The organism is Phaeobacter cretensis (assembly GCF_047372505.1).
In the GTDB taxonomy this organism is placed as follows: domain Bacteria; phylum Pseudomonadota; class Alphaproteobacteria; order Rhodobacterales; family Rhodobacteraceae; genus Phaeobacter; species Phaeobacter cretensis.
Genome location: NZ_JBKBEU010000003.1, coordinates 57,672 through 115,342, shown reverse-complemented (window position 1 = coordinate 115,342; position 57,671 = coordinate 57,672). Strand labels below are relative to the sequence as shown.

General features: G+C 57.3%; 44 protein-coding genes and 1 pseudogene (2 of these 45 cut by a window edge). 24 read left to right on the top strand and 21 right to left on the bottom strand.

Annotated elements, in window-relative coordinates:
* The 10 genes from ACEWZM_RS20250 to ACEWZM_RS20205 all read right to left on the bottom strand — a co-directional run.
* Positions 1 to 532, bottom strand: the 5' portion of a protein-coding gene (locus ACEWZM_RS20250; protein ID WP_414008301.1) for a GlxA family transcriptional regulator. The gene continues 530 nt to the left of window position 1, outside the view; the window shows 532 of its 1,062 coding nt (coding positions 1–532); it begins with the start codon at positions 530 to 532; its stop codon lies beyond the left edge, outside the window.
* Between the two features lie 161 nt (positions 533 to 693).
* Positions 694 to 2,217, bottom strand: a complete 1,524-nt coding sequence (locus tag ACEWZM_RS20245) for a trimethylamine methyltransferase family protein (RefSeq protein WP_414008300.1) — start codon at positions 2,215 to 2,217, stop codon at positions 694 to 696.
* A 98-nt stretch (positions 2,218 to 2,315) separates the two neighbouring features.
* Positions 2,316 to 4,721: an FAD-dependent oxidoreductase gene (locus tag ACEWZM_RS20240; RefSeq protein WP_414008299.1), complete on the bottom strand. Its 2,406-nt coding sequence runs from the start codon at positions 4,719 to 4,721 to the stop codon at positions 2,316 to 2,318.
* 51 nt (positions 4,722 to 4,772) lie between these two features.
* Positions 4,773 to 6,785 carry a dipeptide ABC transporter ATP-binding protein gene (locus ACEWZM_RS20235; protein ID WP_414008298.1) on the bottom strand — a complete coding sequence of 671 codons (2,013 nt, stop codon included), beginning with the start codon at positions 6,783 to 6,785 and terminating at the stop codon, positions 4,773 to 4,775.
* The gene (locus ACEWZM_RS20230; protein WP_414008297.1) at positions 6,782 to 7,672 is read right to left on the bottom strand and encodes an ABC transporter permease; all 891 of its coding nucleotides are present in this window, start codon (positions 7,670 to 7,672) and stop codon (positions 6,782 to 6,784) included. Before ACEWZM_RS20230 ends, ACEWZM_RS20235 begins: the two co-directional genes overlap by 4 nt.
* A 1-nt stretch (position 7,673) precedes the next feature.
* Positions 7,674 to 8,627 (bottom strand): ABC transporter permease, encoded by a 954-nt coding sequence (locus tag ACEWZM_RS20225; protein ID WP_414008296.1) that lies wholly within the window; start codon positions 8,625 to 8,627, stop codon positions 7,674 to 7,676.
* 19 nt (positions 8,628 to 8,646) lie between these two features.
* A complete protein-coding gene (locus ACEWZM_RS20220) occupies positions 8,647 to 10,146 on the bottom strand; it encodes an ABC transporter substrate-binding protein (RefSeq protein WP_414008295.1) in 1,500 nt (499 codons plus the stop codon).
* A 124-nt stretch (positions 10,147 to 10,270) separates the two neighbouring features.
* Positions 10,271 to 10,942, bottom strand: coding sequence for a GntR family transcriptional regulator (locus tag ACEWZM_RS20215; RefSeq protein ID WP_414008294.1), 672 nt, complete (start codon positions 10,940 to 10,942; stop codon positions 10,271 to 10,273).
* Positions 10,943 to 11,017: 75 nt separating this feature from the next.
* Positions 11,018 to 11,617 (bottom strand): peroxidase-related enzyme, encoded by a 600-nt coding sequence (locus ACEWZM_RS20210; RefSeq protein ID WP_414008293.1) that lies wholly within the window; start codon positions 11,615 to 11,617, stop codon positions 11,018 to 11,020.
* 15 nt (positions 11,618 to 11,632) lie between these two features.
* Positions 11,633 to 12,709 (bottom strand): hypothetical protein, encoded by a 1,077-nt coding sequence (locus ACEWZM_RS20205; RefSeq protein ID WP_414008292.1) that lies wholly within the window; start codon positions 12,707 to 12,709, stop codon positions 11,633 to 11,635.
* Positions 12,710 to 12,803: 94 nt separating this feature from the next.
* Between ACEWZM_RS20205 and ACEWZM_RS20200 the strand changes: the two genes are divergently transcribed.
* From ACEWZM_RS20200 to ACEWZM_RS20185, 4 genes are read left to right on the top strand one after another with little or no spacing between them, the layout of a single operon-like run.
* Positions 12,804 to 14,069, top strand: coding sequence for an FAD-dependent oxidoreductase (locus ACEWZM_RS20200; RefSeq protein ID WP_414008291.1), 1,266 nt, complete (start codon positions 12,804 to 12,806; stop codon positions 14,067 to 14,069).
* A gap of 10 nt (positions 14,070 to 14,079) precedes the next feature.
* The gene (locus ACEWZM_RS20195) at positions 14,080 to 14,325 is read left to right on the top strand and encodes a sarcosine oxidase subunit delta (protein ID WP_414008290.1); all 246 of its coding nucleotides are present in this window, start codon (positions 14,080 to 14,082) and stop codon (positions 14,323 to 14,325) included.
* The gene (locus ACEWZM_RS20190) at positions 14,322 to 17,186 is read left to right on the top strand and encodes a 2Fe-2S iron-sulfur cluster-binding protein (RefSeq protein ID WP_414008289.1); all 2,865 of its coding nucleotides are present in this window, start codon (positions 14,322 to 14,324) and stop codon (positions 17,184 to 17,186) included. The genes ACEWZM_RS20195 and ACEWZM_RS20190 overlap by 4 nt, the downstream gene beginning before the upstream one ends.
* Positions 17,179 to 17,670 carry a hypothetical protein gene (locus tag ACEWZM_RS20185; RefSeq protein ID WP_414008288.1) on the top strand — a complete coding sequence of 164 codons (492 nt, stop codon included), beginning with the start codon at positions 17,179 to 17,181 and terminating at the stop codon, positions 17,668 to 17,670. The genes ACEWZM_RS20190 and ACEWZM_RS20185 overlap by 8 nt, the downstream gene beginning before the upstream one ends.
* Before the next feature lie 27 nt (positions 17,671 to 17,697).
* Here ACEWZM_RS20185 and ACEWZM_RS20180 read toward each other — a convergent pair whose 3' ends face one another.
* Positions 17,698 to 18,612, bottom strand: a complete 915-nt coding sequence (locus tag ACEWZM_RS20180) for a LysR family transcriptional regulator (RefSeq protein ID WP_414008287.1) — start codon at positions 18,610 to 18,612, stop codon at positions 17,698 to 17,700.
* Between the two features lie 108 nt (positions 18,613 to 18,720).
* On the opposite strand from ACEWZM_RS20180, the gene ACEWZM_RS20175 reads away from it, so the two are divergent.
* Complete coding sequence (locus ACEWZM_RS20175; RefSeq protein ID WP_414008286.1) at positions 18,721 to 19,500, top strand: HalD/BesD family halogenase; 780 nt, start codon at positions 18,721 to 18,723, stop codon at positions 19,498 to 19,500.
* A 265-nt stretch (positions 19,501 to 19,765) separates the two neighbouring features.
* On the opposite strand, the gene ACEWZM_RS20170 is transcribed toward ACEWZM_RS20175, so the two are convergent.
* Positions 19,766 to 20,341: a recombinase family protein gene (locus tag ACEWZM_RS20170; protein WP_414008285.1), complete on the bottom strand. Its 576-nt coding sequence runs from the start codon at positions 20,339 to 20,341 to the stop codon at positions 19,766 to 19,768.
* A 132-nt stretch (positions 20,342 to 20,473) separates the two neighbouring features.
* Here ACEWZM_RS20170 and ACEWZM_RS20165 point away from each other — a divergent pair, with 132 nt between their 5' ends.
* Positions 20,474 to 23,482: a Tn3 family transposase gene (locus ACEWZM_RS20165; RefSeq protein WP_414008284.1), complete on the top strand. Its 3,009-nt coding sequence runs from the start codon at positions 20,474 to 20,476 to the stop codon at positions 23,480 to 23,482.
* Between the two features lie 104 nt (positions 23,483 to 23,586).
* Here ACEWZM_RS20165 and ACEWZM_RS20885 read toward each other — a convergent pair.
* The 5 genes and pseudogenes from ACEWZM_RS20885 to ACEWZM_RS20145 form a co-directional block, all read right to left on the bottom strand.
* A pseudogene (locus ACEWZM_RS20885) lies at positions 23,587 to 23,700 on the bottom strand (IS6 family transposase); the annotation flags it as partial.
* A 319-nt stretch (positions 23,701 to 24,019) separates the two neighbouring features.
* The gene (locus tag ACEWZM_RS20160; RefSeq protein ID WP_414008283.1) at positions 24,020 to 24,778 is read right to left on the bottom strand and encodes an iron ABC transporter ATP-binding protein; all 759 of its coding nucleotides are present in this window, start codon (positions 24,776 to 24,778) and stop codon (positions 24,020 to 24,022) included.
* On the bottom strand, positions 24,775 to 25,719 hold the full coding sequence (locus tag ACEWZM_RS20155; RefSeq protein ID WP_414008282.1) for an iron chelate uptake ABC transporter family permease subunit: 945 nt from the start codon (positions 25,717 to 25,719) through the stop codon (positions 24,775 to 24,777). The genes ACEWZM_RS20160 and ACEWZM_RS20155 overlap by 4 nt, the downstream gene beginning before the upstream one ends.
* Positions 25,712 to 26,626: an ABC transporter permease gene (locus ACEWZM_RS20150; protein WP_414008281.1), complete on the bottom strand. Its 915-nt coding sequence runs from the start codon at positions 26,624 to 26,626 to the stop codon at positions 25,712 to 25,714. Before ACEWZM_RS20150 ends, ACEWZM_RS20155 begins: the two co-directional genes overlap by 8 nt.
* Positions 26,627 to 26,690: 64 nt before the next feature.
* Positions 26,691 to 27,602, bottom strand: a complete 912-nt coding sequence (locus tag ACEWZM_RS20145) for a siderophore ABC transporter substrate-binding protein (protein WP_414008280.1) — start codon at positions 27,600 to 27,602, stop codon at positions 26,691 to 26,693.
* 364 nt (positions 27,603 to 27,966) lie between these two features.
* Between ACEWZM_RS20145 and speA the strand changes: the two genes are divergently transcribed.
* The 10 genes from speA (at position 27,967) to ACEWZM_RS20095 (ending at position 42,750) form a co-directional block, all read left to right on the top strand.
* Complete coding sequence (speA, locus tag ACEWZM_RS20140) at positions 27,967 to 29,859, top strand: biosynthetic arginine decarboxylase (RefSeq protein WP_414008279.1); 1,893 nt, start codon at positions 27,967 to 27,969, stop codon at positions 29,857 to 29,859.
* A 75-nt stretch (positions 29,860 to 29,934) separates the two neighbouring features.
* Positions 29,935 to 31,146 (top strand): saccharopine dehydrogenase family protein, encoded by a 1,212-nt coding sequence (locus ACEWZM_RS20135; protein ID WP_414008278.1) that lies wholly within the window; start codon positions 29,935 to 29,937, stop codon positions 31,144 to 31,146.
* 166 nt (positions 31,147 to 31,312) lie between these two features.
* Positions 31,313 to 32,485: a carboxynorspermidine decarboxylase gene (locus ACEWZM_RS20130; RefSeq protein WP_414008277.1), complete on the top strand. Its 1,173-nt coding sequence runs from the start codon at positions 31,313 to 31,315 to the stop codon at positions 32,483 to 32,485.
* Positions 32,482 to 33,342: an agmatinase gene (gene speB, locus ACEWZM_RS20125; RefSeq protein WP_414008276.1), complete on the top strand. Its 861-nt coding sequence runs from the start codon at positions 32,482 to 32,484 to the stop codon at positions 33,340 to 33,342. Before ACEWZM_RS20130 ends, speB begins: the two co-directional genes overlap by 4 nt.
* Before the next feature lie 188 nt (positions 33,343 to 33,530).
* A complete protein-coding gene (locus tag ACEWZM_RS20120; RefSeq protein WP_414008275.1) occupies positions 33,531 to 35,519 on the top strand; it encodes a TonB-dependent receptor plug domain-containing protein in 1,989 nt (662 codons plus the stop codon).
* Positions 35,520 to 35,868: 349 nt separating this feature from the next.
* Positions 35,869 to 37,644 (top strand): IucA/IucC family protein, encoded by a 1,776-nt coding sequence (locus ACEWZM_RS20115; RefSeq protein WP_414008274.1) that lies wholly within the window; start codon positions 35,869 to 35,871, stop codon positions 37,642 to 37,644.
* The gene (locus tag ACEWZM_RS20110; protein ID WP_414008273.1) at positions 37,631 to 39,376 is read left to right on the top strand and encodes an IucA/IucC family protein; all 1,746 of its coding nucleotides are present in this window, start codon (positions 37,631 to 37,633) and stop codon (positions 39,374 to 39,376) included. The genes ACEWZM_RS20115 and ACEWZM_RS20110 overlap by 14 nt, the downstream gene beginning before the upstream one ends.
* 1 nt (position 39,377) lies before the next feature.
* Positions 39,378 to 40,622, top strand: coding sequence for an AMP-binding protein (locus ACEWZM_RS20105; protein ID WP_414008272.1), 1,245 nt, complete (start codon positions 39,378 to 39,380; stop codon positions 40,620 to 40,622).
* On the top strand, positions 40,619 to 41,923 hold the full coding sequence (locus ACEWZM_RS20100) for a DUF6005 family protein (protein ID WP_414008271.1): 1,305 nt from the start codon (positions 40,619 to 40,621) through the stop codon (positions 41,921 to 41,923). The genes ACEWZM_RS20105 and ACEWZM_RS20100 overlap by 4 nt, the downstream gene beginning before the upstream one ends.
* Positions 41,920 to 42,750: a sugar phosphate isomerase/epimerase family protein gene (locus tag ACEWZM_RS20095; RefSeq protein ID WP_414008270.1), complete on the top strand. Its 831-nt coding sequence runs from the start codon at positions 41,920 to 41,922 to the stop codon at positions 42,748 to 42,750. Before ACEWZM_RS20100 ends, ACEWZM_RS20095 begins: the two co-directional genes overlap by 4 nt.
* Positions 42,751 to 42,834: 84 nt before the next feature.
* Here ACEWZM_RS20095 and ACEWZM_RS20090 read toward each other — a convergent pair whose 3' ends face one another.
* Complete coding sequence (locus ACEWZM_RS20090) at positions 42,835 to 44,673, bottom strand: ABC transporter ATP-binding protein (protein WP_414008269.1); 1,839 nt, start codon at positions 44,671 to 44,673, stop codon at positions 42,835 to 42,837.
* A gap of 263 nt (positions 44,674 to 44,936) precedes the next feature.
* On the opposite strand from ACEWZM_RS20090, the gene ACEWZM_RS20085 reads away from it, so the two are divergent.
* Complete coding sequence (locus tag ACEWZM_RS20085) at positions 44,937 to 45,230, top strand: DUF2218 domain-containing protein (RefSeq protein WP_414008268.1); 294 nt, start codon at positions 44,937 to 44,939, stop codon at positions 45,228 to 45,230.
* A 77-nt stretch (positions 45,231 to 45,307) separates the two neighbouring features.
* On the opposite strand, the gene ACEWZM_RS20080 is transcribed toward ACEWZM_RS20085, so the two are convergent.
* Both ACEWZM_RS20080 and ACEWZM_RS20075 read right to left on the bottom strand, forming a co-directional pair.
* On the bottom strand, positions 45,308 to 46,417 hold the full coding sequence (locus ACEWZM_RS20080; RefSeq protein WP_414008267.1) for a Gfo/Idh/MocA family protein: 1,110 nt from the start codon (positions 46,415 to 46,417) through the stop codon (positions 45,308 to 45,310).
* Between the two features lie 255 nt (positions 46,418 to 46,672).
* Positions 46,673 to 47,284 carry a helix-turn-helix domain-containing protein gene (locus ACEWZM_RS20075; RefSeq protein ID WP_414008266.1) on the bottom strand — a complete coding sequence of 204 codons (612 nt, stop codon included), beginning with the start codon at positions 47,282 to 47,284 and terminating at the stop codon, positions 46,673 to 46,675.
* Positions 47,285 to 47,449: 165 nt separating this feature from the next.
* On the opposite strand from ACEWZM_RS20075, the gene lpdA reads away from it, so the two are divergent.
* From lpdA to ACEWZM_RS20040, 7 genes are all read left to right on the top strand, one after another.
* The gene (gene lpdA / locus ACEWZM_RS20070; RefSeq protein WP_414008265.1) at positions 47,450 to 48,832 is read left to right on the top strand and encodes a dihydrolipoyl dehydrogenase; all 1,383 of its coding nucleotides are present in this window, start codon (positions 47,450 to 47,452) and stop codon (positions 48,830 to 48,832) included.
* Between the two features lie 32 nt (positions 48,833 to 48,864).
* The gene (lipA, locus tag ACEWZM_RS20065; protein WP_414008264.1) at positions 48,865 to 49,827 is read left to right on the top strand and encodes a lipoyl synthase; all 963 of its coding nucleotides are present in this window, start codon (positions 48,865 to 48,867) and stop codon (positions 49,825 to 49,827) included.
* 154 nt (positions 49,828 to 49,981) lie between these two features.
* Positions 49,982 to 51,358: an alanine/glycine:cation symporter family protein gene (locus ACEWZM_RS20060; protein WP_414008363.1), complete on the top strand. Its 1,377-nt coding sequence runs from the start codon at positions 49,982 to 49,984 to the stop codon at positions 51,356 to 51,358.
* Positions 51,359 to 51,438: 80 nt separating this feature from the next.
* Positions 51,439 to 52,536, top strand: a complete 1,098-nt coding sequence (gcvT, locus tag ACEWZM_RS20055) for a glycine cleavage system aminomethyltransferase GcvT (protein ID WP_414008362.1) — start codon at positions 51,439 to 51,441, stop codon at positions 52,534 to 52,536.
* An 18-nt stretch (positions 52,537 to 52,554) separates the two neighbouring features.
* The gene (gene gcvH, locus ACEWZM_RS20050) at positions 52,555 to 52,920 is read left to right on the top strand and encodes a glycine cleavage system protein GcvH (protein ID WP_414008361.1); all 366 of its coding nucleotides are present in this window, start codon (positions 52,555 to 52,557) and stop codon (positions 52,918 to 52,920) included.
* 101 nt (positions 52,921 to 53,021) lie between these two features.
* Entirely contained in the window at positions 53,022 to 55,877 is a 2,856-nt protein-coding gene (gene gcvP, locus ACEWZM_RS20045) for an aminomethyl-transferring glycine dehydrogenase (RefSeq protein WP_414008360.1), read from the top strand.
* Positions 55,878 to 55,969: 92 nt separating this feature from the next.
* The gene (locus tag ACEWZM_RS20040; protein ID WP_414008359.1) at positions 55,970 to 57,013 is read left to right on the top strand and encodes a helix-turn-helix domain-containing protein; all 1,044 of its coding nucleotides are present in this window, start codon (positions 55,970 to 55,972) and stop codon (positions 57,011 to 57,013) included.
* 75 nt (positions 57,014 to 57,088) lie between these two features.
* Here the strand turns inward: ACEWZM_RS20040 and ACEWZM_RS20035 are convergent, their stop codons facing one another.
* Positions 57,089 to 57,671: the final stretch of an NAD(P)/FAD-dependent oxidoreductase gene (locus ACEWZM_RS20035; RefSeq protein WP_414008358.1), read on the bottom strand. 755 nt of this gene lie beyond the right edge of the window; 583 of the gene's 1,338 nt are visible here — the last part of the coding sequence; its start codon lies beyond the right edge, outside the window — the gene reads right to left on this strand; its stop codon occupies positions 57,089 to 57,091.

Here is a 57,671-nt window from a genome sequence, read left to right as displayed (position 1 = left end):
TCACAAGTTTTCTGTCGCACACGAAGATGCACTCTTCAAATTCAACCTCTGGACAGGTCTCGCGGTTGACGGGAATTCGGCTCCAGTGGTCAGTGCCTCTGGTGATATGGCCCGACTGGGCTATGGTTCGTATGGCTGCGCCGATGACACAGAGCGGTGTCGCAGTGACCCGGCACCAACGAGTCAAAGCCAGTAAGTTGCCTTCGTCGGGTTCCGATAACTGCTTACCGGAACACACAATAAACAGGTCAGGTTTGGATAAGCTTTTTTCGTTCGCATAGTAGTCAGACAGTCTGCCGTCGGGCACAATCTTAACATTCGAATGCGAACCAATGATCTTACCGGACGCTGTCAGGAGTGAGACATTCACATAGTCAGACGGTGACGCGGTCTGGACCGATTCAAACACATCCGTCAGTGATGCTAGGCTTAGAAGAGAAAACCGCTCTGTGAGTAGAATGGCAACATCAAAGCATCGCCCGTGTTGTTGGTCTTGGCGCTTTGATTTCTGCATTGAAACATGTTGGTTCATTAACTCAACCCGCTGATGTGCATTGCGATCCCCGAAGCATCCTCCGAAAGCAATCGACACGTTTCCTTTGCTGAGGGTGGTCCTAGAATAACGGCAGGTTCGCCACTTTTTTGGTTTGAGCTGTCCGTCGTATGCAGGTCTTTCGCCGTTGTCCAAGCCCTCTACGCTGCAGCGATTTCCTGCTTGCGACGTGCGACATAGGCTTCCAGCTCTTCTTCCACGGCGGGGTCGATCGGCGGCTTCTCATATTCGAGAAGTAATTGCTTCCAGATCGCGTTTGCTCGCTCGGTCGCGGTTTTGCCACCGTCATCGCGCCAGGTTTCATAGTTGCGCCAGTCCGACAGGATCGGGTTGTAGAATGCGGTCTCATACCGTGCGAGCGTATGGGCAGTTCCAAAGAAATGACCTGCAGGACCGACTTCTGCAATCGCATCGAGACCGATGGCGTCGCTGGACAGGTCGATTGGTTCTAAAAGTGCCGACTGCATTTGCAGCAGTTCTGCATCCAGGATCAGTTTTTCGAACGAACAAGTCAGTCCGCCCTCCAGCCAGCCGCCTGCGTGCATCATCACGTTGATATGACCCTGAACACAGGCGTTAATCGACATGTCAGACTCATATGTTGCCTGGGCGTCGACACAAGCAGAAGCGGTGGTGTTTGACGAACGGATCGGCAGACCATAGCGACGCGCCATCTGTCCCGATACCAGCACCGACTGCGCGTATTCTGGGGTTCCAAAGGCGGGTGAGCCAGTTTTCATGTCCACATTAGAGGTGAAGTGCCCGTAAAAAACCGGTGCACCCCGTGCCGCTGCCTGGCCGAGGATGATCCCCGCCAGCGCCTCGGCGTTCTGCTGAACCAGCGAACCGCCAATGGTGGCCGGACTCATTGCCCCGGCCAGAGTGAAGGGTGTTACATGTATGGGCTGGCCGGCGCGGGCGAACTCGATGAGGCCCTCAGCCTGGCTGTCATCCAGTAAGAGCGGAGAGTTAGTGTTAATCCCGCCTATAATGCCGGGCCGTGCCCGAAGGCCGTCATCATCGGTCTGCAAAGCTATCTTAGCCATTTCGATACAGTCTCGAGCCCGCTGCGCAGAATTGAGCCAGCAAGGTTGCCAGCCCTTATCGCAAAGCGTGGTCTGGGCAAGCATCATGTCCAGATGCCGAGTTTCTGGTGGCAGCTCCAATGGCTCGCACCCCGAACCACCTTCGTGGTGGAACACGTTGAGTGACGCCGAAAGCTTCACAAAATTATGCATGTCTTCGAGAGTGCCCGCCCGGCGACCGCGATCCAGGTCGGACACAAAGGATGGCCCGCAGACCGTGGCAAACGTCAAAGAATTGCCACCCACCGTAACCGTCTTATCCGGGTTGCGTGCGTGGATGGTAAATTCCGACGGAATGCCAATCAGCATCTCTTCGACCATGGAGGGGTCAAAACGGACCCGGCCGGTGTCGTGCTCGACATTTGCGCCTGCCTGCGCGAGCAGATCAAGTGCAACAGCGCTGCCGACCTTAAGTCCAATGTCGCGCAAGACTTTCAGACTTGCTTCGTGAATTGTCTCGACCTGATCTGCTGAAATAAGCTCGACCGGCGGTATGGGATTGCGCAGTTCGGAAAAGGGACGTTGGGAAAAGCCCGTATTACGTGGCTGGCGGGTGGAACGGCGGCGTCTGGACATCATGTGGCTCCTGGTTCAGTTGCGAAAAGGTGAACTTCCTTCTCGCCGTTCCGGCCCAGGTTTCAGAATGAATGATGTCTGTCATTTCCTAGATCCTCATATCACGCGCGCATTCGGCTTCCGGTGGGATCATAAAGCGGCTGCGGCGCCAGCTTGGCTTTGCGCAATGTCCCAAGGATCTCCACCGCGTAGTCACCGTCTTCGCGATACCCCTCAGGAACAACATACCCAAGGGCGATGTGCTTTTCCACTACAGGCCCCCAACCACCCGAACAGACATAGCCAACAAGAGATCCATCAAGAAAGATCGCCTCATCCCCCCAGATTGCATCCCCTCCTACCTCCACAGTTAGCGTGACCGGCCGTTCGCGCGGAGGACCATAGTTCAATACCGCTTCGCGACCGATAAATTCGCCTTTGTCAGACTTGACGTGGTTCATCATGTCACACTCATGAGCGTAGTAGTCGCTAGTGATCTCTGATCCCCAGGCCGGGTAGCTTTTTTCCAACCTTAGCATCATCAGAGCACGCAAGCCGCAGAGAGCGGCCCCTTCTCCGCGCAGCGCGTCAAAGATTTTGCGCTGCTGGTCAAGGGGCATGTAGAGTTCATACCCCGCCTCACCAGTGTAAGAAACGCGCAGAGCGACGACTTCTTTCACCCCTGCCAGCGTAATCTTCTTTGCGTCCATGAACCGAAAGAACTCCGTTTCCATACGCTCGTCGCTTAGCTCAGCCATAATGCTCTGAGCGTTAGGTCCAGCCAGTGCCAGGCCCGCCAAAACATCCGAAAGGTTTGTTACGGTCACACCCTCGACGGGCAGGAACCGTCGGAAATGGCGCAGATAGGCCAGCTGCATCGCGTAGGTGCCGATGATTAAGTAGCGATCACCAAGGTTCGAGATGGTGAAATCACCGATCACCCGACCTTTCTCCGACAGCATTGGTGACAGGCAGAGCCGCCCGGGTTTCGGGAGCCGGTTGGCCATGATCCGATCAAGCCAAGCCGCAGCATTTGGACCTGTGACCTCGATTTTGGCCATGTCGGAGAATTCAAACAAACCTGCACCACTTCGCAAGGCCTGGCCTTCCTTGGCCACAGGACCCCACCAATTTGGCTGGCGGTAAGTCAGGCTGTCGACAGGTTCGGTCCCTTCTGGCGCGTACCAAGTGGCGTGTTCTCGCCCAAACCCCGTGCCAAAGACCGCCCCCGCTTCGATCAGCCGATCATGTACTGGTGATTTGGCCTGCGGGCGAGCAGCCGGGAAGCTCTGATAGGGAAAGACCTTCTCGGATCGATTTTCATAGAAGTACCGGGTCAACTCCTCGGTGTATTTCTGCGTCGCAAAGGCTCCGAACCGCGCGACGTCCCAATTGAAAATATCGATCTCTGGTTCTCCGCCGACAATCCACTCGGCCAAGACACGACCGATGCCACCGCCTTGATTGAAACCCGCCATAACGCCATTGGCGCAGAAATAGTTCCGTAGAGCCGGATGCGGACCGATCAATGGTCCAAGATCCGGAGAAAAAATCATTGGCCCGTTTATCACCCGCTTCACACCCGCCTCTCCTAGACAAGGCATGATCTCAACCGATCGCTCGAGATTCCATTCCATGCAAGAGAGGTCATCAGGCAGCAGTTCATGTCCGAAATCCAGCGGTGTTCCATCCTTGGCCCAATGCCGCATCTTGTCCTCATAAGCGCCCAATAGCAGGCCCATGCCTTCCTGCCGCGCATAGCAGCCGGTTTCGTTGTCGTTGATCTGGGGCAATTCGAACCCGAGGTTCTCAATCAACGGGATGGCTTCTGTCACAAGGTACTGATGCTCGACAGGCATCAATGGCAGTTCTATCCCCGCCATCCTCGCCACTTCACGTCCCCAAAGGCCGGCGGCATTTACCACATACTCCGCATGGATCGTGCCTTTTTCCGTAATCACATCCCATGTCCCATCCACCCGCTGATTGGTGGCTGTGACCGGGGTGTGCCGGTGTATCGTCGCGCCCAGCAGGCGCGCTGCGCCTGCAAATGCGTTGGTGGCCGAAGCCGGATCAACGTGACCGCCCTCGTCTTCCCAGAACGCAGCAATCATCTGAGAGGTATCAAGAATTGGTGCCTTGGCCTTTGCTTCTTTCAAAGAAATAAAGTGCCCCTCGATCCCAAGCCTCCGACAGGCGCTCTGCATCATTGCATTCGAATCGATCTCGTCTTGGGTACGGCAGATGTTCAGGCCGCCAGTGAAATGGAATCCACAGTGCTGTCCATGCACTTCTTCCAACTCGCGATAGATCTGAAAAGTATAGCGATGCATCTCGGCCGAAGCGTTGGGTCGAACAACGGTGAATAGCCCACCCGCCGCATGCCAACTCGAGCCAGATGTTAACTCTTGGCGTTCCAGCAACACCACGTCACTCCAGCCGTTTTTGGCTAGATGATATAGGATTGAGCATCCAACGACGCCGCCGCCGATCACTACTACTCTTGCCGTTGTATCAATATCAGTCATGCTTGGATTCCCAATCTGTGATCACAGATTTAAAGTCAGAAAAAATTCCAATCAACCCCTCAAATCACTCTCATTCAGATGACAGCGAATATCATGCAAACTTCCTTCGCCTAAGGTGTTGCCGGGGCGTTCCATGTCGCACAGGTCACCGATGCGGCGCGCGCAGCGTCGTTGAAAAGGACATCCTTGTACTGGCGGCGACAATTCGGTCGTATCGTCGGCCAGAAGCGTCGGCACTTTGTCTGGGTCCGGTTCCAGAGCAGCATTGAGCAGTAGTGACGAATACGGATGGTATGGTGCTCCAAAGACATCCTCCGTTGGGCCCATTTCGCACATTCTGCCTTGGTACAGAACCATCACGCGATCAGATATGGCCCGAACCACCGCAAGATCGTGGCTGACGAACAAAAGCGCCGCACCAGTTTTCGCCTGAAGATCGACCAGCAGATTCAGCACGGCAGCCTGAACTGAAACGTCTAGCGCCGAAGTCACCTCATCGCACAGGATCAGGTCTGGGCGTGCAGCAAAAGCACGGGCTATGCTGATCCGTTGTTTCTCACCTCCACTCATCTGTGTCGGCAGTTTGCGCAGATAGGACGGACCAAGCCGCACCTGATCAAGAAGCTCAACCACGCGATCCTGCCGGGCCCGGCCGGTCAAGTTTTCGTAGAGCTTCAGAGGGCTACTTATGATTTCCTCGACGGTCTGACGCGGGTTCAGTGAGGCGTCGGGGTTTTGGAAAATCATCTGAATGCGACGTTTCTGCTCGCCGGTCCTGTCGTCTAGTGAATGCGGCAGCACCTGACCATCTGGACCATAGATACTCCCCTCGCTTGGCGGTACGAGGCCGGATATTGCCTTAAGGATCGTCGATTTCCCAGAACCACTCTCGCCGACCAGCCCCACTGTCTCACCCGCGCAGATAGACAAGTCGATCCAGTCACAGGTCGGCGTCGGCCTTGGCTTCCCGATCACTCTCTCAATCCATCCCGGTTTGTCGTAGCGGATCTGGACACCATCCAAAGAAATGATCGGCGATCCGGCCTTGACGTGTTCGCGGCGTGTTGACGATGGCAACGCAGCATCTCGGGCGATAGACTCGGCATTATGGCAATGCACGATGTGACCACATCCCTCTGCCTGTTCAGTGGGTTTTTCGACCCGGCAGATATCTGTTACATGCGCACAACGCGCCGCGAATAGGCAGCCACCTTCCCGGTCGCCGGGAGAAGGTGGGCGCCCCTCCATCGAGGCTGGAATAGCGACCTCTGACAGCTTGGGAATCGATGCTATCAGTCCACGCGTATAGGGATGAATAGGATTGCGCAGCACATCTCCGACTGGGCCATCCTCGGCGATTGCGCCGGCATATAGCACTACTACACGTGTGCAGACACGCGCGATCACGCCCAGATCGTGGCTGACGAAGACCATCGCCAGGTTGCGCTCTACACGTAGCTCGGCCAACAACTCAAGAATATGTGCTTGCGTCGTTACGTCGAGTCCGGTTGTCGGCTCGTCAAGGATTAGCCCCTCTGGTTCTCCGGCCAGCGCCATGGCGATTGCGACGCGCTGTTGCTGCCCGCCGGACAACTGGTGCGGATAGCGGTCAAGGATCACCTCTGGATCAGGCAAACGCACATGATTAAGAAGCTCGACCATGCGCGCTTTGCGATCGGCTTCAGTGATATCGGAATGCAGTTCCAGTGCCTCGGTCAGCTGTGCAGCGATGCGGAGATTGGGTGAAAGGGCTTGTCCTGCATTTTGCGGGATTAGGCCGAGCCGCCCTCCTCTCAGCTTCTGCAGCTTTGCCAAAGGCAGGTCAAAGACTGACGCCCCATCAAAACTCGACGAACCCTGCAGAACATGTAGCCCTGTATCCAAATAGCCCATCATCGAAAGAGCAATCGTGCTCTTTCCACTGCCGGATTCTCCAACAAGTCCAATGGATTCACCACGTTGGACTGCCATGTCGATTCCGCTGACGATATTGAATGAAGCATCGTTCATCGGGATACCGATGCGCAGATCCTGTGTTTGAAGCAGATTGTCCGAAACTTTCACCCGCCGATCCTCGCACGGTCGACACCCAATGCCTTGGCAAGCGCGTCTGCAGAGAGATTTAACCCAACGATTAGCGTGCTGAGCGCGATCATTGGCGCGATCACAGGCCAAACCGAGATCGACATGAAGTTCCGCGACGACGCGATCATCAATCCCCAGTCTGGCGTCGGCGGGGTGACACCGAACCCGAGGAACGACAGCGCGCTGAAAGTTAGCAGCATCCAGCTCCAGCGCATCGCGCCTTCGACCAAGACCACATCCAGCACATTGGGCAACAACTCCCTCACCACGATTGTCACACTGCGTTCCCCACGTGTGCGGGCGGCGGTGATGTAATCCTGGGCCACCACGTCGAGCGTGCCAGCGCGGATGATACGGATGATTGCCACCGCATAGAGAATCCCAAGAGTCAGGATCATCACAATAGTGGCGGTGCCAAAAATTGCGATAATGAGCAGAAGGAGAAGCAGCCAGGGGATCGCTAGGAATGCATCCACAACCCGCATCGCAACGTCATCTACCGTACCGCCGATAAAGCCTAGAAAAATTCCGAGAAACCCACCAAGCAAAAGTGCCAGCATGGTCCCGAAGAATGTTGTAATAAGAGCCGGACGCCCTCCAAGCAATGTGCGCGAAAGAACGTCGCGCCCCAGATTGTCGGTCCCCAGCCAGTGCTCGGCACTTGGTTTGGCAAAGATCGCTGTGGCGTCCTGCATGGCAAAATCATGCGTGACCAGCACGCCCGCAAAAACAGCAATGAACAGGTGAGCTGACAGGAGTGTGAGCCCCACCTTCCCCGAAGGCTGTCGCCACATCGCTGCAAGCACGCGTAGGAACTGAATGTGAAGCCGCGGGCGCAAGTCGATTTCGGTGGCCTCGACACTCATCCTAGTGACCTTTCATTGTTCTTAGTTTCGGATTGAGTATCAGTGTCAAGATATCGGCAGCCAGATTCAGTCCGACATAAATGCTCGCGAGAACCAGAGCGATTCCCTGTACAAGGGGCAGGTCTCGATCGCCAATGGCATCGACGATCAACCGGCCAATACCGGGGTAGTTGAATACAACCTCGATCACCACGACCCCACCCAACATCCACGCAATGGTCAGAGCTATTAGGTTGATGGTTGGAACCAGCGCGTTGGGGAGCACATGGCGCCGGACCATCGCCCAGTATGGGACGCCCTTGAGTTTAGCCATCTTGATGTACTCGCTGTTCATTACGTCAATGACGCTGGTGCGAACCATACGCATGATATGGGCCGTCATGATGCCCGCCAGAGCAATCACTGGCAGGATGATGTCACCCAGGAATTCACCCAGTGGGGCTGCCGGTCGGGTGATGACAATGCCGGGCAACCATTTCAGCCAGATCGAGAAGATAAGGATTAGAATGGTCCCCATGACAAACTCGGGAATGGTCATGACGACAATTGCGAAAGTGGAAAGACCGATATCCAGTGGTCGGTCGCGCCAAAGGCCAGAGACGGTACCCAGCATAATTGCAAGCGGCACGCCGAGTGCACAGGCTGAAAGTCCAAGCAAAAGAGTGTTCCGCAATCTGATGCCGACCAATTCTGTAACGGTATCTTTGCGTGCCATCGATTGGCCTAAATCTCCGTGCAGGGCAGCACCGATCCACTCGACAAATCGTTCAAAGGCCGGGCGATTCAACCCAAATTCCTCTTGGCAAAGCAACAGCCTATTGCCCTTAGCGGCCCGCCCCAGGAAGGATGTACAGGCATCCCCCGGTAACGCCTCGACCGCCAGAAACACGATCGTGACTACGATCGCGATGGTGATGGCCGCCAGGACCAGTCTTTTAAGAAGTAGATTCAGCACATTAGATTACCGGAAAGGCTTATTCTTTACCGACAAGATGCCAGCGGGTGTGCTGTTCGTCTATCTCATCAAATCCGGAAACCCCTTCAGCGAGCACGCGAGTAATGTTCAAGTGGAACGGAATTAGTGTGCCACCTTCTTCCCATAGAAGCGTCTGAGCATCGCCATAAAGCGCAGCCCGCTCTTCGAACGACGGAGCACGCCGCGCGGCGTCGAGCTTATCGTCAAATTCCGGGTTGCTGTAACGCGACTCGTTCCAAGACGCGCTGCCTCGGAAGGCCTCATTCAGGATTTGATCAGCGGGGCGTGAGCTCCACCAGGAGAGGAAGGCTGGATGTTTCATCCAGACATCGCTCCAGTAGCCGTCGGACGGTTCCATGTTGATCGAAACATTGATGCCCGCAGCGGCCGCTTGCTGCTGGTAAACCTCCGCAATATTGACCCAGTGTTGGTCCAAATTCGACGTGCTGATTTCAATGTCGATGCCGTCTGGATAGCCAGCTTCAGCCAATAGAGCTTTTGCCCCTTCAATATCCTGCGGGCAGCTTTGTTCAGCCCGGTACTGGTCCGCAGGAAAGACCGGATTGTCACAGCTGACTGTGCCACCGTTCGGGCCGACGACCAATTCGGCCATCGCTTTCCGGTCGACGACCATTCGCAGGGCTTTGCGCACCTTAGGATCATCGAATGGCGCTTCGCGTACATCGAAGGATATGCCCTTCCAATCGCCCGCTGAGTAAGACTGCAATGTGAAACTGTCGTTATTGGCAAAAAGCGGAGCTTGCTGCGCGTTCACGGACAAAATCCAGTCGATCTGCCCTCCAAGCATGGCCTGTACACGCGCCTGTGCATCCGGGATGCCGATAATTTCAATACGGTCCAACTTGGGCGCGCCTTCCCAATAATCGGGATTGCCAACTAGTACGGTTGTGCCTTCGGGATCGAGCGTATCTAGTTTGAACGGACCGGTGCCAATGCCGGTATCACCGATAGTTGCTCCGGACTCGGATGGGATCATCCGCACACGATAATCAGTGAGCAATAGAGGGAAATCCGCATGGGCATTGTTGAGGTGAAAGATGACCTTATGATCATCGACAGCTTCGACAGTCTCGACAATTTCGAGAGCAGAAGCGAGAGGTGATTCATTGGCTGGATCCTTGATCCGCTTGAACTGCTCGACCACATCGGCGGCATCAAAAGTACTACCGTCGTGGAAGGTCACCCCTTCGCGAAGATTGAAAGTCCAGTTCTTGGCATCTTCTGAAGCCTCCCAGCTGACCGCAAGGGATGCCTCGGGACGTCCATCAGGGGCGATGCGGACCAGCTTGTTCTGAGCAATGATGACGGCATAGTAGAACCGGTTCGTGCCGATCGGATCCATACTTTCGGCTCCGCCCATTCCGACCGGGTGTCCAAAGCGGAGTACTTTCTCCGCATAAGCCGATTGCGCCGACAGACCGATCATCCCCGACGCGCATAGTGCAGTGGTGGCTAAAAATTTTGAGATGTCATTCATCGCTAGCTCCCTATTGTGCGTGTGATCCCAATCTGTGATCACACATTTATTTGTGCAGAAGCTGCCTCAGTCTGCCAATCGAGTCAAGAAAATCTGTGATCTCAGATTTGCAAGCGCCTAATCTTCACCCATCGGACACGGCCCGTCGCTCGCGTTCACTGAAATATGTGGAGCCCCAATTTACATCGGATTCAATCAGCTCACGCACTCGTTTCGCGTCTCCAGCTTCGAATGCATCAATGATGTCGTGATGCTCGTTGGCCCAATCCTTTTGTTCAGCGAATTCTCGAATGGCACGGCCCAGCCAGGGCCCACTGCGTGCATAGAGTGTCTCGGCGATCTCGCTCAGATCTGAGTTGCGCGTCGACTGGTAAATCAGTGAATGGAAATGAAAATTGTTCAATAGAAAATCGTGTGCGTCAAACCTGCTCCAAGCATCATCCATCTTCGATGCGTACCGACGAAGGCGTTCCAAATCAGCACTGGTCAGAAAAGAAATTGCGCGTTCCGCTCCAGCCCCCTCAAGTGTGGCGCGCACAAAGAACAAATCTTCGGCATCTTCAGCAGAAATATCAGGGACGCGATAGGCACGCTTTGCCGATCCAACAAGGGCCTTTTCCGTTTCAAGCCGCTTTAGCGCCTCACGCACCGGCATCGTTGAGACGTTGAACTCATCCGCCAGTTTCCGAATCGAAAGACGGTCATCAGGCGCGAGATCGCCCACAATTAGTCTTAGGCGCAAATCTTCGTAGATTTTTTCGCCTAGGTTCGCATTTTCCAGTTTCGCTATACTCAAGAGTCGCACCACAACAAATGAAGTTTCTCGGCCTTACACTAGAGGCCATTGCGCCAGCAGACAAATTCAGCCAATTCATTCTTGGCTCAAAGGTCTCCCAGACAGACCGATTTGCTCACCAGGTTGAATCCCGAGCGCGTTGGTGATCCGCGCCCAGTAAGCAAAAGAAGCAGCAATCTGAGCAATGTAGCTGATCGAGATATCGCAAAGCCCGGCGTGACGCAGCGCGTTGATGTCTTGCTGTGACATCTCGCCTGGCGTCAAGCTCAGCTTCTTGGTGAATGTAAGCGACGCGCGTGCATCCTCAGTGAGCGCGTATTCGTAATGACCCAAACGAAGCCCGTTGAGTATCCGACCCGATACGTCCCGGTCGCCAAAGTAATGTTCGAAATTCTCGCCGTGGTTCAACGCGGCATACTGACTGCCGCAGAGGATCGACACATAGGTTGCGACAAGTTCTGCCAGCCACGGCTTTAGAGGTGAGGCCGGGTCGTGAAGAAGTGCCAGGTAGTGTTCGTCCGCCGGTTTGATCACACGTGGCGTGAGCGACATGGCTTTGTAAAGGTTCTCGACCTGCCCGTCGCTCATGGTCACGGCTTTGTAGGCCTCGGCCAATTCGCCCGTCGCATCTTGCTCTGCTACCCAGCTAACCCAAGCTACTTTTTCTTTTGTCATGTTCGCCCGACCTCGTCAGATTCCAATGTCATAGCGAATATCCGATGTGAGGTGCCCCTGCCCTGCCTTGTCAAGCATGTCGCGGATGTCTTCGCGATCAAGAAACACAAAACGCCCATCTTTCCAGATCCATTCGTCATCAAAGGCGATGCTGGCATCAAAGAGCTGAAAGGATAAGTCGCCAGGATCCTGCCCGGCGGCATGAATATGCGTGTATCTAGGCGAGCCATAGGCGACTGTGCCCCACCGCTCAAGGTTAGCAAAGGGATCACCCTCAAAAAACGTAAATGGGTTCACGCCTGTGTGCCATGAGTTTAACCGGAATGGGTCACCGCCGGTGATCGACGCAGCGCGGCGACACTGTTCCTTCAATGCCGCGATCATTTCCGTCTCGCCTTCGAAAGCTACGATCCGCCCGCTCTCGATGGTCAATTTCACGGGTGAAGTCATCATCAACACGCTGTTTTGATAGGCGCGCGTCGAAGTAGACAGCGTAAAATCCTCAACCAATAGTGTTCCGCTCAGGTTGCGAAACCCGATCGGCGGAAAGATCATTGTCGGGAAAAGCTTGAGTGAAAATGGGATCAGATCGGTTTCTTCGCTGCTATTTCGTATCTCACCGACCAGGTCAGTACCGTTTGCTTTGAATATGCGATAGCTAGAGGCGCTTGAGATCACCTCCAGAAGTTGCTCGAGTATATATTCGGTCGTAGCAAAATCTGTCGCGCCAAAGTCCGACGCCATATGCCGTCGAGTTAGTGCGTAGCTCATCACCTTGCCGCCCTTGCCCGGACTGGCAAGAAATCGAACTTGGTCGCCAAGCCGGGAGAAGAACACCGTAATGTCCGCCTCGGCCATGGCCGCCGCAACAGTGGTGGGAAACTCCTGCGCAGAGACAACCGGCTCCGCCAAAATATGCGAGGCTCGGAACCCTATTTCCGTTGCTTCACGCGCGAAGTCTATCGCTAACTGCGGTTCAAAAAACGTGTTTGAGCCCGCCTCACCAACCACCAGAACACGATCATTCTCTTGTGCTCCTGCACATTGAACAAGCAGGTTTCGCACGCTGTCCCGAATTACGATTTCACCCATACCCTCTCCAGAAAGCAATTGACTCCGAACAAGATATGCACAATCTGTGATCACAGTTCAAATGAAACTTTCAAAAACTGTAAGCCGTCACACGATGCAAAAGCAAACCAGATATTCCGGGTTTTCGCTGGCCTGGCACGCATTAAGCGGACATCGTCGATGGCAGAAAATACTGCCAGACTGCGATCCACTTCCCAGCTATGACATTGTAATTGTCGGAGGCGGGGGGCATGGGCTGGCGACTGCCTATTACCTTGCCAAAAAACAAGGAATTTCAAGTGTCGCCGTCTTCGAAGCCGGTTGGCTGGGTGGTGGAAACACTGCGAGAAACACAGCAATCGTTCGGTCGGATTATCTACTTGAAGCAAGTTTCGGACTGAAAAATCTAGCGTTGGACCTTTGGTCCGATCTCAGTCAGGAGTTGAACTTCAATCTTATGTATTCACCGAGGGGCTATGTTGATTTGGCCCATTCGGATGGTCAGCTTGAACACTTTGTTCTACGCGCCAATGCCATGAACTTGCGCGGTGCAGATGCTCGCATTCTTGGACGGAATGAACTCAGGACCCGAGTACCGCAACTCTCCCTTTCATCAGATGACCGGTTTCCTGTTTCGGGCGCGCTCGTGCAGGAGAAAGGCGGTATCGTCCGGCATGATGCGGTGGCGTGGGGATTTGCGCGGAAGGCCGCGGCCTCTGGCGTGCATGTCTTTCAGAACTGCCCGGTCATCGGGTTCGACATCCGAAACGGTCGTTTAAATGCGGTAGAGACCGCGATGGGAAAGGTTTCATGCGATCAGGCGATGGTTTCGGTTGCAGGTGCTTCGGCCCGGCTGGCGGATTTGGCAGGATTTCCCCTGCCCGTCACACCCGTTAATGTGCAAGCCTTCGTAACCGAGCCGGTCAAGCCGGTGCTTGATTGCGTAGTCAACTATAATGCCGGGCTTTCTTATGTCAGCCAGACCGATAAGGGGGAACTGGTTCTTGGTGGAATGACCGACGGTGTTCACTCTACAGCCAGGCGCGGTGCCTTCAGCACTATCGAGGATACTTTGGCCCGTGCGGTGCAGATGTTTCCATTTCTCACACGACTACGATTGATGCGGCACTGGTCGGGCACAGCAGACATGACAATGGATGGCAATGCCATCATCGGTAACTCGCCAATTGAAGGGCTCAAGATCAATGCGGGATGGGGATATGCTGGGTTCAAAGCAACGCCCGCTGTCGGCCACGAAATGGCGGCTACTTTGGCCAGCGGACAGGTCTCCGATCTGCTTGCGCCCTTCTCGCTTGATCGGTTTGAGTCCGGTGCACTGATCGACGACGCCGGTATCGGCCCCTACCCTTGGCTGCATTAAGGGGTTTGCGATGTTGTTGATCCACTGCCCCCATTGCGGACCGCGTGAACAATCCGAGTTTTCCTATGGAGGGATAAGGAGCCCCCTGCCCGCGCTAGACGGCTCTACGTCGCACTGGCACATGGCGGTGCATCTACGCCCCGGCGCGCAAGCGGTCTGTGAAGAGCTCTGGTACCACGAAGCGGGATGCGAGTGCTGGATCACCTTGCGGCGCGATCAGCGCACACATGAATTCGTGGCGGAGGCTGAGCCATGACCCAAAGCTTCCGCCTGCCCCAGGGCGGCCTCATTGACCGCTCCCGCCCCTTACCATTTCGGTTCAATGGCACGAAATTCCAAGGCTACGAGGGCGACACTCTTGCTTCGGCGCTGTTGGCCAATGGTGTGCATCACGTGGCGCGCTCGATTAAATACCACCGGCCCCGTGGCATCATGTCCGACGGGCTCGAAGAGCCTTCGGCCCTTCTAACGGTGACCGACGAGAGGGGCACAACCCCAAACCTCAAGGCCACCGAGGTTCCGCTGCGTGCAGGGCTCGAGGCTGTTAGCCAAAACCATTGGCCATCTCTGCGCCACGATTTGGGGTCGATACTGCAGGCAGGCTCCCAGCTACTGTCGGCCGGATTCTACTACAAGTCCTTCATGTGGCCACGCAACGCCTGGCACCGCCATTATGAACGTATCATCCGCCGTATGGCAGGCCATGGTGTGGTTGACACCAACCTCGACGGTACATCCTATGATAAGCGCCAAATGCACTGCGATATCCTGGTGATTGGTACCGGCCCCGCAGGCATGACCGCAGCGATAACCGCCGCACGTGCCGGTGCGACAACGGTGATTGTCGAGCGAGATACGCGACTGGGCGGCAGCCATCTGAGAACCGGCGGCATCGGGCAGGGAATATCTCAGGACATTGAAAAAGAACTGCGATCGATCTCGAATGTAAGGTTACTTTCCGGCGCGCTGGCGTTTGGTATCTACGATCACGGGCTCGCTCTGGTAACAGAGACCCGGCCCGATGCGCCCGCCCGTGCGATCATGTGGAAAATCCGCGCTCGCCGTATCCTACTTGCTAGCGGTGCCATCGAAAAGCCGCTGGTTTTTCCCGGCAATGACCGCCCAGGCATCCTGCTCGCGGGGGCTGTGCGCAGCTACATCCACCGCTACGCCGTCAGACCGGGCACCCGCGCCGTTCTTGCCATCGCGAATCCGACTGAACTCAATGAAACCAAGCGAGCGCTGCAGGAGGCCGAGATTGCCATCGCCTCGACGGTCGAGGACGGAGATACTCTGCTGCGGGCCAAGGGCCGCGCTCACTTGTCGGGTATTGTTTTGCAGCGCTCCAACGGGCAGCGCGAAACGCTGGCCTGTGACTTACTCTGTGTCTCAGGTGGCTGGGCACCTGCGGCGCATCTTTTCTCGCATGCCGGCGGCAAACTGGTCTGGCGTGACAGGCTTGGGCTGGTGCCTGAGGGCGTCCATTCGATTGTCACACCAATCGGCGGTGCTCGAGGCACCTTCGAACCGGAAACCGCTCGGGAAGAAGGACGTGCCGCAGCTCAGCAAGCATTGGGCGAATTGCACATTCATAAACCAATGCCAGCGAACCTTTCAGACCCGGTACCCCCTGAGCAAATATCCTTTGCTACCGGTAGGGGAAAAGCCTTTGCAGACCTGCAAAACGACGTGACCCGTGCCGACATCGCCCAAGCTGTACGTGAAGGGTACGAGGATGTCGAATTGGTCAAGCGTTACACTACGCTGGGCATGGGTACCGACCAGGGCAAGACTAGCTGGACAAATGGTATTGAAGAGGTCGCTCAGATCACCGGTCGCGCCACTTGCGAGATCGGCCATACGACATTTCGCCCACCCTATTCTCCGGTGAGTATTGGCGCGCTGGTGGGGGCCGAGACCGGACAGAACATGGTGCCCGCGCGGCGTACGCCGTTTCACCGGGCCTTCGAAACTGTAGACTGTGTTTTCCAAACCTCGGGCGACTGGCTCTATTCCCGGTATTTCGCATCACCAGGCGAGAACATGGCCGACGCAGTTGCGCGCGAGGTCATCGCTGTGCGGAGCAGCCTTGGTTGCGTCGATATGTCGACGCTGGGCAAGTTCGAAGTCCGCGGTGCTGATGCACTGACCTTCCTGTCGCGGGTCTACTGCAATGGGATTGCTGCGATCAAGCCAGGTCGCCTGCGATATGGGCTGATGCTTCGCGAAGACGGAATTGTTTTCGATGACGGCACCATTTCTTGTATCGCGCCTGATCATTTCTTAGTCACCGCGACAACGGCCAATGCCGGATCTGTTTGGCGGCATCTGCGCAAACTGGTGCAGGTCGACTGGCCCGAACTCAATGTGCATTTAACCGATGTAAGCGCGCAATGGGCCTCACTGGCTATTGCCGGGCCACGGGCCCGCGATCTGTTGAATGCGCTTTCCCCCGACTTTGAAACGTCGTCCCAGGCTTTTCCCTTTGCTTCGGTACGTGAGAGCATGCTTGGCGGAGATCTGCCTCTACGTGCCTTCTCAGTCAGCTTTTCTGGGGAACTGAGTTATGAATTGAACGTCCCTGCCGGGTTTGCCGAAACACTCTTTGCCCGGGTGATGACCGAAGGCGCCAAATGGAGCATCACCCCATATGGGCTCGAGGCGCTAGATGTTCTGCGTATCGAGAAGGGCCATCTGTCTATTGGGACAGAGATTGACGGGCGCCGCACGCCTGACGATCTGGGTCTTGGCCGCATGGTTTCGAAGAAGAAGGACTTTCTAGGCAAGGCGCTGCTCGCTCGCGCTGCCCTGCAAGCCCCAGACCGGCCGCAACTTGTTGGGCTGAAACCGATTGAACTTGGTGCGGTTATCCCGCCGGGTGGTCATCTGACCGCCAAGGCGCTGACCGGGCGCGTCCAAACGATTTTGGGTTTTCTGACCGCCGCAGTGAACAGCCCCACCCTAGGTCATAACATCGCACTGGCTTACCTTGATAGCGGTCACACACGGTACGGCGAACGGCTTTGGGTGACGTCTCCGGTGGCTGGAGTTTCGACTGAGGTCGAAGTGACCTCACCACATTTCTATGACCCTGATGGAGAACGCCTACATGGATGATCGATCTCTCAGGTCACCTGCAACCGATGCCAACGGCCCGTTTGGCCTGGGGCTGCAGCTTTTCGAACACGTGCTAGAGATATGTGAGACAGCCGACAGCAGCGCTTCACCTGCTTTTGGACAGTGCCAGCGCGATGGCCCGGTCACCCGCCTGCGTCACTGGCCCGATCGCATTTGGTACGTTTCCGAGCACGCCGACAGCCTCCCCAAAGGCACGGATATTGGCCATGGGGTTGTCGTGTTGGGCTTGCGAGGCAACGGCTCATTGCGCTTTCTCGCCGACTATTGCACCGCCGATCTGCAATCCGCCGCGGCCCGGCAGGCTGGAACGGTCCGCTGCGGGCTAGGTCAATTTACTGTGCTGATGTGGTGGGATATCACTCGGGATATTCATATTACAATTGATCGCAGCCAAGCGCAATCGCTGGCAGATTTTTTGCGTGCGCTTGTCAAACGCCGCGAGCTCCATGATCATTTGGACTGAAGAATGAAGCTTCTTCGCAAAACCACCCTAGTCGCTTAGAGAATTCCCAAACAGATCCTGGCAAAAGGTCACAAACGGACCAACCAGAGAATTCTTTGGGGCCTCTTTGTTCGAGGCCATCACAATATGCGTCGGTGGAAGTGCGTCGTCGAGTTGGACCGGTACAACCCGGCCGCCATCATAGGTCGTGTTCTCGGCTGGCTTCATCGACAAAAGCGAGATCCCAAGCCCGTTCGCAACATTACATCGCACTGATTCAATTGAGGATGAGCGGAAGGCAACCTTTGGCTCAATATCGAATTTCGCGAACAGACCAAGAAAATACTCTCGGCTTCGCGGGGCATCGAAAAGTATAAAATCCTCACCGTCAATTTCGCCAACAGACACAGTTTTTCGTGATGCCAGACGGTGGTCCGGCGGCACAATCAGATATGGGCACGACCTAGCGAGTGGCCACATGTGGAATTGGGCCTCATCAATTCCAAGGTCATAAAGAATCGCCAGATCAATCTCGTTCCTATCCAGGGCGATGAGCAACTCGTCCTGCAATCGTTCGTGAACATCAAGCACAACACCCGGGTTTTTCACCCGGTATTCCCTCAAAATTCGTGCCAGATAGAATGGCGCAATCGACTGAAAGCACCCTAAACGCAGCGTCCCTACTCTGTGCGCAGCTATGTCTGCAACAGCAACATCCATCTGCTTTGCATAAACCAACATCTGTTCGGCATACCGAAGGAACTCGGTGCCCTGTGCAGTCAGCTCCATTCCGCGTGCGTGAAGCCGCCGAAACAGCACAAGGCCTGTTTGATCTTCCAGTTTGGAGATGGCTTGGGCCACAGCTGGCTGTGAGATACCGATGACTTGCGCCGCCGGTGCGATACCCCCTTTTAGAGCTACAGCTTTGAAGTAACGGCATTGTTTGAGCGTGATCTCGACCATGGCACTTGGATAACTTTTTTCACTGCAAAGGCAATAAAAAACAGTTTTTGTTTTCTTTCGCGCCCCGCTACAAAATCTCAGACATCACTTTGATCGCAGGAGAACCCAATGGAACTTCATGACATTATCGATCTCAAAACCTATCCTATAGCCGACGCGGGTTTTCGCACCGCCAGCAAAGAAGAATTCGATAGAACGGGTGTATTCGTGATGCCGGGGTTTGTGCGGCCGGCCGCAATTGAAGCAGTTCGCGATGAAGGGCTCGCCAACAAGGGCAAGGTGTTCAAATCCACAAAACAGCACAATGTCTACTTGACCCACCAGGATGAAGACCTTCCCGATGAGCACGCACGCAACCGTCTTGTCACATCATCCAAAGGGTGCATTACCGATGATTTGATGCCGCAGAACTCGCCTCTGCGCACGCTCTACAATGACCCGGTTTTCCGTGACTTCCTGTGTGAGGTGCTTGGCGAGAAAGAGATGCATGAATATGCCGACCCGCTGTCGTCCATCAACCTGCACTTTGCCGAAAAGGGTGAAGAACTTGGTTGGCACTTTGACAATTCATCCTTTGCCATCACGCTGATGGTGCAACCCCCGGAAAAGGGTGGGACGTTCGAGTATGTCAATGCTGTTCGCGATGCCGATTCAGGTGAAATGGGTTTTGACAAGGTCGACATGGTGCTCGACGGAGTAACCCCGGTGGAAACAGTGGAGGCCGATGCCGGGACCTTGGTTTTTTTCCGTGGTCGCAACTCGATTCACAGAGTAGCTCCTAATGAAGGCGACCTGACACGCATCCTGGCCGTTTTGGCCTATAACTCGGAGCCTGGTGTGGAACTCTCTGAAGCTGCTCGGATGACGTTCTATGGGCGCTTAAGCTAAGTGAGCATGACCCTCACCCACTTGGTAAAACAAAGGGCGCTTGGCAGCGTGTGACAAAATCCTCTCGTGATGCATTGGTTGCTATGTGATCTTGTCGGATCTGCGCGACGGCTTGCTTGAATGTCCATTTTCGTTGCCGCCTATGTGCCGATCGCATGCAACTGCTCGCTCGGTTACTCTTTGACAACCGTTTCAGTAACAAAAAGACGCTCGCGTGAACCAACGTTGGGTCTATCCCAACAAAGGTACGTAATGCGACATAGGATTAGGGCCGCGCCCTGACGCGGATGATTGTCTGCCTGCTTGTCTCGAACTGTCGCGCGATAGCTGAGATTGTTTCGCCGTTTTCCAGCTTTTGCTTCACTTCGGCCTGCTGATCCTCGGAAAGGGCTGATGGTCGTCCTAGGGGCTTACCTTCTGCTTTGGCGCGAGCGAGGCCGGATTGGGTGCGCTCGATGAGAAGGTCTCGTTCGAATTGGGCGACAGCGTTGATGACGTTCATGGTCATCTTCCCAGCGGAACTGGTGAGGTCGACCCCGCCCAGGGCCAAACAATGAACGCGTATTCCGATTTTTTCCAGACGAGCAACGGTGGTACTAACATCCATGGCGTCGCGACCCAGCCTGTCGAGTTTGGTGACGATCAGAACGTCGCCCTTTTCCATTTTGTCGAGTAATTTGGAAAATCCCTGGCGCTGCGCAATTGCCATGGAACCGGAGATGGTCTCCATGATTATGCGATGGGGTTCGATGGCGAACCCGGCGGCCTTAATCTCTCTGATCTGATTTTCAGGTGTCTGATCGAAAGTTGAGACACGTGCGTATGCGAAGGTGCGTGACATGGGTGGATTTGTTACGAAATGGTTGTACGGAACTCTACCTGTGTCCTATATTATTGCAAGTTAATTTACGGACAGGTTTTGGAACCCTGTCCGCAATCGAACCTTTCGGTTACCTCTGACACAAGAGCAGTCATGGCACGCATGCGCATCCTCACAGCCAACGAACAGCAGGCGTTCGACAAGCCGCCTGTATTTGATCATCGCGACCGGAAGAAGCTCTTCGATTTTCCCAAGTCTCTGCTGACGACTGCAGCGAGCATGCGCAATACTGATCATCAGATCGGTTTTTTGGTGAGTTGCGGATATTTTTGTGCGACGCGGCGGCTCTTTGCGCCCATGGATTTTCGGGAACGCGATCTTGCCTATGTGGCAAGCCAGCTTGGTTATCCATTGCCATCAACTATTCAGTACCCGGATCGCACGCGGCAACGGCATCAGAAGATCATTCTGGATTTCCACGGGTTCACGCCCTTTGATGAAACGGCGAGCGATGCCTTGGCCATTGAGATAGCCACGATGGCGCGCATGCATCTCAAGCCGCGTCTGATCTTCGACCGCTGCCTGGACTTCCTGATCCAGCACCGCGTGCAGGTGCCATCTTCTTATCGGCTGAATGATCTGATCCGTACTGGTCTGCACGACCGTAAGGCGGAGCTGATTGCCTTGATGGATAGTCAGCTGCCCGCCGAAGCGCGGCACTTGTTGGATGATCTGTTCTCAGCTCCAGAGGATCAGAACCGATATCGTCTGACCCTTCTGAAGAAGCTTTCGCAATCGACCAGCCCTTCACGGATCAAGGAGGCCGTGGCCGATTTCGAGATCTTGTCAAAGTTGCATGTTCAACTGGACGCCGTGCTTTCAAAGCTTGATCTTGGCACTGCAGGCATCCGGTATTTTGCAGGCAGCGTCCTGAGATCGGAAATCTTCCAGATGCAACGCCGGGAGCGTAACGACCGCCACATTCATGCAGCCGCCTTTGTCGCTCATCAATTCTATCGCTGTCAGGACAACATGATCGATCTCTGGCTCAACGTCATGGCGTCATTCAAGTCTGCGGCGGCACGGGACTATCAGGAAACACTGGTGCAGGAACGCAAAGATCAGCAGCGGCAGATCGGCATTGTCGTCGAGGGTCTGGAAACATCCGTTTTCGGTGTCCTGCGTGATATCCGTGGCGTCATGGCCGCAGCCAACCTGTCAGATGCGCAAAAGGTCACGGCGACACAGACCCTTCTCAATCAGAGCAATACAGACGACTTTGACCAACTAAAGAACGATCTGGCGGCAACGGCCAGTGAAGCCGGTTGGCATGATATTCTGGAAGCCAGATCAGTGAAGCTGCAAAATCGCCTCAGCCCCCTGCTACGTGCGCTCAGTTTTATGCCAAATAAACGGGCGATTGCCCTTCTGGAGGCAATTGATCACTTCAGAAACGATGGGGCGTTGTCTGCCAGCCACGCGCCGGTGGGCTTCCTCGATGCTGGACAGCGGACCGCGCTTGTCAGAGATGATGGCAGTTTCCGGGTGTCGCTCTACAAGGTGTTCCTGTTTCAGGCGGTCACCACGGCCATCAAGTCCGGTGATCTAAATGTCGAACGATCTTACAAATACCGGCCCATGGATGCCTACCTGATCGACAAGATGCGTTGGCAGCGGGAAAAAGCCCGGCTGCTGGAACGTGCTGGTCTGACGGAATTTGCTGATCCTGACCCCGCTCTGGCGAGGCTGAATGCGGCTCTCACGGCCCAGTACAGAACGACCAATGATCGCGCGGCGAGCAATCCCCATCTCAAGTTGCGCAAGGATGGCACATTCCACATTGCCACCCCGGCGCTTGATGCCCGCGATACCGAACCATTGGGCGATCTTTTCCCCCAACGACACGACGTGGCCCTCGCTCAGGTGCTGGAGACCGTCAACAATCATTGCAACATGCTGCGGTCATTCGAACATTGGCAGCAGACTCATGTGCGGCAGGCCACATCACACCCCGCGCTGCTGGCCGGGATCATGGGATTGGGCTGTGGGATCGGTGTGAGGAAAATGGCGCGGATATCGTCCAGCGTTACCGAAAGCGAACTGGATCACACCGTAAACTGGCGCTTCTCGCTGGAAAACATCCGAGCAGCGAATGATGCCGTGGTCAGGGCCATGGATGGCATGGAATTACCCAATCTCTACCGTCAGACCCCGGATCAGCTCCACACCGCAAGCGACGGCCAGAAGTTCGAGGTGCGCGGGGACAGTCTGCATGCCAGCCGCTCATTCAAATACTTCGGGCAGGGTCAGGGTGTCAGCGCCTATACCTTCGTCGATGAACGCAACTTTCTGTGGCATTCCCTGATGATTAGCGCCGCTGACCGGGAAAGCGCTTATGTGATCGACGGGCTCATGCACAACGACGTCGTGAAAAGCGACATCCATTCCACGGACACCCATGGGTACACAGAAGCCGTCTTCGGTCTGACCCATCTATTGGGGTTTTCCTTTGCCCCCCGTATCAATGGGATTGGCAAACAGACCCTGCATATATTCAAGCCGAAACAACAGGCCGATCCCAGTTGGGTTATCCATCCCGACAAGACCATCAACGAGGCCGTGATCCGTGACAACTGGGATGATTTGCTGCGCCTCGTGGCCACCATCAAGCTCAAGGAAAATACCGCCTCCGACATCTTCCGGCGGCTGAATTCCTATTCCAGACAACACGCTCTGTATCAGACCCTCAAAGCCTTTGGGCAGATCATCAAATCCCTCTTCATACTGCGCTACATCGACGATCTCGCGCTCCGGCAAGCCATTGAGAAGCAGCTCAATAAGGTCGAGCTTGCCAACCGCTTCACCCGCGCCGTTGCTGTCGGAAACCCGCGCGAATACACTCAGACCGAAAAGGAAGAGCAGGAGATCGCAGAGGCCTGCAACCGGTTGATCCGGAATGCCATCATCTGCTGGAACTACCTCTATCTCGCAAGACAGGTCGAAAAGACACCGAATGCGGAGACGCGGGAAAACCTGCTGGGTCTGATCGCAGCCCACTCGCCAATGTCATGGGCACATATCAATATGCTCGGCGAATACGACTTCTCCGAAGAAAAACTCCGCGATACCCTCGGTGTCTTGCCCCCGAAAAAGGCGGCGTAGAAAGGACATGAAAACGAGACACGCAAAACCAAAGAAAAGCAAGCTGGCTCAACGCTATGCCGCAATTCCTATGTCGCGTTTCGTACCTTTGTTGGGACGAACCCCAAGTCGACAACGTCCTGATAAGACAGCGGGAAACGTAGATACCACCGCACAACACAAAGGATGATCTCTCGCGGAAAACGATGATGCTTGAATGGTGATCTAGGGGCGTGCAAAACCTCAAAAGCATGAACGTGGCCAAATAGCCCGATTAATGCAACAGTCCCAGTCGGACAGGATTGAATAATCCAAACCGCCAGTCCCACTGGCGGCAAGATGGTCAGAACAAACAGAGTATTTATCATTGGCGTTCGGTCAAACGTTCTCATGCCAGCGGCAGCTATCAGGGCGTCCTTCAACCCAAATCGGCTATGCCGGGCAACCACCACAGTGAGCAAAACCGCCATTGGCCAAAAAACAAAATGAACCCAAAATAATTCGTCGCCACACGGCAAGACGACACCTCAATACCAATACGTATACTGCTAATGCTGCCTAGCGGTGGTATTGCACAAATGGCTTACCGCCCAGATGAGTGATCGCCACCGGTGTTTGATACAACGCGGACAACCGTTCTGCGGTCGCGGCCTCTGCAACCGGGCCCTGAAAGGCAACTTGACCGTCCTGCAGTGCCACCACGTGATCAGACCAGCTGATCGCATAGTTCAAATCATGCACCACGATCACGATACCCTTGTCCTGCGTCTCGGCCAAATGGCGCAGCTGTGCCATTAGATTGCGTGCGTGATGCAGGTCCAGATTATTCAGCGGTTCATCCAACAGCAGCCAATCCGTATCCTGAGCATAAGCCATTGCGATAAAAGCCCGCTGCCTCTGGCCGCCGGACAGTTCATCCAGGAACCTCTGCTCCAACCCATCAAGGCCAAACAGCACCACGGCATTCTCCACAGCAGCATGATCCTCTGGGCCCAACCGCCCCTGGCTGTGCGGCCAGCGACCAAAGCCAATCAGCTCGCGGACACGGACCCGGCTGGCGACGTCCAGATGCTGCGCAACCACAGCCATGCAGCGCGCAAGCTGCGCAGGGTTAGCCTGCGCCAGATCCAACCCATCCAGCCGGATACTCCCGCTGCCGGCTGCCAGCTGGCGCGCAATCAATTTCAACAGCGTCGACTTGCCGGCACCGTTGGGGCCGATCAATGCGGTAATCCGCCCCGGCGGAAGTGTGGCATCAATACCATGAAGGATGGGCTGTAGCGCGGGACCATAGCTGAGGCCTGAGATTTCGATCACCGGATTTTGCCTTTCACCAGTAGGAACAGAAACAGCATGCCGCCGCAGAATTCGATGACAACCGACAATGTGGATTGCAGCTGCAGCAGACGCTCAAATACGGTCTGACCGGCCACCAGGATAAGGGCGCCAATCAGTGCCGACGCAGGCAGCAAAAGCGCATGACGGTGGGTCCTCATCAGGCTATGGGCCAGGCTGGCAACCAACAATCCCAGAAAGGCCAGTGGCCCAACCAGTGCGGTAGAAACTGAGACCAGCGCTGCAATTAGGCACAGCAGCCGCAGCTGCAGTCCTTCGTAAGCAACCCCCAAACTCCGAGCCGGAGCCTGACCCAGGGCGGCCACATCAAGAACCCGGTGATTACGCACCAACCAAACGCCTGCAAGCGCCAGCAGACCCAGCCCCGCCACCAGCGCACTACGGTCAATACCGCTGAACTGGGCAAACATCCGCGCCTCGACCATGGAGAACTCCGACGGATCCATCAGTCGCTGGATGAAAGCGGTAAGAGTGCGGAACATCAACCCGAGCACCACCCCCGCCAACACCATCAACTGGATGTCATGGCGGGTTCGCCCGAGTAGTGTGGTGAACAGCAGCAGTGCCGCCGCCAGCATCACGGCAGTTTCCAGCATAAAACCGGGCAGGCCGTTGATGCGGCTAGCACCGGCAGCGCCGACCCCTGCCACCAGCCCGGTTTGCAGCAGCAGGAATAGCGCATCAAACCCCATGATCGACGGTGTCAGGATGCGGTTCTGGCTGATGGTCTGGAACAGAACTGTTGCGACTCCGGCAGCAGCGCCTACCGCGAGTAGCGCCGTTAGCTTGACCAGCCGCAGTTCCAGAATATAGGCGGTTGGCCCCCGCAGGCCCCAGAAGAGGAACAACGCTACCGCCGCCGCCAGCAGCCCACCTAGGGCGATCAATCTCCGGTCAGCCACCGGCCCGCCTCCCCAACAGAAAATATAAGAATACCAGCGCTCCGAAGATACCAAACACCGTGCCCGCCGGGATCTCATAAGGATAGCGCAGCAGCCGCCCCAAAATATCGCATAGGAGCAGTAACCCGCCCCCGACAGCAGCAACCACCGGCAGACTTTCACGAAGATTGTCACCCATAAGACGGGACACCAGATTGGGGACGACCAGCCCGACAAAAGGCAGCATGCCCACGGTCACTATCACCAGCGATGACACCAGCGACACGGTGACAATGCCAAACCCCAGAACCTGTCCGTAGCGCAGGCCGAGGTTCAGGCTGACATCCCGCCCCAAACCAGCAATGGTGAACTGATCAGCAGCAAAATAGCTCAGCAGTGCGAGCCCACCAGCCAGCCACAACAGCTCATAACGGCCCGCCAGAATTCCGGAGAACTCGCCGCTCATCCAGACGCCAAGGTATTGCAAGAGGCCTGCTTCAATAGCAACAAAAGTAGCCGCGGCCATCAAAAGACCGCCGTAAACCAGCCCGGCCAACGGGATCAGCAGCACCCGTTGCGGGGGGATACGCCGCGCCAACAACATAAAGATGCCTGTGCCCACCAGTGCGGCGGCGGCGGCCCCCAGCATCTTGGCCAGGATCGACGCGCCGGGTGCAAGTAGCGTCACCGCCAAGAGCCCCAGCATCGCCGCCTCGTTGGTGCCAGTAGTACCCGGCTCGACGAATTTATTGCGCACCAACAGCTGCATGATTACCCCGGCCACTGCCAGCCCGGCACCGGTCAGCAGCACCGCCACCGTGCGCGGGATACGGCTGATGATCAGCACCTGCAACGCCTGAGGATCATGCACCAGCGCAGTGACCGACAGAGGACCGGCCCCCACAAACAGGCTAGCTAGCGCCAACAAGCCTACAGAACCTGCTGCGGGCAATAGCCACCTGCGTAACGGGCGAGACCCAGTGACCGCGTGATCAGCCACCCGGCGCGAACCCCGCCTGGATTTCTTGCAGCGTGGCGGTCATCGATTGAATGCCACCACCCGCAACATAGATGTTGGCCGGGTTAAGATAGATCACCTGCCCCTGCTGCCAAGCCTTGGTACCGGCAACCAGTGCGTTGTCCAGCGTGACCTCGGCCGCCTGGTTGCTTTGCCCCAGCGCCAGCGCCCGGTCCACCACGATCAGCCAATCGGGATCGGCAGCAGCGATGAATTCAAACGACACCACCTCACCATGGGTTTGCGCATCCAAATCCGGTACCGCCTCTGGTAGCCCCAGCGCCTGATGCAACCAGCCAAACCGCGACTGCGCCCCATAGGCCGAGACCCGAGGCCCATTGGTCATCACGATAAGCGCATCACCGCGCCCCGCCACGGCGGATCTTGTTCCGGACAGCTTGGCCTCAAACGCAGTCGCAAGCTCTGCGGCCTGCGCCTCGCGCCCCAGAATCTTGCCATACCCATGAAGCCGCGCCAGCGCCTGCTCCACCAGATCCGTACCCCAGATCGTCATGTCGATGGTCGGAGCAATTTCCGATAGCGGCTCCACCTGAGTGGAGGAACGCCCGCCCGCCACGATCAGATCTGGCGCGAGTATGGCAATCGCTTCGTAGTCAGGCTCGAACAGGGTTCCGGCCCTAGTCGCCTTATCCTGCAGGTCGTCCAAATAGCTAACGTAGATATTCGCGGGCACTCCGGCGATCGGCGCGCCAAGCGCGTCGATCGTGTCCACTGCAGCGATGTCCAAGACCACGATTTTCTGCGGAAGCTCGGACAGCTCAACGCTGCCTCGTGCAGTTTCAACAATCACTGTCTCAGCCGCTACAGCCCCGGCCAAAGCCAAAAAGGCCGACGCGGCCCCCTGCAATACCTTCAAATACGCCATTTCCTGTCCTTTACAGAGATAGAATTTGGCTGGCGTAGAAGGCTTGCTCAAAATCAAGGGACGCTTACCGACCCCGATTGCAAAAGTCCAGAACCGCCATTTTGTTAGCGGAATGACTGACAGAAGCTGCAACTGCTGTGGGAAAGCAGGCAAATCACCGCACGACCCGCAGAAAAACTCTTGATGCAAACGACCACCGATTGTAGGAAGCGGCCACCGCACGGTCACGCAACTGACAAGGCGTCTTTACGCTCCGTCAGCTTTGCACTTCCCAGCCCCGCAACTCTGGACAGAAAGGCCTCGCGATGCCGCACTATCTCTCTCCCTCAGATTTCCCGAAATGCCCGGCAAGGGCACGCAGCCGATGAGCAACGTTGGAGCAGAGACGTTTGAAGGGCTTTATGGCCTCGACGCTTGGAGCGGCGGCATGCTTGAGGTGACCCGTGACGGCGCAGTCGCTCTGCGGCTGCCACTGGCACCGAACGCCAAGCCCACGCCCCTACCACAGGTCATGGAAGCGATTGAAGCGCGTGGAATCTCCGCACCCGTGGTGCTGCGGGTGCAGCAGTTTCTGGAACAATCCCTGACGCAGCTGCATGATGCTTTCAATGGCGCGATTAATACCGCAGGCTATAAGGGCCAGTACCGCGGCGTTTTCCCAATCAAGGTGAACCAGCAGGCTGAGGTGATCGGGCACCTTATGAACGCAGGCCAGCAATTCAACTACGGGTTGGAGGCAGGTTCCAAGCCGGAGCTGATGATTGCCCTGTCGCAACCCCTGCCAGAGGACGCGCTGCTGATCTGCAACGGCTCCAAGGATGAAGCATTCGTCCGGCTGGCGATCCTGTCGCGCAAACTCGGCCATAACACGGTCATCGTGATCGAAACCCTGGAGGAATTCGAGATCGTCCGCCGGGTGGCAGAGGATCTCGATATCCGTCCGCTCCTGGGCGTGCGCGTCAAGCTGACAGAGCGGGTTACCGGCAAATGGAGCGAGAGCTCCGGAGACCGTTCCACCTTTGGTCTGGGCGCGCGCGATCTGGTAACGCTGATGGGACGGCTACGCGATAGCGGTTTCCTTGATTGTCTGGTTTTGCAGCACAGCCACCTTGGCAGCCAGGTGCCCAACATCTTTGATATCCGCCGCGCCGCTGACGAGGCTTGCCGCTTCTTTGTAGAACTGACCCGCATGGGTGCGCCGCTGACGCATATGGATCTGGGTGGCGGGCTGGGCGTCGACTACACTGGCGCACGCCGCGCAGATGAAAATTCGGTCAATTACACTGTCGACGAATATTGCACCAACATCGTTGAAACCATCCGCTATGCGCTGGATGAGGCAGGCATAAGCCATCCCACAATTGTTACCGAAAGCGGCCGGTTCGTGGTCGCACATTCCTCGATCTTCATTTTCGAGGTGCTGAGCGCCACTCTGTATGATGCGCCGCAAAAGCCGGATGTGCACCCGGATGACAACCATCTGGTTTCCGACCTGATGGCAGTGGAAAGCTACATCAGCGGCCCCCGCTTTCAGGAGGCGCTGAACGATGCGATCTACTACCGGGATGAACTGCGGGCACTGTTTCGCCGTGGCCAGATCGGGTTGGAGCAGCTATCGCGTGCCGAGCAGGGCTTCCTATATCTGGCCGGCCTGTTCAAAGCGGCAGCGCGCACCGATGAAAGCCTGGCCGAAGCAGCTGGCGCGCTTGGGGCCTTTACCGACCACTATCTGGGGAATTTCTCGTTGTTCCAGTCGCTGCCGGATGTCTGGGCTATTGACCAGCTGCATCCGATCATGCCGCTGCAGCGCCTGAACGAAGCGCCTGAACGCAACGCGATCTTCAGCGATATCACCTGCGACAGTGACGGCAAGGTGGATCACTTCATTCTGGCCGACGGCACCGCCCACGCGCTGCCAGTACACGACCTACGGGAGGGTGAACCCTATCTGATCGGCGTGTTCTTTGTCGGCGCCTACCAAGAAACACTGGGCGACCTGCATAACCTCTTTGGTGACGCCAACGTGGTCACAATATCACTGGACGGCGAAGGCGGCTTTGACATCGAGCACGAGACCGAAGCCGACACTATCGCCGAGGTTTTGTCCTATGTAGAATACGACCCGCGGCAATGCCTTGAGACCTTCCGTAAACGGGTGGAACGGGCAGTGAAATCCGGCCGGGTCAATGCTGCAGAGCGTCGCCAGATGATTGCCGCCTACAAGGATAGCCTGGCAGGCAGCACCTATTTCGACTGAAATCGCCTCCCGGCTGACCACCCAGGGGCATATCGGAACAACGGGGCTGCGGCCCCACTGCAAAGGAATAAACACATGGAAAAGGTTCTGGTTGTAGGCGCCGGCGGCGTCGGATCCGTCTCGGTTACCAAAATGGCCATGCACCCGGAGATCTTCAAGGAGATCACCCTTGCCAGCCGTACGGTCTCCAAATGCGAAGAGATCGCGGCCAATGTTATGGCACGTACAGGCATCACTATCCGTACAGCACAGCTGGACGCGATGAACGTCGCCGACACCGTGGCGTTGATCAAGGAAACCGGTGCGGAACTGTTGGTTAACCTGGCCTTACCCTATCAGGATCTGGTCCTGATGGACGCCTGCCTTGAGGCCGGAATTCATTACCTGGACACAGCCAACTATGAGCCCGAGGACGAGGCCAAGTTCGAATACAAGTGGCAATGGGCCTATCAGGAGCGCTTCAAGGAAGCGGGCCTGACCGCGATCATGGGCGCAGGTTTTGATCCGGGCGTCACCTCGATCATGGCCACCTGGGTGCGCAAGCACAAACTGGACGGTATCCGCCTGATCGACGTGCTGGACTGCAACGGCGGCGACAACGGCAAAGCGTTTGCCACCAACTTCAATCCGGAAATCAACATCCGTGAAGTCACCGCACCCGCCCGTCACTGGGAAAACGGTGCTTGGGTCGAATCCCCAGCCATGACCCATAAATATGAGTTCGACTTCCCCGCCGTGGGCAAGAAAAACATGTACCTAATGTATCACGAGGAGCTGGAGTCAATGTCGACCCATTTCCCTGAGATCGAGCGCGCCCGTTTCTGGATGACCTTCGGCGACGCCTATATCAACCACGTCACCGTTCTGCAGAACGTCGGCATGACCGGGATTGAACCGGTAATACACAACGGCCAGGAAATCATCCCGCTGCAGTTCCTGAAAACCCTGCTGCCGGACCCATCAGAACTGGGTGAACTGACCAAGGGCAAGACCTGTATCGGCGACATCATCACCGGCCCGGCCAAGGACGGTGGCGCAGAGAAGACCTATTACATCTACAATATCTGCGACCACGAGGAATGTTTTGCCGAGGTTGGCAGCCAGGCAGTTGCCTATACCACCGGCGTACCGGCGATGATTGGTGCTGCTATGGTGATGAACGGCACCTGGCGTGAGCCAGGCGTATGGAATACAGAACAGTTGGATCCAGATCCCTTTATGGAGATGCTGAACACCGACGGCCTGCCCTGGCAAGTCGTTGAACTGGACGGCCATCCAGACTTCTGATCTCCGCCTAACACCGGCTGCGGGCAAAGCCTGCCCGCAGCCAAACATATGGACTGGTTTTGCCAAAAGCACGCCGTGCAATAATTGATACCGGTTCTGCCCCCAGGACTTCTGTCAGCAAGCAGAAGCCAACTCGCACCGATCCCGCCGCAACGAAAGACCCGCCATGGATATCAAAGCGCTCTCCACCGACAGCTTTGCCGGCTTCGACCTCACCCGTGTCCCCTCGCCCTGTTTCGTGGTGGATGAAGTGGCAATCGAGCGAAACCTCCAGATCCTGAAACAAGTGACCGATGCCTCCGGCGCCCATGTGTTGCTGGCGCTCAAGGCGTTTTCGATGTTCGCCGTCGCCCCGCTGGTGCGCCGCTATCTTGCAGGCACCTGCGCCTCCGGGATTTATGAGGCACGGCTGGCGCGTGAGGAATTTGGCGGCGAGGTCACCACCTATTCCGCAGGTTTCAAGGCCGATGACCTTCCCGAAATCATTCGTCTGTCGGATCACCTGATTTTCAACTCACCCGCCCAACACCGCCGCTTTGCGCCGCTGATCGCAGAGGCCCGTGCTGGCGACGAGAACATCTCCATTGGTCTGCGTGTGAACCCCGAGCACTCCGAGGGCTGGAACGAAAAATACGACCCTACCGCTGCCTGCTCGCGCCTTGGCACCCCGGTGTCACAGTTGACGGATCAGAACTGGGACGGCATTGAGGGCCTGCACATGCATACGCTGTGCGAACAGGCGTTCGAACCGCTGGAACGCACATTTGCCGCGCTCGAAGCAAAGATGGCGGATCGTCTTTATCAACTGAAATGGATCAACCTCGGCGGCGGCCATCACATCACAATGCCGGACTACAACCGCGCCGGGCTTATCGCACTGCTGCGCCGCATCCGGGAACAATACGACGTCGAGGTCTTCGTTGAACCGGGCGAGGCTGTTGCGTTGCATTCCGGTATCTTGGTGGGTGAAATCCTCGATGTGACAGAGAACTCCATGCCGTTGGCGATCACCGATATTTCCGCCACATGCCACATGCCCGACGTGATCGAAGCCCCCTACCGGCCTGATCTGCTGGGCGAAGTTCAGGACGTACCACCACACCGGCTGGGCGGACCATCCTGCCTGGCGGGCGACGTGATTGGCGACTATGGTTTTGCCGCGCCGCCGCAGCCCGGCGACCGCATCGCTTTTCTTGATCAGTCGCATTACTCGATGGTCAAAACCAACACATTCAACGGCGTTCCCTTGCCCGCAATTGCCCTGTGGAACTCCGAGACCGATGCGTTGACGATGCTGCGCAGACCCTCCTACGACGACTTCAAGGACCGCCTGTCATGACTTATTTTCTCGAAGGTGAGCTGAGCGGCGCCGAACGCGATCCCGCCACTGCACGGTTTAGGGTGATCCCGGTGCCATTGGAGCGCACCGTATCCTATGGCGCCGGTACCGAGGGCGGACCCACAGCCATTCTGCAAGCAAGTGTCGAACTCGAGCGTCTATATCGGGGCGTCGAACCCTGCGCTGCAGGCATCGTCACTGAAGAGGCCGTTGATTGCACTGGCCCCCTGCCCGCGGTCATGGATCGCATCGCCGCCCGCACCGCGGCCGCAGTGACCGCAGGTGCTGTACCTGTGACGCTGGGAGGTGAACACGCGCTCAGCTATGGTGCGGTGCGCGGTGTGGCACGGGCCTTGGGGCGCCCGATCGGCATCATTCAAATCGACGCACATGCCGACCTGCGCAAGGCCTATCAGGGTGAACGTCACTCCCATGCCTCCGTGATGCAGCTACTGGCAGAAGAGGATGGTATCCGTATCGCACAATACGGTGTCCGCGCTATGAGCCAAGAGGAAGTCGACCGCCGCAGCGCGTGCAACCTGGTCTCAATCGACGCCGAAGAACTGGTCACCGGCAATATCCATTCTGTAACCCTGCCGGACGATTTCCCCCAAGACATCTATGTGAGTTTTGATGTCGACGGACTGGACCCCGCGATCCTGCCCGCGACAGGTACCCCCGTGCCGGGTGGGCTGGGGTACTATCAGGCGCTCAACATTGTGCAGAGCGCGCTCGCGGGCCGCAATCTCGCGGGCTGCGACGTCGTGGAGCTGGCTCCGACAGCAGACAGCCGCGTGTCGGAGTTCACCACCGCTCAGATCACCTATGCGCTGATGTCTTTCGTCGCCGCCAAGTGACATGGCCGCGCGCGGCAGGTCGGTCTGTAGCGCGCGGCCCGAACGACGCTGTCCAAAAACCATAGAAGTGTAAAAACTCTCCGGAGGGGCCTTGCACCCGCCGCAGTTGCTCCCTATGAGACCTGAGCCTGTACAAGGCCAGCCAGGAATAAACCCAAGCTAACATCTCTCACGAAAACGGGTTTATTATGGCACGAACTTCCAACATCCGCCTGTCCGGGCTGCTGTGCAGCACTGCCCTGACACTCATCGCCGCGTCCACTGCACTGGCCGAGGAAACCGAGGTCCTGTCACTGGACCCGATCGTGGTCAAACAGCGCGATCCCGGCGGAAACGCCGCCGATCGCGCCACGTCGGTCTATGTAGCTGACGCCGAAATCGAACGCGCCGCTATGGGCGATCTAAAGGATCTCTTTGCTGGCATCGCATCGGTCTCTGTCGGCGGCGGCATCCCGATTGCGCAGAAAATCTTTGTCAACGGCGTCGACATGCTGAACCTGGCGGTTCAGGTCGATGGCGTCAGCCAGAACAACCGCACCTTCCACCACGTCAGCGCCAACGCCTTCGACCCCGGCCTGATGAAATCGGTCCGTGTTGATCCCGGCATTGCCCCTGCAGATGCCGGCCCCCGTGCGCTAGCTGGACGCGTTGTGATGGAAACAATCGACGCCGAGGACATCCTGGAAGATGGTGAAACCTTTGGCGGCCAGTCCCGACTGTCTTATTCCAGCAATGGCGGTACCGCCCAAGGCTCCCTGACTCTCGCGGCCCGCAATCGCGGTTTTGAAATCCTCGGCTACGTCAAACGCGCTATCGGCGACAGCTATGACGATGGTGCCGGCAATGAGGTTACTGGCTCAAACGCGAACCTGACTGCGGGCCTGATGAAATTCGCCTACGAGAGCGATCAGGGTGACCGGGTCGAGCTGTCGCTGCAGCAGGCAGAGGACAACGAACGCCGCAATATCCGGCCCAATTTCGGCCCCAGCAGCGGCGCCGACTTTGCAAGCTATCTGACCAAACGCCGCATCGCCTCACTGCGCTACGAAAACGGCAATGAAACCGGTCTCTGGGATCCGTCTGTGGTGCTAGGTTTTTCCGAAATCAATGTAGATCGTCCGTTAGATCCTTGGGGCGATTCAACCTCCACCAGCTCGCAAACCTACTCGTTTACGCTGAAGAATGATTTCCACCTGTCGGACAACAACACCATCACTGCCGGTGTCGACTACCAGAAACGCGAAAGCTCGGTGAATGCCACCTGGACCAACGGCAGGACCGGCGAGGAAAGCAAAAACATAGGTATCTTCGCCCAGGCCCGTCTGGAGCCTACAGATCGCCTCAGCGTCTCAGCAGGTCTGCGCTATGACTGGCAGGATTTCACAGGTCAGGACTTCGCCCAAACCGGCACCGCCTTTACCGGCGACGTCTCCGGCGCAAGCGGCAACCTGTCGGTGGTCTATGACGTGACCGATTCATTGTCCTTGCGGGCTGGCTACTCCAACGTGTTCGGCGGTTATGATCTGGAAGACAACTTCCTGTTCTACCGGTCTTGGGATTACTCCGATCTGAGGGCATCGCGCGCGAAGAACATCGTAATTGGCGCCGACTGGCAGCGCGGCAACTGGACCCTGGGCGGTGAGCTGTTCAAGACAAACATCGACAATGTCCGCAGCGTGTCCCGCAGTGGTATCGTCTCCGGTGATGACTTTGAAAGTAAAGGTTTCAACTTCTCCGCCACCTACGGCTGGGACAGAGGCTTTGCCCGCTTCACCATGAACAAGAGCGATGTTGAATTCAACGGCGGAGCAGCTGAAAGCTTCTATCTGGTCGACTCTGGCACCCCGGTCGGCGAGGTGCTTGCTTTTGAAGTCCAGCACGAAATCACAAGCATGAATCTGCTGGTCGGCGGCAGCATCGAGGCCGCATTGTCCAATGACAACGGTGTGAGTGAATCCTACACACGCAAGCAGCCTGGCTACAACGTGCTGAACCTCTTTGCCGAATACAGCCCGCCGGCGTTGGATGGCCTGACGTTCCGAGCCGGGATCGACAATGTGTTTGACAAACAATACGCCGACCGCGCGACTTATGGCACCGAATACACCTCAGACGCGGTCTCCACGCTGAATGAGCCAGGCCGCAACATTACAGTTGTTGCGACGCTCAAATTCTAAAACCTCTGCGGCAGTGCCTCTACGGGTGCTGCCGCTCATTTCCTGTAGTTTCTGGCGGGTTTTCGCCGCAATCAATAAATCATACAAAAATAGTCAGTAATTGCTTTCACTGCCTTGCCCTAAGGGCTAAAAAAGGATCGTGAATTCCGCTTCACACCAGACGCTCGGCCTTTTGCCGGCGCCGCTCCGCAGCCAGCCATCCCGCTAGTTCTTGTCGAAATTTGACCCGGCCCGCCTAAAGGCCCGGCATCGCGCCGGGGTCTTATGTCTAGCGTGCCACGGCTACGGGAAACATCTGCACCATGCGCCCAGCCTCTCTCTTTTACCGCATCCAGCCGGAAGGTTCGCAATGAGCCTCCAACAAAACAATCAGCCCGTCCAATGCACTGCCGAGGCCTCACAGGCCGCGTCGCTGCAGGCGCTTCTGAACACCTTCCTGCGTGAGATAGCACCCTCTGGGGCATGCCTGTCCGGCAACCGCGATTCGGTTGAGATCCCGCTTAGTCATGTCCCCGCTCGCCTGCGCGTAAAAGTCGAATATTATTCCCAGTCGGGACCACATCAATTCGGCGCAGCGCAAATTCGCTTTGCCGGCACTCCCGCCTGGCAGGCCGCCGCGCCAGTGCAAGTGATCAGCCTGATTGCGCAAGAATGCTTTGCACATCACAACGCTCGCGATCCCGGCAAGCTGCCGGAATTCCTGCGCGGCGTATTCAACAGCAATGCCGAGATCGAGCAGATCCTGCAGACCCATGCAGATAACCCGGAACCAGACGGTTTTCTGGCGGCGGAACAGGCATTGTCCTATGGCCACTGGCTGCACCCCACCCCCAAAAGCCGCGACGGGCTGACCTCTTGGCAGCAGGGCACCTATGCGCCCGAATACGGCGGCCAGTTTCCGCTGACTTATTTTGCAGCAGACAACGGTCTGGTGTCGCAGGGCTCAGCTGAAGCCGCCGCCACGGACATGGTCCGCCAGATCCCCGGTATCGAAAACACCTTCGATCCGAAACCGCATGAAGTGTTGATCCCTGCGCATCCGCTACAGGCGCAGATGCTGCGGCTTGACCCCGAAGTGCAGAGCCTCATTGCCTCCGGCAGACTGCGCGACCTGGGCACGGGCGGTTGTTCATTTGCTGCCACCTCCTCTGTCCGCACGCTCTTTGCACCGGATTGCCCCTGGATGCTGAAATTCTCGATCCCGGTACGGCTGACCAACTCATTGCGCGTCACACTGCACAGCGAGCTGGACACCGGCGTCTCCATGGCCCGGCTGCTGCGAAGGCTTGAGGCGGACAAGCAAAGCCCGAGGTTCCGCATCATCAACGACCCGGCCTATCTCACCCTAAATCTACCAAACCGCCGCGAAAGCGGGTTTGAGGTGATCTTCCGCGAGAACCCATTCATGGGCGACAAGGACAACGGCATTTGCAACCTCGCCGCTCTCACCGCCGATCCACTGCCCGGCCGCACTGCGCTGCTGACCAACGTCATCAAACGGCTGTCGGCGGAACGTGGCCACTCAGCGGCGCAGACCACGAAGAATTGGTACGACGCCTACCTCACGTGCATGCTGGACCCGGTTTTGGAACTCTATGACCGGCACGGTATCGCATTGGAAGCACACCAGCAGAACAGCCTGCTGGACCTCAGAACCGGACTACCCACGCGGGGTTACTACCGCGACAACCAAGGCTACTTCATTGCCCAGGACGCCTTCCCGCGCCTTTGCGCGCTGGAGCCATCACTAGCAGGCCAACCCGCACTGGTTTACCCGCGTGCGCATATCAATGAGCGGTTGGCCTACTACCTGGTGGTCAATCAAATCTTTGCCGTGATCCGCCGTCTCGGGCGGGACGGGTTGGCCACGGAAACAACTCTGCTACTGCAATTGCGCAACCGGCTGACAGCGGCCGCAGCCCGTTTTGACGGCGCTGCAGCGGGTTTTGTCCAATACTTGCTCACGGCTCCGGTGTTGGCGACAAAGGCCAACCTGCTGACCCGCGTTCACAATGTCGATGAACTGGAAACCGCCGCGCAAGAAGGGATGTTTCTGCAAATGCCGAACCCCATCGCTGCGGTCCGGACCCAGCCCGTGGCGGAGCTTGCTGATGTCCCTGCATGACACCCTAGAGCAAATCTCGACAGCCTCTGCCCCGCAGACCGTATCGGCATCAGCCCCCCGCGTTTTGCGCCAACTCTGCGAGGCACTCCTGTGCGAAGGTTGGGCCACTGCCCTGCATATCAGGCGGGATCAATCGCTGTCATGGTCGCTACGCCAATCACAGTTCCGCGCCTGCGGACGACGCGGCGCCTTTGGCCGTTACCGACTGCAGGAGGGCAGCATCGAAACACGGTGCGATGGAAAGTGGCGCGCGGCAGACACCGATGACGTACTGGCTGCGGTTGCGGACCCATCGGACGCGCTGGAGATACTGCGCGCTGATCTCGATCATACCAAGCACCTGAGCGATTTGACCGCAAAGCTGTTCCCGGCAATCGCGCGGCGCCATACCCTGCCCCTACCGGCGCTGGAGACCGCTCTTTACGAAGGCCACCCATATCACCCCTGCTTCAGGGCCCGCAGCGGTTTTTCTGACGCAGACCACTTGGCCTACGGACCAGAGGCTGGCGGAACATTTCGTCTGATAGGCGTGCTGTTCCATCACTCACTGGTGCAGCAGATATTGCCGTCGCCGGATTTCTGGGAACAGGAGCTGGGCCACGCCGAATGGCAGCGCATCGCTGTGTTGGCTGCAGAGCTGGGCGTACCTTTGGACAGCTTCCGCCTGCTGCCACTGCACCCATGGCAGCACGCTAAGCTGCAAGGTGATCCCCTATTTAGCGATTGGCGTCGTGCCGGACGACTGGCAGACATAGGCCCGATTGGCGAAACCTACCGCGCCACTCAGTCGGTGCGCACGCTGATGAACGCCGATACCCCAGCCAGTGCCCACGTGAAAACCGCCATGGCGATACGCAACACTTCTGCGCTGCGCACTCTTGCGCCAGAATCCGTCACCGTGGCTCCTGCCATCTCTCATTGGCTAGGGAATGTGGTAGACAGTGATCCTCTGTTCAGCCGACGCTACCCGCTGACACTGTTACCGGAATACGCCGCCATAACCGTAGGTCGTGGCACCGCTCTGGATGGACATCTGGCCGCAATCTGGCGGCAAAGCCCGCTATCGCTGGGCCTGCCCGCGGACAGTATGATGCCGTTCAACGGGCTGGCGCTGACTGAGCCCGACGGCACACCGCTGATTGCACCCTGGATCAGGCGTCACGGGCTGGTACCTTGGCTGGACCAGTTGATCGAAACCGCCGTGCTGCCCGTCTGGCATCTCTTGGTGGCCCACGGCATCGGGCTGGAGGCGCACGGCCAGAACCTGATCCTGCATCATCAGGACGGTTGGCCCGCAGGCCTGATAGCTCGTGACTTCCACGAAAGCCTTGAATACGTGTACGCGCTGCTACCGCGTCCGGATCTCTGCCCGGATCTGGCCCGGATCGATCCGGCCTATGCCGACGCCCCGCTGGATCGATTCCACCGGATGTCGAGCCCAGAGGAACTACGTTGGCTGGTAATGGACACACTGTTTGTCTTTAACCTGGCCGATCTGTCTGCCCTACTGCAGCGCCACTATGGCTTTGCCGAAAGCACATTCTGGCGCCGTGTACGCGCCCGGTTGGATAGCTATGCCGCCGAGCAGGGGCTGCAGGACCGCGAAGCCGCACTGATACCGTTTGCACCGCAGATCCGTGCCGAAAGCCTGATTTCTCGCAAGATAGACCCTGATACGCCGCAGCACGGCCACCTGATAGCCAACTCTCTAGCCACCGCAAAGGATGACTGACATGTTTGTTCTGAACGACACACCCATTGACCCCTCGGTTTTGGCGGCGCGGCTGGACCGCGTCCTGACCGAACCTGCGGGCCACCGCTATGGTGTGCACATGCAGAACCCCGGCGCCGCACTGCCCGCGCTTCTGTACCTTCGTGCGCAGAAGGCCGGCGTCTTTCCGATCCATGCGGACATCCCGGCGGAAACCGCTCTCGCCATGGCGCAGGCCGCAGGCTGCGACGTGATGCTCAGCGACGGGTTAAAGCAAGTTGCAATCCCACAAACTGACAGCATCCCCCGCGGCGGCGTTCTGGTGCAGATGAGTTCAGGCACCACAGGTGCTGCCAAAGTGATCACCCGCACTTGGGCTGAGATCGCGGTAGAGGTCGAAAGCTACGCGGCCTTCTTCACAGCGAGCGCTGCGATGACGCCGGTAATTGCCTGCCCCGTCACCCATTCTTACGGGCTGATTGCCGGCGTTTTTGTGGCTCTATACCGCGGGCACGTGCCGGTCATCATTGATAGCTTGAACCCGAAATACATCCTGCGGCGTTTGCGCGAAACGGGCCAGCCGCTGCTTTATACCTCACCTGCGATGCTGCACACACTAGCGCGTCTTATGCCCGCAGAGCAGCAGCTTTATGCGGCAAACACCTCCGGCACGGTGTTGCCAGACAGCTGGTTCCAGCTGATCCGCTCCCGCACCACCCACCTGTTCCAACAATATGGCTGTTCAGAAGCAGGTTGCGTCGCCATCAACCAGGATCTGCAGCATCCGACGGACGTGGGCCGCCCGCTGCCCCATGTGACCCTGACCGCAGGCCATAACGATACACCCGAGGTTATCCGCATCATCGCCAAAGGGCAGACAATCGATACTGGCGATCTCGGTCACCTCAACACGGACGGTATGCTGATTTTCACCACCCGCGCTGACGACATGATCAATGTGGCGGGCTTCAACGTCTATCCGCAGGATGTAGAACAGGCAGCAATGGCGTTGCCCGGCGTCTCTGATGCCGTTGCCTTTCGCATCACCGACCCGCACTCCGGCGCCCGTGTCGGATTGATCTACGCAGGCAATGCCGCCGAAGGCGACCTGCGCCAGGCTTGCCGCAGCACGCTGGCGGATTACCAACAACCCGCCCTGATCCGGCATCTGCCCGCCCTGCCACGTCAGGCCAACGGCAAGATCAGCCGCCGTGAGATCGCCGCACAATACGCTCCTACCGAAACCGCAGAGGCCGTCCCCGCATGACCTATGACATGATCTTTGAGGCCATCCGCCAGACCCTGACCGGACCACTCATCAACCCGCATATGCAGAACTTCACCTCACAGGCCATATTGAATGACGACCTGCACATCGACTCGGTGATTTTGATCAACCTGATGCTGCATTTGGAAACAGATCACGGGATCGAAATGCCCGAACGCGAGCTGACCAAGAACGATTTCAGCACCGTTGACGGGTTGATCCGGATGCTGCTGGGCGAAACACCCGAACCAGCCGCAGATGACGGTGACGCACCTGCTCCTAGCGAAATCACCGTGCATTGCTTTGTAAGCTGCCTCTGCGCCGCGATCCGCAGACATGATCACCTGAATTTCCGGCCGTTCTACTTTGGCACCTGGGACAGCGGCTTTGCCGTAACCCCACAAATGCAGCTCGCCTACCACAGCGAAGAGATCACTCAGGATCTCTACGCCCGGTGGGTCGAACGCCTGTACAACATTCCAGTGCGCGAATGGTATGACCATAGCAAAACCAAGGAACAGAACCTGATCCGCTTTGAACAGCTTCTGTCCAGCAAAAACGATGATCAGCAGTTGGTGGTGTTCCTAGACATGTACCATCTGCCGGAACGCGAAAATAAGTACAACCAGAACCCCTTTCCACATTTTGTGATCATCGAACTGACCGAAGACCCGGACATTTGGCACCTCGTTGATCCGGATTACCGCTGGCGCGGGGATCTACCGCGCGAAACCATTCTCAATGCTATGGCGCAACCTACCGTCGCGGGCGGTTACATCATGGACAGCAGCCAAGCACAGGCGCCGCACCCCGCCGATTTGGCTGCCTATTTCACAGAAACCTTCCGCACAGATGACAACCTACTGACCTCGGCCTTGCGGCGGATCTTTGAATACCATTGTCAACCCGCACACACGCTGGCAGATCTGGGTCACGCCGTGCGGGAAATGCCAGTGCTTTCCCTGCGCAAATACGCCTATGAGCACGCCTTTGCTTTCTTCTGGCAAGAACTGGATACCCCGTTCGAGGCCTTCGATGCCGAATGCGATCGGGTTGAGGCCTTGTGCGAGAGCTTCCGTAAACTGCAGTTTCTGGCCGCCCGTGTCGCACATACCGCTGACCGTGCACTGATCCCCGACTTGTTCGCAGCACTGGATGCACTGGATCAGCTCGAATTCACCATCAAATCCGCGCTTCACACTCAATTTCAGGCCTGGTGCACGGCCAATCTGCCAGCGTCATCTACCCTTCTGCCCACTCCCATTGCCGAGCAAACGCAGCAGCAGGAGGTTCCCGCATGAGAGTATCCCTTTGCACAATCTCGTTCCGCCACCAGCTGATCGGGCTCAAAGATATTGCTTTTTGGGCCCGTGATAATGGATTTCAGGGGATTGAACTGTGGGGTGTTCACGCTCGCAGTCAGCCGCCGCTTGCGGTTCACAATGCGCAGTGGATGGCGGCGCAGGGGCTATCCGTGCCGATGATCAGTGACTACCTGCCGTTGCACGATCCTGATCTGCTACGCAGCCGCACCCTGGCGCTGTGTAGTCAGGCCCGGACCTGGGGCGCGGGTAAAATGCGGACCTTTGCTGGCCAACAATCCAGCGCTGACGCGACAGCCGAAGATCGCCGCCAAACCATCTGCGCCCTGCGCGAGGCCTGCATCATTGCCGCCGACCACGGGCTGCGGTTGCTGGTGGAAACTCACCCTGGTACCCTGGCCGATACATTGGCGGACACCTGCGATCTAATTGACGCCACCGATCACGAGGCACTGGCCATCAACTTTGATGCTCTGCACGTTTGGGAAGGCGGCGATGACCCGATCGAGGCCCGCCGCATCCTGTTGCCCCGCATTGCCCACTACCATCTGAAAAACGTCTCTGTCCGCGATCGTCTGACTGTCTTTGCCCCCGGCAATGTCTACAGCGCCGCAGGCAGTCGCGACGGCATGGTACCATTGTTTGAAGGCGCCTATGATTACACTTCGCTGTTGGTCGCAATGTCCGCAGATCCGACCTGCGAGGCTTCCTTGGAATGGTTCGGAGATGACGTTTTCCAGACTCTAAAAAGAGATGTTCTCCAGATCCAAGCCGAAACCCGCCAGAACATGCCTGAAGCAGTCTGAACAACTCCAGACCTAACCTAAAAAACCCGGTGCGCCTTATACTGTGCACCGGGTTTTCTTTTCCTTCCATCAGAGCACTGAAAATCAAGCGTCCTCCGGCACCCGTTCCGGCGTTCCGGCCTGGCGCTGCCACAGCCCGGCATAGACCCCCTGCCCCGCTAGCAGCATCTGATGGCTACCATCCTCGGCAATCTCTCCGTCGCGTAGCACAACGATCCGATCCATCTGCGCTATCGTCGACAACCGGTGGGCGATTGCAATTACTGTCTTGCCCTGCATTACATCCAACAGCGTCTTCTGGATTGCCTCCTCCACTGCGCTGTCCAAAGCCGAGGTCGCCTCGTCGAGGATCAGAATCGGTGCATTTTTCAGCACCACCCGTGCGATGGCGATCCGCTGACGCTGCCCACCGGACAAGGCCACGCCGCGCTCACCCACATGCGCGTCATAGCCGGTGCGCCCCTCCTGATCGCGCAGCGCCATGATAAAATCATGCGCCTTTGCCCGCTTGGCTGCGGCGATCATCGCCACTTCGCTGGCGCCCGGGTTACCATAAAGGATATTGGCCCGCACAGATCGATGGATCAGCGAAGTATTCTGCGTCACCACCCCAATTTGGCGGCGAAGGCTATCCTGGCTGACCTGACTGATCTCCTGCCCGTCGATCAGAATGCGCCCACCTTCAGGGTCACGGAACCGCAAAAGCAAGTTGATTAGGGTCGACTTACCCGCCCCTGAAGGCCCTGCGATTCCCACCCTCTGACCTGCTGGAATATGCAGATCTATACCATTCACACCGCCCTGCGTATTGCCATAGTGGTGCCGCAGCCCCTCGATGTGCACCTCTGCACGGCGGACCTCCAATGGTCTCGCCCCCGGCACGTCCCGGACATCATGCTCTGCTGACAGGGACCGCAACCCCTCGCGGATCACACCCATGTTCTCAAACAACCGGATCGTCACCCACAGGATCCAGCCACTCATGCCATTAAGCCGGATCGTCAGCGCCGATGCCGCCGCCACTTCACCTACGCTGACATGCCCATGCATCCACAGCCATATGGCCGGCGCCACAACGATCAGGATCAGCACACCATTAATGGCAATGCTGCCGAACGCCAGCCGCGTCATCATCCGCAAAAACCGCTGATACCGCACCCGTAACCGTCGCAACGCCGACAGCGCATAGGCCTGTTCCTGCCCGTCGCGGGCAAACAGCTTTACCGTCTCGATATTGCCATAGGCATCAACAATCCGCCCGGTCACCGCAGACCGTGCATCGGACCATTTTTCCGCGGTTGCCGCGACATTCAGCGCGGTGTGGCGCACATAAACCGCATAAAGCCCAACCCACAGGACAAGCGGCACTGCCAACCGCCAGTCGATCTGCGACAGTACCAGTACCGCACCGATCATATAGGTGACCGCAAATAGAACCGCCTCAAACAGCATATGCACGCTGTCCTGCACTGCTGGGCCCATCTGCATCACGCGGTTGCTGAGCCGTCCGGCAAAATCATTTTGGAAAAACCCTGCCGACTGTCCCAACAGATGCCGATGCGCCTGCCAGCGCACTTGTTCCTGTAGGTTCGACGACAGCGTCTGCTCTAGCAGCAGATGGTTAAGCCCCACCAACGATGGCCGCAGGATCAGCACACAGAACAGCGCCAGCAGCATCTCCCTGCCATGCGCAGCCCAGAATGTGCCCGCGCCGGTCTCTGCCATCAGATCAACCACCCGGCCGGAATAGAAAATCAATCCGCTCTCCATCAGTGCCGTCAGCACCCCTGTGGCAAACATCAGCGGTAGCCATTTGCGGTAAGGGGTCAGCTGCTGCACCAGATACCGCCGCAAAGTGGATCGTGGCGGCGCTTGATGGTCAGCCGCAAAAGGATCAACAAGGTTTTCAAAAGCCCGGAACATGGGAAGCCTCTCAAGGATTAGATGGAACCGCTTGAGATGTGGGTCGCCGTTTCCGCCCGCCTGCCAGTCCGCAAAGCGGAACCATTCCTGACAAGGGCTCGGACCATGCCTGCACCGCAGCTCGGCCCTTGTAGGCGGCTGTCGCCGCTTTGTCAGCAGCGGAAACGCACTCACGCCGCAAATAGCTACCGCTATTCCGCTTGCAAGCCGCCGGAGAAGCGATAAATTGCCGCTATCTTACTAAAAAACTAAGGTTTATATCAATGCTCACTGACAAAGGTCATTTTGACACCCCGAATTCGGAAAAATACCTGCAGCAGCTCTGCAAGCATTTCGCCCACAAGGTAGCGGTGGAACATGACAACACCAACGGCACCATAGCGCTGGGAATGGGGCCTGCCACCGTGCACGCTACCGGCGGAACCTTAACCGCCGAGGTCACTGCCCCCAACGCCGAAGAGCTCGCCGACGCCCGTCAAATCATTGACAGGCATCTGGCCCGCTTTGCCTTTCGCGAAGATTTCGAGGCAATGGCATGGCAATCCACTGAGGCCTGATCACGCCTCTGATGTTGCGGCGAAACCATGGCACAGTGATCCGCACCAAAATAGTCGGTTCAGAACAGGCACAACAGCTAGCGGTGTATCCAAGCACCGTCCTCAGCCGATGAGTTCTGCGCCGCCGAGATGAACCACATCCCATCAAGTCCTGCCTGAAGGCCCGGCAACATGGGGTTATCGATGTTGGTGGAAATTGCTTCGGCGATATCAGCGTAAAGCGTCGCGAAACCTTCCAGATACCCCTCGGGATGGCCCGGGGGGACGCGGGTCCAGTCTGGCCCCATGCGAGGCCCACCACGGGTCAGGATCTGCTTAGGCTCTCCAAAGCGGGTGAACGTCATTTGATTGGGGTCCTCATGCACCCATTCGATGCCGCCCTTATCGCCAAAAACCCGCAAGCGCAGACTGTTCTCACATCCGACAGCGATCTGGCTTGCCCAGAGAATGCCCCGCGCGCCGCCTTCGTAACGCAGCATGATATGGGCATTGTCATCCACCTTGCGCCCCGTGCCGAAGCTGTGCAGTTCAGCCGACAATGCCTCCGCCTTAAGGCCGCTGACAAAACACGCCAGATTGAAGGCATGGGTGCCAATGTCGCCAATAGCACCCGCCCCGGATTGTTTTGGATCCGTGCGCCATGCGGCCTGCTTATGGCCATCTTGTTCGATAGGATCAGTCAGCCAGTCCTGTGCATATTCTGCCTGAACCAATCGGATCTGACCCAGATCGCCACGCGCAACCATGGCGCGGGCCTGCCGCATCAGCGGATATCCAGTGTAGTTATGAGTCAGAAAAAATCGTGCGCTGCTGGCATGCGCCGCCTGTTTGATTGCATCCGCTTCCGCCGTACTGGCAGCGAGGGGTTTGTCGCATATCACATGGATATCCGCCTCAAGAAACGCGACACTGGGACCTGCATGCAAGTGGTTAGGCGTGACGATAGCCACGGCATCAATACCGTCATCGCGGGCCGCCTCAGCCTTGGCCATCTCTTGATAGCCGGCATAACTGCGCTCGGGCGCTAGCCCCAACTCTGCCGCGCTTGCGGCGGCACGGGTGGGATCAGATGACAGGGCACCCGCCACAAATTCAAATCGATCATCAATGCGTGACGCAATACGATGCACCGCTCCGATAAAAGCACCCTGGCCGCCGCCGACCATGCCCAATTTCAAGCGTTTCATGCGATCTGTCTTCATAATCCAAGCATCTCCCGAATTTTTCCCTTGTCGCCTAGGCCCCCGCAGCATCAGCAATAGCCTTGTCGGTGACCTCGAACAGATGGCGTTTCAATAGGCGGCCTCGCCCAACATCTTGTCCTGATGATAGATCCATTTCAGCGCTGCCAAAGGATCATAGAAATATTGCGTTATCTTAGTGAAATGTTCTCACAATCAAACTGTCCACGCCCAGAGGCCTGTCATTCGCCAAAGCCCCGATCAGTCCAGCGAGACCCAGAGCACATGTGCATCCTCTTCGCTGGTCGATACACAGCAATGGCCCATTCCGCTGTCGTAGTAGACGGTATCCCCGGCCTTCATGGACAAGGGCCGATAATGTTCAGTGTAAAGCACCAATTCACCACTGATCACCAACATGAATTCCTCGCCGCTGTGGCGGATCCAGGTCTCAAACTCCGAAACATCCCGCGCTTTGATATGGCTGAAATAGGGCAGCATCCGCTTGCTGGTCAGTTCCGTACACAGCAATTCATGATCATAAGTCGGGGTTTCCTGATGCTCCCCCTCACCTTTGCGGGTGTAATCACGCCGCCCTGAAATATCGCTTTGAGCTGATTGCACAAACAACTGTGGTGTCTGCAGATCCAGCGTCTGCATCAGGCGGCGAATAATCTCGAAACTCGGGCGGGTTTGGTTGTTCTCGATCTTAGAAAGGGTAGATCGGCCGATGTTGGCCGCCTTGGCCGCCTCTTCCAAAGTCAGGCCCTTTTCCTTGCGCGATTCTCGAATCATTTTCCCAAGCGCATCGCCGTCCGGGGCTTCAACGATCTCTGCTGCGGGCGCACCGTCGTCTGGGTTGATGGGTTCCATAGGCGTGCAATCTCCTGAATTTCCCCATGTTTAAACTCCCCTCACGAGTTCGTCAAAGTTTCCATGTTAAACCAGATATTGCTTATTGGGGAAAAGTTTCTTAAAGGAAACATATGTGAGTGTTGGGGGCAAATGACCCTAGCAGGCAATATTGGAGGGCAGGATATGAGCCTTTACGATCTGATCGTTATCGGTGGAGGGCCAGGTGGCTATGTAGCAGCCATTCGCGCAGCACAACTCGGCCTCAAGGTTGCTTGTGTCGAAGGGCGCGGGACATTGGGTGGCACATGCCTCAACGTCGGATGTATCCCATCCAAAGCAATGCTCTCCTCCTCCGGTAAATATGAAAGCCTGTCGCAGCTGGCCGGACACGGTATCGCCATAGAAGGCGCTAGCCTGGACCTGGCCGCTATGATGGGAAGGAAAGACAAAATTGTCGGCGACCTGACCAAGGGCATCGCCTTCCTGTTCAAGAAGAACAACGTTGATTTGATCGAAGGCTGGGCCAGCATCCCCGCCGTCGGCAAGGTCCAGGTGGGTAACGACACCTATGATACCAAGAACATTCTGATCGCCACCGGATCCGAATCCACCCCGCTGCCAGGGGTAGAGATCGATGAAATTGATGTCGTGTCCAGCACCGGTGCTTTGACCTTGGCGAAGGTTCCTGAGCATCTGGTTGTTGTTGGAGCTGGTGTCATCGGTTTGGAACTGGGTCAGGTCTGGTCCCGTCTCGGAGCCAAGGTCACCGTTGTCGAGTATCTAGACCGCATCCTACCGGGCATCGATGGCGAAATCGCCAAGCTGGCGCAGCGCGCCCTGTCCAAGCGTGGATTGAAGTTTCAATTGGGTCGCGCTTTGAAACATATCGACCGTGGCGAAAACGACCTGACCCTGACACTGGACCGGGTTGGCAAAGACAAGGAAGAGACACTGGTCGCCGATAAGGTGCTGATCGCCATCGGGCGTCGCCCGGTGATCCGTGGCCTCGGGCTGGAGGCTTTGGGTGCTTCCATCAATGCACGCGGTTTTGTGGAAGTAGACGAAAGGTTCTCTACCTCGGTGCCAGGCATCTATGCCATCGGCGATTGCGTTCCCGGCCCGATGCTGGCCCACAAAGCCGAGGAAGACGGTGTTGCCTGTGTTGAAATGCTCGCCGGTCAAACTGGGCACGTGGACTACGGCACGGTGCCGGGCATCGTCTACACCGACCCGGAAGTTGCCTCTGTCGGCCAAACCGAAGAGACGCTGAAAGAGGCCGGGGCTGAGTATATCGTCGGTAAATTCACTTTCATGGCAAATTCCCGCGCCCGTGCGCAGGGAGAAACCGATGGCGCGGTCAAAGTGCTGGCGACGCCTGAAGGGCAGATCCTCGGGGCGCATATATGTGGCGCTCATGGCGGCGATCTGATCGCCGAGTTGGTATTGGCAATGACCAAAGGCGCCACTGTTTCCGATGTGGCAGCCACATGCCACGCCCATCCTGCCATGGCCGAAGCGGTGAAAGAAGCCTGCCTTGATGCCATGGGCCGGGCTATTCACGCTTGATCTCAAGTCTCGTTGCCTAAGGAGGTACTCAGATGAACGTTCCTATGCCCCGGCTCCGCCACCCGGAGAAGTTGAATAAGGCCGATAGCGAGATCCCACGCAAACCCAAGTGGATTCGCCGCAAAAAGATCGAAAGCGCTGAGTATTTTGAAACCCGCCGCCTGATGCGGGATCACAATCTGACCACCGTCTGCGAAGAGGCCGCCTGCCCTAATATCGGTGAATGCTGGTCCAAACGCCACGCGACCATGATGATCATGGGCGAGGTCTGCACTCGTGGATGTTCCTTCTGCAATGTGTCCACCGGTCGCCCTGATGCGCTGGATGCGTTCGAACCGGGCCGTGTTGCGCAGGCGGTGAAGAAACTGGCGTTGCGCCATGTGGTGATCACCAGCGTTGACCGCGACGATCTGGAGGATGGCGGGGCCGCACATATTGCCCAGACCATCCGCGCCGTACGCCACCAGACGCCGGACACCACAATCGAAGTGCTAACGCCAGATTTTCTGGGCAAGGGCAATGCTGCGGAGATCGTCTTTGATGCCGCGCCGGATGTGTTCAACCACAACCTTGAGACCGTGCCGCATCTTTATCCACGGGTCCGTCCCGGCGCGCGCTACTATAGCTCGCTGCGCCTATTGGATGATGCAAAACGCGCCAATCCTCAGGTTTTCACCAAATCTGGCCTGATGGTCGGCATGGGCGAAACGCTGGAAGACCTGCGTCAGGTCATGGACGACTTGCGCGCGGCGGATGTCGATTTCCTGACCGTAGGTCAGTATCTGCAGCCCACACCGAAGCACCACCCGATTAACCGATTTGTCACCCCCGATGAATTCGAACAGATCGAACGGATGGCCCGAAGCAAAGGGTTCCTTGGCGTTTCGGCTACGCCTTTGACCCGATCATCATTTCACGCGGACGAAGATTTCGCCGCCTTGAAAGACGCACGCAACAAACAGCTGGTCAGCAGCCCATCGGGGGCTGGCCGGTAACCTTTCAACTCTCGGATTAGGGATTACCCCGCGACTGGTCGGTCGCGGCAGGAGGGTTAATCCCCAGATAACGACTTGTCACCGGTCGCAACCGCAGCAAAGGCCGGGATAGGAAAATCAACGCCAAAGACGACCACCTAAAGGGAGGAAAAATATGGAAATTTTAAATTCGATTGTGGGCTATATCAACGGCATCGTTTGGGGCCCGCTGATGCTGGTTCTCATTCTCGGTGTCGGCCTCTTCTTGCAGATCGGACTGAAGCTGATGCCCATTCTGCGCATCGGCACCGGTTTTGCCCTATTGTTCAAAGGCCGCGAAGCCGGCGATGGCGAAGGCCAGATCACCCCGTTCAACGCCCTGATGACCGCACTGTCGGCCACCATCGGCACCGGTAACATCGCAGGCGTGGCTACGGCCGTATTCCTTGGCGGCCCGGGCGCACTGTTCTGGATGTGGATGACCGCACTGGTGGGCATGGCCACCAAATACGCCGAAGCGGTTCTGGCAGTGAAATACCGCGAGCAGGACGATCAGGGCAACTATGTCGGCGGCCCGATGTATTACATCAAGAATGGCCTTGGCGCGAAGTGGCAGTGGTTGGGCGTTGCCTTTGCCCTGTTTGGTGCAATCGCTGCCTTTGGCATTGGCAACGGCGTACAGGCCAATGGCGTCGCGCAGGTTCTTGAAACCAACTTTGGTTTCAACACCTCCATCACCGGTATCGTGCTGATGGTTCTGACAGGTGCCGTTATCCTTGGTGGCATTACGCGCATCGGTGCCGTAGCTGGCAAACTGGTGCCATTCATGGCCGTGAGCTACATCACCGTCGGTCTTCTGGTTCTGATCATCAATGCAGATCAGCTGGGCAACGCTCTGGGTCTGGTCTTCACCTACGCCTTCACCCCATCGGCCGCTGAGGGTGGCTTTGCCGGTGCCGCTGTTTGGGCAGCAATCCGCTTTGGTGTCGCCCGTGGTGTCTTCTCGAACGAGGCCGGTCTCGGATCCGCTCCGATTGCCCATGCCGCAGCCGAGACCAAAGGCCCGGTAAATCAGGGCCTGATCGCTATGCTGGGTACGTTCATCGACACCATCATCGTTTGCTCCATTACCGGTCTGGCGATCATCGCCTCCGGCGCATGGACCTCGGGTGAAAGCGGCGCCGCACTGACGTCACTGGCCTTTGAAACATCGCTACCCGGCTTTGGCGGCTATGTCATCGCCATTGCACTGTCGATCTTTGCCTTTACCACCATTCTGGGCTGGTCCTACTATGGTGAGAAATGCGTCGGCTACCTGCTCGGAGCCAAAGTGCTGATCGGCTACCGCGTACTGTGGATCCTTGCGATCTACTTCGGTGCTACTGCCGATCTGGGCTTCATCTGGTTGCTGGCGGACACTCTGAACGCAATGATGGCAATTCCCAACCTGATCGCCCTCGCCCTGCTGAGCCCAATCGTCTTCAAGGTGACGAAAGAGTTCTTCGCCTCGAACGGACAAACGGAAGAGCCGAGCAAAGGCGCAGCAGAATAATCTAAACCAATCCACACCGGGGCGCGGCATGCGTTGCGCCCCGGCTCTTACAAACCACTCAAATTCAAGGGCAAGACGCTATGACCGACGCGCCGAAACGTACCCCGCTCTATGACCTGCATGTCGCCCTCGGCGGCAAGATGGTGGACTTTGCCGGCTGGGAAATGCCGGTTCAGTATCCCATGGGTATCATGGGAGAGCACAAACAATGCCGCGAGAAGGCTGCGTTGTTCGATGTCAGCCACATGGGTCAGGTGATCCTGCGCGGCGAGAATGTCGGCGAAAAGCTGGAAGCGATCTGCCCACAGGCCTACGCCACCCTGAAAGAGGGTAAAGCGCGCTATGGCTTTTTCACCAACGAAGACGGTGGCATCATGGATGACCTCATCGTCTCCAATGCGGGTGATCATTACTTTGTCGTGGTGAACGCGGCCCTGCGCCATCAGGACATCCCCCATATGAAGGCACATCTGGACGGTGTTGAGGTGATCGAGATCTTTGACCGCGCTTTGGTTGCCGTACAGGGTCCCGCCGCTGAAAACGTGGTTGGCAATCTCTGCCCTGCGGCCCGTGAGATGACATTCATGGAAACCATCGTCGCCGATATCGACGGTGTCGAATGCCGTCTATCCCGCCTTGGTTACACCGGCGAAGATGGCTACGAAATTTCCATCCCCGATGCCGAAGCTGAGCGGATCACCAAACTGTTCCTCGCCCATGACGACTGCGAACCAGCAGGTCTAGGCGCGCGGGACTCCCTGCGTCTGGAAGCTGGTCTTTGCCTCTATGGCAATGATATCGATCAATCGACCTCGCCGATTGAGGCCTCGCTGGCCTGGGCCATCCAAAAACGCCGCAAAGAAGAGGGCGGGTTCCCCGGTGCCGCGCGCATCCAAAAGGAACTGACCGAAGGTGCCGCCAAGAAACTGGTGGGCATCAAACCCACTGGTCGTGCCCCAGCCCGCCAGCATGTTGAAATCCAATCGGCCGACGGCAATACCATCGGCGAAATCACATCAGGCTGCTTTGGCCCCACCGTCAGCGGCCCCGTCGCCATGGGCTATGTCGCAGCACCGCATGGCAAACCGGGCGAACAGATCAACCTGATCATCCGTGGCAAGGCGCATCCAGCTGAGATCGTTACCCTGCCCTTCGTCACCCAGAATTACAAACGCTAAGCTCCAGGAGTTCCCGAGATGACCACCTATTATTCCGAAGACCACGAATGGATCACCGTCGAGGGCGACACCGCCACGCTCGGCATCACCAAACATGCTGCTGAACAGCTGGGCGAAGTTGTCTTCGTCGAACAGCAGGAAACCGGCGACGAATTCGAAAAAGGCGGCGAGATCGGCGTCATTGAATCGGTGAAAGCTGCGTCGGAAATCTATGCTCCGTTGGATGGCGAAATCACCGCAATCAACGAAGATCTGGCTGACAACCCCGGTGCCCTGAACGAAGATCCCGAAGGTGCCGCCTGGATCTACAAGATCAAATTGTCGGATTCTGCCCAGCTTGATGATCTGATGGATCTGGATGGCTACAAAGCCTTGATCGGCTGACCTTGCTGGCGGATTGGGCTGCCTGTCTCGCTGGCCCGATCCCTCCCCTGATTATCCCGCCGGTATGGTCCGGCGGGACCACCACGAATTAGGACATCCCCATGGCCTTTAAACTGACAGATTACGAAGCCTACGATTTTGCCAATCGCCGCCACATCGGGCCCAGCCCGCGTGAAATGGCCGATATGCTGAAAACCATCGGCTTCAACACGCTCGATGAACTGATCGACGCTACCGTGCCACCCACCATCCGCCAGAAAGAGGCGTTGGACTGGGGCCCGGCGATGACCGAACGCGATGCGCTCTTCCATATGAAAGAGATCGCGAGCAAGAACGAGGTTCTAACCTCCCTGATCGGTCAGGGCTATCACGGCACCACCACTCCGGCTCCGATCCTGCGCAACATCCTGGAAAATCCCGCCTGGTACACGGCCTATACGCCCTATCAGCCGGAAATCTCTCAGGGTCGTCTTGAGGCGCTCTTGAACTTCCAGACCATGGTGAGCGATCTGACGGGTCTGCCTGTCGCGAATGCGTCGCTCCTGGACGAAGCAACAGCTGCCGCTGAAGCCATGGCAATGGCGCATCGTGGCTCGCGCTCCAAGGCCAATAACGCCGCCTTCTTCGTAGACAAAAACTGCCACCCGCAAACCGTTGCAGTTATTAAGACCCGCGCCGAGCCTCTGGGCATCGACGTCGTGGTAGCCGATCCGGCCGAATTGGACGCAGGCGCCGTCTTTGGCGCGATCTTCCAGTATCCCGGCACTCATGGTCACGTCACAGACTTCTCCGACCAGATTTCAGCACTGCACGACAACAAAGGTGTTGCCGTTGTTGCGGCTGACATCCTGTCGCTGGCACTGCTGAAATCACCGGGCGAAATGGGTGCGGATATTGCCATCGGCTCCACCCAGCGTTTTGGTGTTCCGATGGGCTACGGTGGTCCGCACGCCGCATATATGTCGACCACAGACAAGCTCAAACGCTCCATGCCGGGCCGTATCATCGGTGTTTCCATCGATGCGCGTGGCAACAAGGCCTATCGCCTGTCGCTGCAGACCCGCGAACAGCACATCCGCCGCGAGAAAGCCAACTCCAACGTTTGTACCGCACAGGCGCTGCTGGCGGTCATCGCGTCGATGTACGCCGTCTATCACGGTCCCGATGGGATCAAAGCGATCGCTCAATCCGTACACCGCAAAACCGCCCGTCTTGCCGAAGGTCTGGAAGAGGCCGGTTTCAAAGTAGAGCCGGAAGTATTCTTTGACACCATCACGGTAGAGGTCGGTCACCTGCAGACCACCGTTATGGAAGCCGCTGTTCAGCGTGGCATCAACCTACGTCGTGTGGGTGAAACCAAGGTTGGCATCAGCCTGGACGAACAGACCCGCGCCGAAACCATCGAAGCAGTCTGGGGTGCCTTTGGTATCAACCGTACGGATGACAGCTCCAACAAACAGTACCGCCTGCCCGAAGCCATGTTGCGCGAGAGCGCGTATCTGACCCACCCGATCTTCCACAAGAACCGGGCCGAAGCAGAGATCACCCGCTACATGCGTCGTCTGGCTGACCGTGATCTGGCGCTGGACCGCGCAATGATCCCGCTAGGTTCCTGCACGATGAAGCTCAATGCGACCATCGAGATGATCCCTGTCACCTGGCCGGAATTCAGCAACTTGCACCCCTTCGTTCCCGAAGATCAGGCGCAGGGCTATCACCAGATGATCGATGATCTGAATGACAAACTGTGCCAGATTACCGGTTATGATGCGATTTCCCAGCAACCGAACTCCGGCGCGCAGGGCGAATACGCGGGCCTGTTGAGCATCCGCAACTACCACATCTCTCGTGGAGATGCGCATCGCGACGTCTGCCTGATCCCAACCTCTGCCCACGGCACCAACCCTGCGTCTGCGCAAATGGTGGGCTGGAAAGTGGTACCGATCAAAGCCGATGACGACGGCAACATCGACCTCGCAGATTTCCGCGATAAGGCCGAGAAATACTCGGACCAGCTCGCGGCCTGCATGATCACCTACCCCTCCACTCACGGTGTGTTTGAAGAAACCGTGAAGGAGGTCTGTCAGATCACCCATGATCACGGCGGTCAGGTTTATATCGATGGTGCCAACATGAATGCGATGGTGGGCTTGGCGCGTCCGGGTGACATTGGCGGTGACGTCAGCCACCTGAATCTGCACAAAACCTTCTGCATTCCGCATGGCGGTGGCGGCCCCGGCATGGGTCCGATCGGCGTTAAATCGCATCTGATTGAGCACCTACCCGGTCACCCGGAATACGGCACCGCCGTTGGTCCGGTTTCGGCAGCCCCGTTCGGCTCGCCTTCGATCCTGCCGGTCTCCTGGGCCTATATTCTGCTGATGGGTGGCGCAGGCCTCACACAGGCGACCAAAGTGGCGATCCTCAACGCCAACTATATCGCTGCACGCCTGAAGGATGCCTATCCGATCCTCTACACTTCAGCCACGGGCCGGGTTGCTCATGAGTGCATTCTCGACACCCGCCCCTTGAACGACGAAGCCCACGTCAGTGTGGATGATGTTGCCAAGCGGTTGATCGACAGCGGGTTCCACGCACCGACCATGTCCTGGCCGGTAGCTGGCACTCTGATGGTAGAGCCGACGGAATCCGAGCCGAAGGATGAGCTGGACCGCTTCTGCGACGCCATGCTGTCGATCCGATCGGAAGCACAGGACATCATCGACGGCAAGATCGATCCCGAAAATAACCCGCTGAAACACGCACCTCATACTGTGCGTGATCTGGTGGGCGATTGGGATCGCCCCTACACCCGCGAACAGGCCTGCTTCCCTCCCGGCAACCTCGGTGTGGACAAGTACTGGCCTGCGGTTAACCGCGTTGATGGCGCCTACGGTGACCGCAACCTGGTCTGCACCTGCCCCCCAATGGAGGACTACGCCGAAGCCGCGGAGTAAACTCTACCCTCAAAAACATGAGGCGTCGCCGATCCGTCGGCGGCGCCCCTGCCCGGACCAATCCGCGTCACAACCGTACGAGAGGCAGACAGATGACCCATTATTCTCCGCGCCATGGCGCTACCGATTTTGCCGTCGCCCGCGGTCGCCAGCTGCGCAATATTGATGTGATCCTGCCGAATGGCGCTCCTCGATCCAGTGCGCAGATTGTCACCGATATGTTTCAGGCCGCCAATGATTTGCTGGAAGACGTACAATACAAGGTCCGCGTCTGCGGATTAGATCTTTTTGCCTCTGACCCCAGCGCCGCACGGTCAAGACGTTTGGTTGTCTTTCTTGGCGATATTCACACCCGGTGGCAGCTGGATGCCAAGGAACGTGCCCGCGTCAATCAGGTGATGCGTCTGGCAGATCGCAACGCATTTGTTGGCGGTGCGGTATTCCTGCTTGATGCCTTGGCTCGTGGCAAAGATCATGATGTTGCGATTCATCCGAACTTTCTGGCCTCGGCAAGTGAATGCAGCCTGCGTCAGGATGCCGACGGCGCGGCAACTGTAATGTCAGGCACCGTCCACTCCGCGATCAGCAGCTTTGCTATTCCAAGGATGCTGCTGGATATCATTGCAGCGGACTGTGGACGATTGGCCGCCGACGGCATGGCGCATTATCTCGGCCTTGAGGCCGACAAACGGCCCGCCAAAAGCCGCGTTGCATTAAATCTGGAACAGAAAGCCGCCGGGGATATGCTGATTTCTCAGGCACTCACCGTGATGCAGGAGAATATCGAAGCCCCTCTATCTGTGGCCGAACTGGCCGGGGTGCTCAACGTGTCTACCCGTTGCTTGCAACGCCGGTTCACGCGCCATTTCGATCGCTCCCCCCTCGGCGTTTACAGATCTTTACGGGTAGAGCGCGCGCATCAGCTACTGACGCAAACTGATCTCCCGGCGCGTCAGGTCGCAGCTGCGACAGGCTTTGGCAGCTACCAAAGCCTCAGCCAGCATATCCGTGAAACCTACGGCCATTCACCCGATGTAATCCGCCGCAGCGCCTTTCGCGGGGTTGCCCCTGAAACCATGCGCCCGCGCCGGTTTCGCCAGTCGAAAACCTCCCAGAGCGAAAGCCGGATGCTATAGCCAAGATGGATCTGGTTGGGCCATTAAAATAGCCTCCGGCGACTTTACGTCTCTGACCAGATCCATCGCGCCGGCTCAAATCCGATCCTTTATGTAGTACCAGCTAAAGGCCAGCGGTAGCGACATACGTCGCCATCGACCCAGCTCAAACCGGCGCAAAGGCCGCTGCATCAGATCAGGATGTGGCAGGCGGTGCCGACCCAACGCCTGATCAGCGATCAACGCTCCCGAATAGGGCGCCATGCAAACACCGCTGCCGTGATAGCCAAGCGAAGCCCAAGCTCCGTTCATCCCCGGCACTGCGCCAACAAAGGGGACCAGATTGCGGGTCATGCAGATCAGCCCTGACCAGAAATACTCGGTCCCCACATCGCGCCAAGCCGGGAAAATCCGGTTGAAATCTGCGCGCGCCTTAGCCCGAGTAGCGGAGATATTATCCTCACTCACCCGTACCGATCCGCGCAGCCCCAACAGCAGTCGACGGTCCGGTAACAGGCGCAGATAGTGCAGCAAGGTCCGGCTGTCGCATACCATTTGCTCACTCCACCAGCCCTGCTCAGCAATTTCCGCATCGCTCAATGGGCGTGTAACCATAATGTTGGACTGCACCGGCAGGTATCGACCCGCCAGCGCCCCTGGCAGATCATCCGAAGAATAG

Bases quoted from the DNA above. Each gene is read 5' to 3' on its own strand.
- ACEWZM_RS20110 (WP_414008273.1), top strand. From the start codon at position 37,631: ATGTCCCTGCATGACACCCTAGAGCAAATCTCGACAGCCTCTGCCCCG.
- ACEWZM_RS20205 (WP_414008292.1), bottom strand. From the start codon at position 12,709: ATGGGTGAAATCGTAATTCGGGACAGCGTGCGAAACCTGCTTGTTCAA.
- speB (WP_414008276.1), top strand. From the start codon at position 32,482: ATGACTTATTTTCTCGAAGGTGAGCTGAGCGGCGCCGAACGCGATCCC.
- ACEWZM_RS20240 (WP_414008299.1), bottom strand. From the start codon at position 4,721: ATGACTGATATTGATACAACGGCAAGAGTAGTAGTGATCGGCGGCGGC.
- ACEWZM_RS20245 (WP_414008300.1), bottom strand. From the start codon at position 2,217: ATGATGTCCAGACGCCGCCGTTCCACCCGCCAGCCACGTAATACGGGC.
- ACEWZM_RS20095 (WP_414008270.1), top strand. From the start codon at position 41,920: ATGAGAGTATCCCTTTGCACAATCTCGTTCCGCCACCAGCTGATCGGG.
- ACEWZM_RS20195 (WP_414008290.1), top strand. From the start codon at position 14,080: ATGTTGTTGATCCACTGCCCCCATTGCGGACCGCGTGAACAATCCGAG.
- ACEWZM_RS20135 (WP_414008278.1), top strand. From the start codon at position 29,935: ATGGAAAAGGTTCTGGTTGTAGGCGCCGGCGGCGTCGGATCCGTCTCG.
- ACEWZM_RS20080 (WP_414008267.1), bottom strand. From the start codon at position 46,417: ATGAAACGCTTGAAATTGGGCATGGTCGGCGGCGGCCAGGGTGCTTTT.
- ACEWZM_RS20220 (WP_414008295.1), bottom strand. From the start codon at position 10,146: ATGAATGACATCTCAAAATTTTTAGCCACCACTGCACTATGCGCGTCG.
- lipA (WP_414008264.1), top strand. From the start codon at position 48,865: ATGAACGTTCCTATGCCCCGGCTCCGCCACCCGGAGAAGTTGAATAAG.
- ACEWZM_RS20120 (WP_414008275.1), top strand. From the start codon at position 33,531: ATGGCACGAACTTCCAACATCCGCCTGTCCGGGCTGCTGTGCAGCACT.
- ACEWZM_RS20100 (WP_414008271.1), top strand. From the start codon at position 40,619: ATGACCTATGACATGATCTTTGAGGCCATCCGCCAGACCCTGACCGGA.
- ACEWZM_RS20175 (WP_414008286.1), top strand. From the start codon at position 18,721: ATGGAACTTCATGACATTATCGATCTCAAAACCTATCCTATAGCCGAC.
- ACEWZM_RS20210 (WP_414008293.1), bottom strand. From the start codon at position 11,617: ATGACAAAAGAAAAAGTAGCTTGGGTTAGCTGGGTAGCAGAGCAAGAT.
- ACEWZM_RS20115 (WP_414008274.1), top strand. From the start codon at position 35,869: ATGAGCCTCCAACAAAACAATCAGCCCGTCCAATGCACTGCCGAGGCC.
- speA (WP_414008279.1), top strand. From the start codon at position 27,967: ATGAGCAACGTTGGAGCAGAGACGTTTGAAGGGCTTTATGGCCTCGAC.
- ACEWZM_RS20145 (WP_414008280.1), bottom strand. From the start codon at position 27,602: ATGGCGTATTTGAAGGTATTGCAGGGGGCCGCGTCGGCCTTTTTGGCT.
- ACEWZM_RS20230 (WP_414008297.1), bottom strand. From the start codon at position 7,672: ATGAGTGTCGAGGCCACCGAAATCGACTTGCGCCCGCGGCTTCACATT.
- ACEWZM_RS20090 (WP_414008269.1), bottom strand. From the start codon at position 44,673: ATGTTCCGGGCTTTTGAAAACCTTGTTGATCCTTTTGCGGCTGACCAT.
- ACEWZM_RS20040 (WP_414008359.1), top strand. From the start codon at position 55,970: ATGACCCATTATTCTCCGCGCCATGGCGCTACCGATTTTGCCGTCGCC.
- gcvH (WP_414008361.1), top strand. From the start codon at position 52,555: ATGACCACCTATTATTCCGAAGACCACGAATGGATCACCGTCGAGGGC.
- ACEWZM_RS20075 (WP_414008266.1), bottom strand. From the start codon at position 47,284: ATGGAACCCATCAACCCAGACGACGGTGCGCCCGCAGCAGAGATCGTT.
- ACEWZM_RS20060 (WP_414008363.1), top strand. From the start codon at position 49,982: ATGGAAATTTTAAATTCGATTGTGGGCTATATCAACGGCATCGTTTGG.
- gcvP (WP_414008360.1), top strand. From the start codon at position 53,022: ATGGCCTTTAAACTGACAGATTACGAAGCCTACGATTTTGCCAATCGC.
- ACEWZM_RS20130 (WP_414008277.1), top strand. From the start codon at position 31,313: ATGGATATCAAAGCGCTCTCCACCGACAGCTTTGCCGGCTTCGACCTC.
- ACEWZM_RS20185 (WP_414008288.1), top strand. From the start codon at position 17,179: ATGGATGATCGATCTCTCAGGTCACCTGCAACCGATGCCAACGGCCCG.
- ACEWZM_RS20105 (WP_414008272.1), top strand. From the start codon at position 39,378: ATGTTTGTTCTGAACGACACACCCATTGACCCCTCGGTTTTGGCGGCG.
- ACEWZM_RS20170 (WP_414008285.1), bottom strand. From the start codon at position 20,341: ATGTCACGCACCTTCGCATACGCACGTGTCTCAACTTTCGATCAGACA.
- ACEWZM_RS20180 (WP_414008287.1), bottom strand. From the start codon at position 18,612: ATGGTCGAGATCACGCTCAAACAATGCCGTTACTTCAAAGCTGTAGCT.
- gcvT (WP_414008362.1), top strand. From the start codon at position 51,439: ATGACCGACGCGCCGAAACGTACCCCGCTCTATGACCTGCATGTCGCC.
- ACEWZM_RS20190 (WP_414008289.1), top strand. From the start codon at position 14,322: ATGACCCAAAGCTTCCGCCTGCCCCAGGGCGGCCTCATTGACCGCTCC.
- ACEWZM_RS20165 (WP_414008284.1), top strand. From the start codon at position 20,474: ATGGCACGCATGCGCATCCTCACAGCCAACGAACAGCAGGCGTTCGAC.
- ACEWZM_RS20085 (WP_414008268.1), top strand. From the start codon at position 44,937: ATGCTCACTGACAAAGGTCATTTTGACACCCCGAATTCGGAAAAATAC.
- ACEWZM_RS20200 (WP_414008291.1), top strand. From the start codon at position 12,804: ATGCAAAAGCAAACCAGATATTCCGGGTTTTCGCTGGCCTGGCACGCA.
- lpdA (WP_414008265.1), top strand. From the start codon at position 47,450: ATGAGCCTTTACGATCTGATCGTTATCGGTGGAGGGCCAGGTGGCTAT.